51 protein-coding genes, 1 pseudogene and 1 riboswitch (1 of these 53 running past the window's edge) are annotated in these 57671 nt (G+C 34.8%); of the genes and pseudogenes, 40 read left to right on the forward strand and 12 right to left on the reverse strand.

Annotation, left to right across the window (positions count from 1 at the left end; all coding sequences use genetic code 11):
• Window positions 1–69: 69 nt before the first annotated feature.
• Window positions 70–1044 carry an endospore germination permease gene (locus CRO00_RS17355; protein WP_097074940.1) on the reverse strand — a complete coding sequence of 325 codons (975 nt, stop codon included), beginning with the start codon at window positions 1042–1044 and terminating at the stop codon, window positions 70–72.
• A gap of 177 nt (window positions 1045–1221) precedes the next feature.
• Here CRO00_RS17355 and CRO00_RS20210 point away from each other — a divergent pair, with 177 nt between their 5' ends.
• Entirely contained in the window at window positions 1222–1407 is a 186-nt protein-coding gene (locus CRO00_RS20210) for a hypothetical protein (protein WP_161946724.1), read from the forward strand.
• Between the two features lie 234 nt (window positions 1408–1641).
• Here CRO00_RS20210 and CRO00_RS17365 read toward each other — a convergent pair whose 3' ends face one another.
• Window positions 1642–3435, reverse strand: a complete 1794-nt coding sequence (locus CRO00_RS17365; RefSeq protein WP_097074942.1) for a methyl-accepting chemotaxis protein — start codon at window positions 3433–3435, stop codon at window positions 1642–1644.
• Window positions 3436–3565: 130 nt separating this feature from the next.
• Between CRO00_RS17365 and CRO00_RS17370 the strand changes: the two genes are divergently transcribed.
• From CRO00_RS17370 to CRO00_RS17410, 9 genes are all read left to right on the forward strand, one after another.
• Window positions 3566–3781, forward strand: a complete 216-nt coding sequence (locus CRO00_RS17370) for a YozE family protein (RefSeq protein WP_097074943.1) — start codon at window positions 3566–3568, stop codon at window positions 3779–3781.
• Between the two features lie 134 nt (window positions 3782–3915).
• Entirely contained in the window at window positions 3916–4620 is a 705-nt protein-coding gene (gene deoD, locus CRO00_RS17375; RefSeq protein ID WP_097074944.1) for a purine-nucleoside phosphorylase, read from the forward strand.
• A 128-nt stretch (window positions 4621–4748) separates the two neighbouring features.
• Window positions 4749–6245 carry a lmo1851 family serine protease gene (locus tag CRO00_RS17380; protein WP_097074945.1) on the forward strand — a complete coding sequence of 499 codons (1497 nt, stop codon included), beginning with the start codon at window positions 4749–4751 and terminating at the stop codon, window positions 6243–6245.
• 74 nt (window positions 6246–6319) lie between these two features.
• Window positions 6320–7213, forward strand: a complete 894-nt coding sequence (locus CRO00_RS17385; RefSeq protein WP_097074946.1) for a CobW family GTP-binding protein — start codon at window positions 6320–6322, stop codon at window positions 7211–7213.
• 217 nt (window positions 7214–7430) lie between these two features.
• Window positions 7431–8264 carry a CAP domain-containing protein gene (locus tag CRO00_RS17390; RefSeq protein WP_097074947.1) on the forward strand — a complete coding sequence of 278 codons (834 nt, stop codon included), beginning with the start codon at window positions 7431–7433 and terminating at the stop codon, window positions 8262–8264.
• Window positions 8265–8932: 668 nt separating this feature from the next.
• The gene (locus tag CRO00_RS17395) at window positions 8933–10357 is read left to right on the forward strand and encodes a spore germination protein (RefSeq protein ID WP_097074948.1); all 1425 of its coding nucleotides are present in this window, start codon (window positions 8933–8935) and stop codon (window positions 10355–10357) included.
• Window positions 10357–11406 carry a GerAB/ArcD/ProY family transporter gene (locus CRO00_RS17400; protein WP_097074949.1) on the forward strand — a complete coding sequence of 350 codons (1050 nt, stop codon included), beginning with the start codon at window positions 10357–10359 and terminating at the stop codon, window positions 11404–11406. Before CRO00_RS17395 ends, CRO00_RS17400 begins: the two co-directional genes overlap by 1 nt.
• Entirely contained in the window at window positions 11406–12443 is a 1038-nt protein-coding gene (locus CRO00_RS17405; RefSeq protein ID WP_161946725.1) for a Ger(x)C family spore germination protein, read from the forward strand. The genes CRO00_RS17400 and CRO00_RS17405 overlap by 1 nt, the downstream gene beginning before the upstream one ends.
• A gap of 167 nt (window positions 12444–12610) precedes the next feature.
• Entirely contained in the window at window positions 12611–13687 is a 1077-nt protein-coding gene (locus CRO00_RS17410; RefSeq protein ID WP_097074951.1) for an undecaprenyldiphospho-muramoylpentapeptide beta-N-acetylglucosaminyltransferase, read from the forward strand.
• Between the two features lie 46 nt (window positions 13688–13733).
• Here the strand turns inward: CRO00_RS17410 and CRO00_RS17415 are convergent, their stop codons facing one another.
• Window positions 13734–14282 (reverse strand): GNAT family N-acetyltransferase, encoded by a 549-nt coding sequence (locus CRO00_RS17415; RefSeq protein ID WP_097074952.1) that lies wholly within the window; start codon window positions 14280–14282, stop codon window positions 13734–13736.
• Between the two features lie 355 nt (window positions 14283–14637).
• Here CRO00_RS17415 and dapF point away from each other — a divergent pair, with 355 nt between their 5' ends.
• The 12 genes from dapF to CRO00_RS17475 all read left to right on the forward strand — a co-directional run bounded on the left by dapF (window position 14638) and on the right by CRO00_RS17475 (window position 29091).
• The gene (gene dapF / locus CRO00_RS17420) at window positions 14638–15603 is read left to right on the forward strand and encodes a diaminopimelate epimerase (protein ID WP_097074953.1); all 966 of its coding nucleotides are present in this window, start codon (window positions 14638–14640) and stop codon (window positions 15601–15603) included.
• A gap of 21 nt (window positions 15604–15624) precedes the next feature.
• Window positions 15625–17664 (forward strand): diguanylate cyclase domain-containing protein, encoded by a 2040-nt coding sequence (locus CRO00_RS17425; protein WP_097074954.1) that lies wholly within the window; start codon window positions 15625–15627, stop codon window positions 17662–17664.
• Between the two features lie 93 nt (window positions 17665–17757).
• Window positions 17758–18438, forward strand: coding sequence for a response regulator transcription factor (locus CRO00_RS17430; protein ID WP_097074955.1), 681 nt, complete (start codon window positions 17758–17760; stop codon window positions 18436–18438).
• A complete protein-coding gene (locus CRO00_RS17435; RefSeq protein ID WP_097074956.1) occupies window positions 18435–19826 on the forward strand; it encodes a sensor histidine kinase in 1392 nt (463 codons plus the stop codon). The genes CRO00_RS17430 and CRO00_RS17435 overlap by 4 nt, the downstream gene beginning before the upstream one ends.
• A 230-nt stretch (window positions 19827–20056) precedes the next feature.
• Complete coding sequence (locus CRO00_RS17440) at window positions 20057–22864, forward strand: 2-oxoglutarate dehydrogenase E1 component (RefSeq protein ID WP_097074957.1); 2808 nt, start codon at window positions 20057–20059, stop codon at window positions 22862–22864.
• 96 nt (window positions 22865–22960) lie between these two features.
• Entirely contained in the window at window positions 22961–24211 is a 1251-nt protein-coding gene (odhB, locus tag CRO00_RS17445; protein ID WP_097074958.1) for a 2-oxoglutarate dehydrogenase complex dihydrolipoyllysine-residue succinyltransferase, read from the forward strand.
• A 236-nt stretch (window positions 24212–24447) separates the two neighbouring features.
• Window positions 24448–24632: riboswitch (Lysine riboswitch) on the forward strand.
• A 107-nt stretch (window positions 24633–24739) separates the two neighbouring features.
• Complete coding sequence (locus CRO00_RS17450; protein WP_097074959.1) at window positions 24740–25597, forward strand: transporter substrate-binding domain-containing protein; 858 nt, start codon at window positions 24740–24742, stop codon at window positions 25595–25597.
• A gap of 61 nt (window positions 25598–25658) precedes the next feature.
• Window positions 25659–26390 carry an amino acid ABC transporter permease gene (locus CRO00_RS17455; RefSeq protein WP_097074960.1) on the forward strand — a complete coding sequence of 244 codons (732 nt, stop codon included), beginning with the start codon at window positions 25659–25661 and terminating at the stop codon, window positions 26388–26390.
• 20 nt (window positions 26391–26410) lie between these two features.
• The gene (locus CRO00_RS17460; RefSeq protein WP_097074961.1) at window positions 26411–27145 is read left to right on the forward strand and encodes an amino acid ABC transporter ATP-binding protein; all 735 of its coding nucleotides are present in this window, start codon (window positions 26411–26413) and stop codon (window positions 27143–27145) included.
• Between the two features lie 103 nt (window positions 27146–27248).
• Window positions 27249–27743 (forward strand): RNA polymerase sigma factor, encoded by a 495-nt coding sequence (locus CRO00_RS17465; protein ID WP_097074962.1) that lies wholly within the window; start codon window positions 27249–27251, stop codon window positions 27741–27743.
• The gene (locus CRO00_RS17470; RefSeq protein ID WP_097074963.1) at window positions 27733–28653 is read left to right on the forward strand and encodes a hypothetical protein; all 921 of its coding nucleotides are present in this window, start codon (window positions 27733–27735) and stop codon (window positions 28651–28653) included. The genes CRO00_RS17465 and CRO00_RS17470 overlap by 11 nt, the downstream gene beginning before the upstream one ends.
• Before the next feature lie 240 nt (window positions 28654–28893).
• Window positions 28894–29091 carry a DUF6501 family protein gene (locus CRO00_RS17475; protein WP_097074964.1) on the forward strand — a complete coding sequence of 66 codons (198 nt, stop codon included), beginning with the start codon at window positions 28894–28896 and terminating at the stop codon, window positions 29089–29091.
• A gap of 41 nt (window positions 29092–29132) precedes the next feature.
• Here the strand turns inward: CRO00_RS17475 and CRO00_RS17480 are convergent, their stop codons facing one another.
• The 4 genes from CRO00_RS17480 to CRO00_RS17495 all read right to left on the reverse strand — a co-directional run bounded on the left by CRO00_RS17480 (window position 29133) and on the right by CRO00_RS17495 (window position 33019).
• A complete protein-coding gene (locus tag CRO00_RS17480; protein ID WP_097074965.1) occupies window positions 29133–30224 on the reverse strand; it encodes a toxic anion resistance protein in 1092 nt (363 codons plus the stop codon).
• Window positions 30221–30877 carry a 5-bromo-4-chloroindolyl phosphate hydrolysis family protein gene (locus CRO00_RS17485; RefSeq protein WP_097074966.1) on the reverse strand — a complete coding sequence of 219 codons (657 nt, stop codon included), beginning with the start codon at window positions 30875–30877 and terminating at the stop codon, window positions 30221–30223. Before CRO00_RS17485 ends, CRO00_RS17480 begins: the two co-directional genes overlap by 4 nt.
• 136 nt (window positions 30878–31013) lie before the next feature.
• Window positions 31014–31295, reverse strand: a complete 282-nt coding sequence (locus tag CRO00_RS17490) for an acylphosphatase (RefSeq protein WP_097074967.1) — start codon at window positions 31293–31295, stop codon at window positions 31014–31016.
• 17 nt (window positions 31296–31312) lie between these two features.
• The gene (locus CRO00_RS17495) at window positions 31313–33019 is read right to left on the reverse strand and encodes a globin-coupled sensor protein (RefSeq protein ID WP_097074968.1); all 1707 of its coding nucleotides are present in this window, start codon (window positions 33017–33019) and stop codon (window positions 31313–31315) included.
• 127 nt (window positions 33020–33146) lie between these two features.
• Here CRO00_RS17495 and CRO00_RS17500 point away from each other — a divergent pair, with 127 nt between their 5' ends.
• Window positions 33147–33419: a DUF1033 family protein gene (locus CRO00_RS17500; protein WP_097074969.1), complete on the forward strand. Its 273-nt coding sequence runs from the start codon at window positions 33147–33149 to the stop codon at window positions 33417–33419.
• A gap of 251 nt (window positions 33420–33670) precedes the next feature.
• Entirely contained in the window at window positions 33671–33871 is a 201-nt protein-coding gene (locus tag CRO00_RS17505; protein ID WP_036179813.1) for a cold-shock protein, read from the forward strand.
• A gap of 75 nt (window positions 33872–33946) precedes the next feature.
• On the opposite strand, the gene CRO00_RS17510 is transcribed toward CRO00_RS17505, so the two are convergent.
• Both CRO00_RS17510 and CRO00_RS17515 read right to left on the reverse strand, forming a co-directional pair.
• Window positions 33947–34570, reverse strand: a complete 624-nt coding sequence (locus CRO00_RS17510; protein WP_097074970.1) for a hypothetical protein — start codon at window positions 34568–34570, stop codon at window positions 33947–33949.
• Between the two features lie 422 nt (window positions 34571–34992).
• Window positions 34993–36597 carry an ABC-F family ATP-binding cassette domain-containing protein gene (locus tag CRO00_RS17515; protein ID WP_097074971.1) on the reverse strand — a complete coding sequence of 535 codons (1605 nt, stop codon included), beginning with the start codon at window positions 36595–36597 and terminating at the stop codon, window positions 34993–34995.
• A 277-nt stretch (window positions 36598–36874) separates the two neighbouring features.
• On the opposite strand from CRO00_RS17515, the gene CRO00_RS17520 reads away from it, so the two are divergent.
• The 4 genes and pseudogenes from CRO00_RS17520 to CRO00_RS17540 all read left to right on the forward strand — a co-directional run bounded on the left by CRO00_RS17520 (window position 36875) and on the right by CRO00_RS17540 (window position 43685).
• Window positions 36875–39682 (forward strand): dynamin family protein, encoded by a 2808-nt coding sequence (locus CRO00_RS17520; RefSeq protein ID WP_161946726.1) that lies wholly within the window; start codon window positions 36875–36877, stop codon window positions 39680–39682.
• On the forward strand, window positions 39682–41631 hold the full coding sequence (locus tag CRO00_RS17525) for a dynamin family protein (protein ID WP_097074973.1): 1950 nt from the start codon (window positions 39682–39684) through the stop codon (window positions 41629–41631). Before CRO00_RS17520 ends, CRO00_RS17525 begins: the two co-directional genes overlap by 1 nt.
• Window positions 41606–43390: pseudogene (locus tag CRO00_RS17535) on the forward strand (dynamin family protein). The gene CRO00_RS17525 and the pseudogene CRO00_RS17535 overlap by 26 nt, the downstream one beginning before the upstream one ends.
• A complete protein-coding gene (locus tag CRO00_RS17540; protein ID WP_097074976.1) occupies window positions 43383–43685 on the forward strand; it encodes a hypothetical protein in 303 nt (100 codons plus the stop codon). The pseudogene CRO00_RS17535 and the gene CRO00_RS17540 overlap by 8 nt, the downstream one beginning before the upstream one ends.
• Window positions 43686–43758: 73 nt before the next feature.
• Here the strand turns inward: CRO00_RS17540 and CRO00_RS17545 are convergent, their stop codons facing one another.
• Entirely contained in the window at window positions 43759–44628 is an 870-nt protein-coding gene (locus CRO00_RS17545) for a LysR family transcriptional regulator (RefSeq protein ID WP_097074977.1), read from the reverse strand.
• A gap of 82 nt (window positions 44629–44710) precedes the next feature.
• On the opposite strand from CRO00_RS17545, the gene CRO00_RS17550 reads away from it, so the two are divergent.
• The 4 genes from CRO00_RS17550 (at window position 44711) to recQ (ending at window position 49371) form a co-directional block, all read left to right on the forward strand.
• Window positions 44711–45655, forward strand: a complete 945-nt coding sequence (locus CRO00_RS17550; protein ID WP_237658470.1) for a DMT family transporter — start codon at window positions 44711–44713, stop codon at window positions 45653–45655.
• Window positions 45656–45658: 3 nt separating this feature from the next.
• Window positions 45659–46585, forward strand: coding sequence for a hypothetical protein (locus CRO00_RS17555; RefSeq protein WP_097074978.1), 927 nt, complete (start codon window positions 45659–45661; stop codon window positions 46583–46585).
• 71 nt (window positions 46586–46656) lie between these two features.
• Window positions 46657–47511, forward strand: a complete 855-nt coding sequence (locus CRO00_RS17560; protein ID WP_097074979.1) for a hydroxymethylglutaryl-CoA lyase — start codon at window positions 46657–46659, stop codon at window positions 47509–47511.
• Between the two features lie 72 nt (window positions 47512–47583).
• Entirely contained in the window at window positions 47584–49371 is a 1788-nt protein-coding gene (recQ, locus tag CRO00_RS17565; protein ID WP_237658471.1) for a DNA helicase RecQ, read from the forward strand.
• Window positions 49372–49405: 34 nt separating this feature from the next.
• Here recQ and msrA read toward each other — a convergent pair whose 3' ends face one another.
• On the reverse strand, window positions 49406–49921 hold the full coding sequence (gene msrA, locus CRO00_RS17570; protein ID WP_097074981.1) for a peptide-methionine (S)-S-oxide reductase MsrA: 516 nt from the start codon (window positions 49919–49921) through the stop codon (window positions 49406–49408).
• 187 nt (window positions 49922–50108) lie between these two features.
• On the opposite strand from msrA, the gene CRO00_RS17575 reads away from it, so the two are divergent.
• The 7 genes from CRO00_RS17575 to CRO00_RS17600 all read left to right on the forward strand — a co-directional run bounded on the left by CRO00_RS17575 (window position 50109) and on the right by CRO00_RS17600 (window position 55579).
• A complete protein-coding gene (locus tag CRO00_RS17575; RefSeq protein WP_097074982.1) occupies window positions 50109–51074 on the forward strand; it encodes an LCP family protein in 966 nt (321 codons plus the stop codon).
• A gap of 70 nt (window positions 51075–51144) precedes the next feature.
• A complete protein-coding gene (locus CRO00_RS17580; protein WP_097074983.1) occupies window positions 51145–52368 on the forward strand; it encodes an AI-2E family transporter in 1224 nt (407 codons plus the stop codon).
• Window positions 52369–52479: 111 nt separating this feature from the next.
• A complete protein-coding gene (locus tag CRO00_RS20365; RefSeq protein WP_202615705.1) occupies window positions 52480–52656 on the forward strand; it encodes a hypothetical protein in 177 nt (58 codons plus the stop codon).
• Window positions 52657–52770: 114 nt separating this feature from the next.
• Window positions 52771–53481, forward strand: a complete 711-nt coding sequence (locus CRO00_RS17585; protein ID WP_097074984.1) for a YetF domain-containing protein — start codon at window positions 52771–52773, stop codon at window positions 53479–53481.
• A gap of 65 nt (window positions 53482–53546) precedes the next feature.
• Window positions 53547–54524, forward strand: coding sequence for a helix-turn-helix transcriptional regulator (locus tag CRO00_RS17590; protein ID WP_097074985.1), 978 nt, complete (start codon window positions 53547–53549; stop codon window positions 54522–54524).
• A gap of 87 nt (window positions 54525–54611) precedes the next feature.
• The gene (locus CRO00_RS17595) at window positions 54612–54959 is read left to right on the forward strand and encodes a hypothetical protein (protein WP_097074986.1); all 348 of its coding nucleotides are present in this window, start codon (window positions 54612–54614) and stop codon (window positions 54957–54959) included.
• Window positions 54960–54964: 5 nt separating this feature from the next.
• Window positions 54965–55579, forward strand: a complete 615-nt coding sequence (locus CRO00_RS17600) for a DUF1643 domain-containing protein (RefSeq protein WP_097074987.1) — start codon at window positions 54965–54967, stop codon at window positions 55577–55579.
• 46 nt (window positions 55580–55625) lie between these two features.
• On the opposite strand, the gene CRO00_RS17605 is transcribed toward CRO00_RS17600, so the two are convergent.
• Window positions 55626–56789 (reverse strand): aminotransferase class I/II-fold pyridoxal phosphate-dependent enzyme, encoded by a 1164-nt coding sequence (locus CRO00_RS17605; protein WP_097074988.1) that lies wholly within the window; start codon window positions 56787–56789, stop codon window positions 55626–55628.
• 180 nt (window positions 56790–56969) lie between these two features.
• On the opposite strand from CRO00_RS17605, the gene CRO00_RS17610 reads away from it, so the two are divergent.
• Window positions 56970–57671 carry the 5' portion of an ATP-binding protein gene (locus CRO00_RS17610; protein WP_097074989.1) on the forward strand. 102 nt of this gene lie beyond the right edge of the window, so the window shows 702 of its 804 coding nt (coding positions 1–702); it begins with the start codon at window positions 56970–56972; its stop codon lies beyond the right edge, outside the window.

The following is a 57671-nucleotide window of genomic DNA, read 5'->3' on the forward strand; positions in this document are numbered from 1 at the left end:
GTATCTAAAAAAAGTATGTCAAGGTTCTTATTGAAATCGAGAAGAACCAAATAGCATCAACTATTGAACCTAATTATTTATGTGCGAAGTTTGAGTAAACAAATTAACAATAATAAACGGAGGCAACATGTAATTCCAAATTTTTTTCCGATTCCCTGTAAAATTGAGTATTTCCGCCGCAATAAATAATAGAAATGAAACACGGATAAACGTTCCAGTTAACCATTGATAAATGGATAAAAAGTCCATTTGTTCGATAAAGCGCCCAATTGAAACAAGGGCCCACTCTTCAAAGGCAGGGTATCGTTGTTTTGCGGCTTCCTCAGGTCCAAATTCTACGATTGCCCCAAGTAGAGGCCCTAACGTTAAACCGGTCAAAATAAAAAGCATGATGACCAAATGGTACCATTTCATCTTGGATTTAAAATGATGTTGAATGAACAACAGTAAGAATAACTCAATGAACCCAGAAGCAGGATAAACTACACCCCTTAAAACCGGTTCAAAACCATGTTCAAAAAAAGGTCGTATTAACTCGTAATCTTTAACTTGTATATTAACTATGGCCACATAAAATCCAAAAACAACAACAAATAGCAATACAAATGTATTCACAATCACAAATGTTTGCATATTCATAGAAGCTAATAATACGCACAAAATAATATAAACCATTAATAAAATAATTTTTGGCGTATAAGGAAGAAACGTCGAAGAAATCCATAGAATCGTCTCTCGCAATGTAAAAGCAGCCATAAGAAATATGAACAATACAATGCAGTATAAAATGATGGAAGATCCAACCTTACCAACTTTTAAACGCAACCATTTTTTTATAGGCTGATTGTTTGATTTATTTTGAATAAAAATGATTAAAAATAACCAAGGAACCATCAATAGTGTAGCTAACAATACCGATGCCCACCCATCTCGTTTCACATGCTCTAAAACAGGTGGAAGAATGGTCACATGATTTTTTAACCCAATAAAAGTCATCACTAAAAAAATAACGTGTAACAAGCCAATTTTCCCGATTTTTACCATTCTTAGACCTCTAACATTAATTGTTAATTCAAAGCATTGACATTTGGACTTAAATCTATAATACATTTATCCTTCTTTAAAAAATAATTAACTGATTACCCAATAAACGGCAAATACTGGATGTTCAATTGCGAGGGTGAATATAAAAATAAGAGGGGGAACTGGAAAGAACTGCATTTGAAGATGAAAGTGGAAGAGGGGGAAGGGAAAAGTGGTATTCATAACCTGATGAATGCAAAATCGGTGGGAGGATTGGTAAAAATAGTATTCATAATAGCTATGAAGACGAAAATGGGAGAGGGAACTAGCAAAAATGGTATTCATACCCCCGATGAAGACAAAAATCGGTGGGAGGATTGGTAAAAATAGTATTCATAATAGCTATGAAGACGAAAATGGGAGAGGGAACTTACAAAATCGGTCTTCATCCCCACGATGAATACAATAATCAGAGTAGTAACCAGAAAAAATCGTATTCATCGCACCGTTGATAACTAAAATCTAAAATCACCTTGCAAAATAGGTCTTGTAGAAAGAAAAAAAGAGCCATTTCACCCTTCCCCCGAAAGATAAAACAAAATGACTCCAAAACAACCTTTAAATTTTAAATTCACTAACCACACTACGTAAGTCATCCGCCTGTTTCGCAAGTTCTGTAGCAGAAGCGTTGATTTCTTGCATCGAAGCAGATCCTTGTAATGCAGCAGATGCCGATCGTTCCGTATGCAGAGCAGTATTTTCAGCGATTGTACTTACCTCAACAAAGGATGCCGCTACTTCCTGGCTTGTCTCTAATGTCATGGCGATTTTTTCAACCATTGAAGCTATAATGCCAGTAGTGCGATTTGTCTGCGCTAAAATATTTTCCAGTACTTTATTCGTTTCATTTGTTACTTCGACACCACGGATGACCGATTTTACGCCATCGTGGTTTTGATGAATAATGGACTTTATTTCACCTTGAATCGATGTCACGATTTCGGTTACCTCTTTTGCCGCTTGTTCAGATTGTTCTGCCAGTTTTCTCACTTCATCTGCTACTACCGCAAACCCTTTGCCATGCTCACCAGCGCGGGCGGCTTCAATCGCTGCATTAAGAGCCAGTAGATTTGTTTGACCCGCAATAGAAGTGATTGTTTCAATAATCGAAGTAATTTCATCAGATTTCTTACCTAATGCTTCTACGGTTGTTGACGTATTTGAAATGGTCTCTTCAATGGAAAGCATCACTTCAGATGATTGTGTAACAGATTGACTACCGTTAAACGCTGCATTTTTCATCTCTTGTGCGGCTTTTTGTACTTCTACTGCTTCGAGATTTAACTCTCTCATCGAATGATCAAGTCCTTGCATTTTGTCAATTACTGCTTTTGTCCGAGATTGCGTTAAATCACTGTCTGCAGCAATATCTTGTGTATTATTTGCAATCTCATCAATTGTTTTTGCATTCTCTTCCGCAAGTGCCATCAACTCTTGGGAACTGCCAGACACATTTTCAGCTAAGTTTGAAACCCGTTTTACTAAGCTGGAAATAGAGTCTATTAATATATTAGTAGAATTTGCAATTTGCGAGAACTCATCTTTCGTCTTTACATTCACTCTTCTTGTTAAATCCCCACCAGCTTGTGCAATATCCAAAATTGATTGATTAATTTTATAGGTGTTTCGGCGAATATTTCTAAATAATATAATCCCAAATGAAATCGTTAATACACTGGCAATGATAGATAATATGAAAAATCCAATTTTAGAGTAATAGGCAAATTGTTCTAGCTCTTTAATCTTCTCTGCATTATTATTTTCAAGTAATGCAATGAATCTATCGCTTGCTTCATTTACATAAGAACGAATATTTTCACCATCATTTTGTTCCATCAACCTTTGAGCGTTTTGAAAACCAAATTCATCTCTCGTATCGATAATTCTTGCAGAGCTATTTAGATAAATAAGAAAGTATTGGTTAATCGCCGCTAGGATCTCTAACTCATCTTGACGATTTTCAAACAATGTTTGTAAGTCTTTTAATTTGTTACTAATGTTTTCCTTTGTTTCTTGATAGTTTTTTAAAGAATCGGCTTTTCCATGAATGATATAAGCCTGTTCATAGTTTGATAGCTTTAACATATCACTTGCTAGAGTATTTACCTCCACCTGTTCATGTAGGTTTTTCTCTGCAAATTCATTAAGACTTTGTTGTAGTTTTGAAATACTAATGAGTGATAAAGCTTGCATCCCTATAATAATTGCAAGTAAAATGCTGAAGATGAGTATAACTCGTCCACGAATGAGATGATAAAAACGAGATTTAACTGAATGATTTTTCTGTAAATCTTTTTTGTGTTTGGAAGATGATTTTATTATTTTTTCTTCTGACGCGCTTTTTTTGCTCATAGTTGTCACCATCCTTCTTAAACTTTCAATGTATTCAAAAATTTTACAATAGATCCTGTACTTTTTCCATTGATAAGGTAGAAAATAGTCCTAAAATTCTAAAAATAAAGCTAGTAAGGAGTATCTATTAATGAAAGAAAGCTTTTATTTATTTGTCCTGACCTTTCGAGGGGGCAATTGGTCAGATCCAAAAACAAGATTTGCAGAAAGTGCCTTTTTAGACCATAGTTTTCCAAAAACGAGCACTTCTTTTGATGAATTATCAAGTTATTTCGAAACGATTGTCCACGAGCATATGACAACAAGTGCCTTTGATGAACTGTGGGAACTCTATGAATTAAAGTGAAAAAGAATGACACGTAATTTTGTACATTATATGTATAGGAAGGTAAATAATTGCACAATTTTAGAAAAGCAAGTATATTTTAACTTGAAATAAATTTTGGCTAGAGAAATGAATTTTAGAAAGAGGGATTGCGAATGAGTATTCATATTAATGCAAAACAGGGAGACATCGCAGAAATTATTTTATTACCTGGAGATCCTTTACGTGCAAAATATATTGCAGAAACTTTTTTAGAAAATGTTACTTGTTACAATGAAGTGCGTAATATGTTCGGCTATACTGGTACATATAAAGGAAAACGTATTTCTGTACAAGGAACTGGGATGGGTGTACCTTCTATTTCAATTTATGCAACAGAGTTAATGCAAGAATATAACGTTCAAAAATTAATCCGGGTAGGAACTTGTGGCGCAATCCAAAAAGATGTGAAAGTTCGTGATGTCATTTTAGCTCAATCTGCTTCTACAGATTCTAAAATGAATGAAATTATTTTTAACGGAATTGATTTTGCTCCTACAGCGGATTTTGATTTATTATTAAAAGCTTATAACGCTGGGGTTGCAGCAGGCTTAAACTTAAAAGTAGGCAACATTTTCACAGCCGATATGTTCTATTCAGAAGAAAACCAAAATGAAAAATTAGCTCGTTACGGTGTCTTAGCGGTGGAAATGGAATCTGCTGCATTATATACACTTGCTGCTAAATTTGGTCGTCAAGCACTTTCTGTATTAACAGTGTCTGATCACATCATCACTGGGGAAGTAACAACATCTGAAGAACGTCAAACGACTTTCAAAGACATGATTGTTGTTGCATTAGAAGCTGCAATTCAAGAGTAATGAGAAGCATATTCTTTTTGCAAGGCTGTCTATAAATGGCAGTCTTTTCTTTTCGGATTGAAGTGAAACTGGTAATATGTTAATGACGTCTAATTAGTTAGTAAGTGTAAATGAGAGTGGTGAAAGAGATGGATGATCAAAACCAACAAAGTAATGAACAAACAGAATCGAAAGAACAGGAAGAACAAATAAAACCTGCTAAGAAATATTTACGTATTAGCCCTTTTGCGTTCATCATGTTAATGGTTTTAACGATTCTATTAACTTCTGGCGTTACAATCTTTGCTCTAACTTTTGGAGAAAAGAAAGTAGTAGAAGTTAGTGTACCTGTAGAAAGACAAGAATTTACGAAATTTTATGATGCCTTCGATGAACTAAAAGAAAAATATTATGTGGAAATAAATGATGAAAAAGTCATTTCAGGTGCTATTAACGGAATGTTTGATGCGCTAGAAGATCCATATTCTGATTTTATGGATGAAGTAGAAGCGGAGCAGTTTAATACAGATCTTTCTTCAAGCTTCCAAGGAATTGGTGCAGAAATCCAAGAACGTAATGGCAATATCGTCGTTGTGTCACCAATTAAAAATTCCCCAGCAGAGAAAGCTGGAATTTTACCTGAAGATGTCATTTTAACGGTTGATGGTGAAAGTATCCAAGGAATGAGTGCTTCAGAAGCTGTGTTATTAATTCGTGGTGAAAAAGGGACACCTGTTACGTTAACAATTCAGCGTGGAAGTTCAGATGAATTACATGAAATTACAATCATTCGTGACGATATTCCAATCGAAACGGTGTATGGCGAAATGGGCGACGACAAAATTGCACACATTCAAATTACATCTTTTAGTGAAAAAACGTTTGATGAATTAGTTGCGATTTTAGATCAATACGAAAAAGACGGTATGAAGAGTATTATCTTAGACGTTCGCCAAAATCCTGGTGGGTATTTAACTTCTGCTATCGATATTGCAAATCTATTCGTAGATGAAGGCAAACCAATCGTTCAAGTCCAAGAACGTGAAGGCGAAGCGCAAGTAATGCTTGCAGAAGGCGGGAAAAAATACAAACAACCAACTATCGTCCTAATCGATAATGGAAGTGCATCTGCTTCCGAAATTTTAGCAGGCGCTTTAGGTGAATCGGCTGGTGCCAAAATCGTTGGACTAAAATCCTTTGGGAAAGGAACTGTCCAAACCGTTACGTCTTTACGTGATGGCTCCAATTTAAAATATACAACAGGTAAATGGTTAACGCCGAATGGAAACTGGATTAACGAAAAGGGAATTAAACCTGATGTCGAAGTTAAATATCCTGACTATGCTACATTAACGTATATCGATCCAGAAACGGAATTAAAATCTGGAAATGTTTCTGCAGCAGTGAAATCAGCAGAACGTATGCTAGATGCCCTGGGGTATGATGTTGGAAAAATTGATGATGAATTCGATAATGATACAAAAGATGCTGTCGTAGATTTCCAAGCAGACCATGAACTCAAACAAACAGGTTCCATCGCTGGAGAAACGACTTATGCATTAATGGATGCATTAAGGGAAAAAATCGACCAAGATGACCCACATGTAGAAAAGGCAAAACAATTACTTACTGGTGAAAAAGAATAAGTGATCATAAGAGCTGCTTTTGTTCAATTGGACAACTGTCAGCTCTTTCTACTATATAGAGGGAAGTGGAATGAATGAAAGATGTGTATTTATTTAGTGGTTTTTTAGGTAGTGGCAAAACTTCGATGTTAACGGATGTACTAAGACAATTAAAGGAAAAAGGCATTAAACCGGCTGTGATTATGAATGAACTAGGGAAATTGCCTTTTGACTCACAAGCTATTGGAGAAGACGTACCATTAAAAGAGATGCTAGAAGGCTGTATCTGTTGCTCAGGATCGGAAAAAACGGAAGCGCAAATTCAGGGCTTGCTCGCTGGAGAAGATTTTGACGTATTAATCATCGAAACAACAGGAGCTGCTCATCCCGTTGAGGCACTAGATGCAGTGTATTCACCGTTATTTGCAGATCAGCTCAACATAAAAGGGATTGTAACCGTTGCAGATAGTAAGCTATGGCTTGAAAGAATGACACTCACGCCACAAGTACGTACATTATTTATAGAACAAATTCGACATGCACACCTGCTCCTTGCAAATAAAATGGACTTACTCACAGAATCCCAACAGGCAAAAGTCGTATTTGAAATGCAAGGTCTTAATCCGGATGCTTTTATTCTACAAACAACAAATGGACGCGTCCCTCTTCATTTATTAGAAGGCTTACAATCGACGACATCGGAGAAAGAAGTAAACCAAACGCAAATTGGGAAAAACCTTCATTTAAGCTCGCGATTAATCGAATTTAATACTAGTTTCACACAAGAAGAATTTGAAGAGTGGGTAAGGTCATTACCAAGTACGGTTTATCGCATGAAAGGCTATGTTCCAATTGAGGGAGTAAGAAATCCATTTGTTTTCCAATATGCCTATGGATTAGTTCAATGGCTTCCTGAATATATTAAAATGCCTGCGAAGCTTGTGATGATCGGTGAAAATGTTCAAGAAATACATGTAATCGGAATGTAACAAATGAAAAAGTAGTGTATTATAATGTTTCATTGAAAAATTGTCAATAGCTTTTCGGTGGTAAGTTATCTTTGTGTAGGAAAATATTATGAAAAAAATAGAGTAATAACGTCATAGTTTTCAAGGTTTTCAAGATATAATGGTTTTATTCCCAAGTTATGGACCAATTTTTTCAAAAATCCTCCGTTATGATTAATTGCGAGAGGAGGAAGACAAAATGAAAAAATGGTTTATGACATTTTGTGCTTTAGGTTTATTAGCAACTCAAGTTCCAACAGCAGATGCTGCATCAAACACAGAGGAGGTAAAAAACGACTCAATCCAATCTTACGTGAAAGTAATTAAATTAGATCAACAAGAAGTGTATAATGCACTTTCAAATAAAGAGGATTTAAAAGATTTATCTATTAAATTACTAAAATCAAATGTAAATATAGAGAAACTACTTGCTTCTTGCAACATTAAAGTAAACAAACAGCAATTAACAAAATTAGTTGAGGCGAAAAAAGAAGCGAAACAAGAAACTAGTAAAGCAGTGAAAGAAACGCCTGCAACACCAGCGAAACAAACGGCACCAACTGTTTCAAAACCAACAACAAACAATAACAACATACCACAAAACACAACACAACAAGCGGCAAAACCAACAACGAGCGCACCTGTGAATACTTCAGCTTCAGAATTTGAAAAACAAGTTGTAGAGTTAACAAATGCGGAACGTGCAAAAGCAGGTCTTGCACCACTACAAATGGATAATGCAGTAATGGCATCTGCTCATGCAAAATCAGTAGATATGGCGAAAAATAACTATTTCTCACATACAAGCCCTACTTACGGAAGCCCATTTGATCAAATGAAAGCAGCTGGTATCTCTTACCGTTCTGCTGGTGAAAACATCGCCCAAGGTCAACAAACTCCAGAACAAGTAGTACAAGCTTGGATGAATTCAGAAGGCCACCGTGCAAACATCCTAAACGGTAATTTCACTCATATTGGTGTTGGATATGTAGCTGACGGAAACTACTGGACTCAACAATTTATTCAAAAATAATTTCATAGCGTAATAGAAACCGAGTTAAGACTAGTTCTTGCTCGGTTTTTTTGTGCGTGCACACAAGGAACCAGTTTATGAAGATTAATCCTCGAAAATGAAATGGAATGACCTTCATCGGGCTTATGAAGGACAAAACAATCGCGAAAATGAAATGGAATGACCTTCATCCGGCTTATGAAGGACAAAACAAACGCGAAAATGAAATAGAATGGTCTTCATCCGGCTTATGAAGGACAAAACAATCGCGAAAATGAAATGCGATGACCTTCATCCAGGTTATGAACAAAAAAATCAAGAAGGAATAATAGAACAACTGTTTTCACGCGCCAGATGAATAAATCAAGAAGGAACAACAGAAAAACTGTCTTCACGCACCTGATGAATACAAAAATGAACGTGCAATAGGAAAGACCGATCTTCATCCCTCATAAAACATTGAATTAATTACAAAACATGCTATCTCTCACCCTCCGACGACACTATAACCCTAATAGCTCTTCACACACAATTACAACCACAATCCTAAAACAAATACCGCTTTCCAATCCCAAATTTTTCTATTAAACCCGTTGAATCATTTTGCTCATTTAAGTATTGTCCTTGATTAAAAAACAGTAATAAATGGAAATACTTGAATGTACTAAAGAAGAGGGGGGAGCGATAGTATGGCTGAAGAGCAGAATCCACAACAAGTGATTTTAACAAAACTAAAAAACAGCTTTTACAATTCTGCAGATTTTGTCGCAAAGCCCATAAGTTGGTGGGAAAATGAAGTCGCCATTTTATGTTTTTACTCCTCCATTGTAAATAAATCTGATGTTGAACGAATTATGTACTTTTTTAAAAACAATTTAAGAGATGATAGTTTGTATTGGGGGGAATCTGTTTATACGACAGTGATCCCTTTAGATGAAAAACAATTAGCTAAATTCCTTTGTGATGGGGAAACCATTGTAGTGCGCCTAAAAACAAAAGAAATGATTCGCATTACTCTGCCGGAAATGGCTTATCGGCAAACAGAAGAACCTGCTAGTGAGCATGTGATTCAAGGTTCTAGGGAAGGATTAGTCGAAAATTTCGAAGTTAATGTATCATTAATTCGAAAACGCATCAAAAGTCATAAATTAGTAGTGAAACAAAAATACATCGGAAATGAAACACATACAACAATCTCTTATTTATATATGGAACAATTAGTCGATCAGGAAGCACTTCAACTGATTGAAGAACGATTAGATAAAATAAATATTGATCTTTTTTATAGCACAGGGCAATTAGCGGATTATTTGGAGGATAGTGTTTGGTCGCCTTTTCCACAACTACTAAAAACAGAACGGCCAGATCGAATTATCGCAAGTTTACATGAGGGGAAAATCGCGATTATTTCGGATTTATCCACTACCGCATTAATCGGTCCAACCTCCTTTTTTTCTTTCTATCAAACGCCTGATGATTTTAATGGGAGAGTAATAACCGGTTCCTTTTATCGGATGCTTCGTATTTTTAGCTTTATATTAGCTGTTTTTCTACCTGCGTTTTACATTGCTATTGTCAGTTTTCACTTTGAAATTTTACCGCTAGAACTTTCAAATCAAATTAAAAGTGATATTGAAAACATACCGTACAGACCGATTTTAGAGGCAGTTATTTTAGAAATGACGATTGAATTAATTCGTGAAGCAAGTATTCGACTTCCTACTGCTGTTGGACAAACAATTGGTATCGTTGGTGGGCTTGTTATTGGGGATGCCATTGTCAGTGCTGGACTTGTATCAAACATGATGGTCATTGTTGTTGCCTTTACTGCGATTGCAAGTTTCGTTGTACCTTCAACAGAGATGAATGCGTCAATCCGATTTTTACGTTTTCCCTTTATGATTTTAGCGTCTTTTTTCGGATTTTTAGGAATCGCGTTTGGTGCCATTATTTTGCTAATTCATTTATTGAACTTAACATCATTAAAAAGGCCGTATATGTCACCAATCATTCCTTTTAATCCAAAGGCGATCCATAAGATATTTTTCAGAACACCATTTTTCAAGCCAGCTAAACATCCAAAAAGTTTCTCCCCAAAAGAGGATGGGAAATAATGAATATCCAACTTACTAGAATTCAATTTTTCATGATCATGTTTACAATATTTACTGGTTTCGTTTATATATCCATCCAATCACCAATTATCACGAATGGAAAACATGCTTCTTGGATTATGTTTATCGCGGCATCACTCTTCACATATTTGCTGTTTATTTTTTATGAAAAAACATATAAATATTTCATTTTGGGTACTGTGTCAACAATCATATATCATTTATATTGGCTTTTTAATCTATCCTACGCTACTGCATTTTCAATCTATCTCATATCTACTTGGATTAGCCCATATACACCCAAAATCGCTTTGTTATGTTTATTTTTAATTCCAAGTCTTTACGCTAGTCTTAGTAGGGCAGAAACTGCAGTAAACATTGGTGTAGTTTTTGGCGTCTTTATCTTCTTTTTCATAGCTTTTGTATCAAGTGCATACCAAGATTTCAATTATAGGAATTTACTGCCAACTACGGAAAGTGGATTCAATGAATGGATGTGGGGAACACTCTTTTCTTTAAATGCTTATCGAAATACTGAATGTTACCTTATTTTAAGAAAATATGTAATGAAAAATCAGAAAATTGCAGGGGTGCCGCTATTTTTATTTGTATTCTCTCTTTTTGCAATGTTTTTCTTTTCAATCGTCATGTGCATGCTTTATTTCAGTACGGAAGAGTTTTCACTGATATCAGAGCCGATACTATTCCTTTTACATGCTCAAGAAGTAACATTTGTAAAAAGATTAGATTTGATATTTGCCATGATGTGGATTTTCATTACGATTATTACGCTGATAAATTATATTTTAGTTGTGAGATTAGTTCATTTTAAAAAGATGAGAAAATTCCCTAAAACCCAAATCGTTATTTACCACGTACTTATTGGTTTCATTGCCTACTTTATTGCAAAATTTGAATATGTTCAATTAATCCGTGAATACTATTGGATTCCGTTTATTTTATTCGGATTTTTACTGCCAATTCTCATTATTTTATTGAATAAAGTAAGGGGGCGGACAATATTCGATTCATCCAATTCGTCATCGTAGTGTTGTTACTTGCAGGTTGTTGGGATGAACGTTTATATAAAGATCATACCGTCGTTTCCCTTGTAGGAATTGAGGGTACTTTAGGGGAAATGAAAGGTTATTTTGCCTATCCCGAAGTGCAAACGGGCAATTCCGAAGTAACCATTATCGAATCAGAAGGAATTGAAACACGTGAACTCCGTTTAAATGCAGATTTAAAAGTTGAACAAACAATTGATCTATCCATGATGTCAACATTATTAATTAGTGAAGATACCGCAAAAGACGGAATTAATAAATATTTAGATGTTTTTTACCGCGATCCGACCAATTCCTTAACAGCATTTTTAGTGTTAGTCGAAGGGGATGTGAAGGACTATATGGAAGCAAGTAAATCCTGGACAACAGAAGCAGGCGAATATTTTGCACGATTTATTCGAAGTAAAGAAGAAGTTTCAGTTGTACCACATCGGACAGTTCAAACTGCATCATCCATTCTATTTTCAGAAGGAATTGATTTAGTATTACCATATATGGTTTTAAAGGATGAAGATAAAAAAAGGCCTGAACTTGGTGGTGTAGGGTTGTTTTCGAATGGGAAATTTACTGGAAGAGTTTTAGAACCAGACCAATCCAAGTTCTTAGGGTTATTACTTCAAGAAAGGGGACGTAAAATAAAATATTCAGCACTCTATAACGACCAACCACTTTCATTTACAATTTTAAATGTAGGGAAAACCCGGAAAATACAATCACCAACCCAAGTAAAAATGGATTACAAGCTGAAAATTGAAATTGAAGAATTTTCAGATACAGGATTAAGAGATGTAAAAAAAATAAGTGAAATAGAAGATTTTATTGAAGAGAAAATTACCGAAGAAATATATAATGTCTTAAATATTTTACAGGAAGAAAAATGTGATGCTTTAGGATTGGGAAATGATTTCCGAGTAAAGAAACCGGAAGTATTTGATGAGAACTGGCATGAAACTTTTTCAAATTTAGATATTCAGGTAAATGTAAAGGCAGAAATATTAAAAACGGGGCTCATACACTAATCAGTCACTGCTGGCTGATTTTTTTCATTTTACTTTTTGAGAACTTCATTGTTCCTGTGAGGAATTATGGTACAATATTGTGTATTAAAAAAAATGATTTTTCATTTATAATTCAAGTGAATCATATATATACGAATTAAAGGTTGAATTTAGATAGGAGTTTTTGTGTGAAACAAAAATCAATTATTTTAACAGGTGGCGGAACAGCTGGGCATGTGTCATTAAACCAAGCAATTATCCCCACATTAATTGAAGAAGGTTATCATGTTCATTATATTGGCTCTCATGATGGCATTGAGAAAGACTTAATTACTCAAGCTTTTCCTGAGGTGCCGTATCATAGTATATCAAGCGGTAAATTGAGAAGATACTTTTCAATGAAAAACTTTACCGATCCATTTAAAGTATTAGCAGGGATCGGGCAAGCATTTACAGTAATTCGAAAAGTGAAACCATCCATCATCTTTTCAAAAGGTGGCTTTGTCTCAGTACCAGTTGTAATGGCTGCAAAATTAGCGAATGTACCAGTTGTCATTCATGAATCCGATGTAACGCCGGGTCTTGCGAATAAACTAGCACTACCTTTTGCATCGCATATGTTTACAATTTTTGAACAAACACTAAAATATTTACCGAATGATAAAGCAACATGTACAGGATCCATTGTACGAGAACAATTATTTCAAGGTGATAAAGATCGTGGAATGAAATTATGTGGATTTGAAGAAAATAAAAAAACTTTACTTGTGATGGGTGGAAGTTTAGGTTCTGTTGTTTTAAATGATGCATTGCGCAGTAATATTCCTGAACTTTTAATGAATTTTAATGTAATCCACCTCTGCGGAAAAGGTAATGTCGATTCATCATTAGAGTCATTAAAGGGCTACAAGCAGTTTGATTATGTAACAACAGAATTACCAGATCTACTTTATACCGCAGATTTTATCGTCTCGCGTGCCGGTTCAAACTCCATTTTTGAATTTTTAGCATTAAAAAAACCAATGCTGCTCATTCCGCTTTCGGCTACGAAAAGTCGCGGTGATCAAATTTTAAATGCGGAAATTTTTGAACGACAAGGGTTTGCCTTAACATTAGAAGAAGAATTATTAACAAAAAACACCTTCATGAAGTCGATACAAAATTTAGTCAAGAAAAAAGATGAAATTATCGATAACATGATCAAAGCAGAAAGTCCGAAAACACCAAGTGAAATGGTAGAATTAATTCTACAGTACGAAAAATAATGATGATAAAAGCGTTGTCTCCTTCATAGAGACAACGCTATTTTCATTACATCGCTTGTTCTTCTTCACTTGTCGTTTCTTTCGCAGTTACTAGATAGAATAAATCTTTTGGAATTTTATATAAGTCAAATTTTGTTTCACCAGTATTAATTTCTTCATAAAGTGCAGGGTGGGAATCTTTTGCACATACAACATATTGTAATTTTAAACTTGCTCGTTTGGATTTTTCATTTTCTTGGCGAATTCTCAAAAACACTGTATGAAAATCTTTTTCGAAAAATAATTCCGATAAAAAGTGATGTTTTGCCATTTGGTTATACCCTTTTCCTTGATAAGGTGAACCTATCCAAGTTCCAAGAAAGCCGGCTCCATCTTGTATATCAAAGAGACTAATCGTACCGACTGGCTGACCAAAGTCTCCTATAATTGTCCTTGAGATTGTCTTACCAAGTTGTTCTTCTTCTAATAGTTGTTTGGTCATAAATAAATACTCTTCAGCCGAGGATGCTTTCTGACGAACATATGGAAAAACTGAAGGGTGACTCATTAATTGGTACAGTTCAGTAGTTTCTGAAAGGTCTCTATGTTTTAACATGATGAAACGCCTCCTTTTTAGGATAGTTGCAAAGCCTTGTAATGCACGAAATCAAGTGGCAACAGAACAAAATAATAAACCCAAAGGAACAAGACGTCAAACAATTTTTATTGTATTTTTTTTGTATTTTTATTTTACCCATTCGTAGGAGATAAATAACTATATTAAAAAACGATTTATGATAATATCATATTATAAATAATCATTTTTATACAATTATTTTCTCTTAAAAGCAGATTTTTTCTCTGTAAAAATTGTAATAAATATTTAATGTTAATATACTGCTAGATTTTGTTGCGTCACAAATCTTTTACAATTATGATAGAAATAAAATTTTAGGTAGGAGAGTTTGCCTATGATACGAACTTTTTTAAAAGTACATGGATCTGGAAATACATTTTATTTATATAATACTAGCGAAGAAAATGAATTCGATTGGGTTCATTTAACAAAGTGGTTATGCAATAAAACAAACGAAGGAGGAGCAGACGGTTTATTACTCGTATTACCATCAAAAGTAGCCGATGCAAAAATGCGGGTAATCAATGCAGATGGCTCAGAAGCTTCTATGTGCGGGAACGGATTACGCTGTGTAGCGAGATATGTTTGTGAAAAACTTGGTACAGAATCAGCGGATATCGAAACGATGAAAGCAACTTTACACGTAAGAAAAGAAAATCCTATTTTTGATTCAATACCTACATATGCCGTTGAAATTTCGCCTGTCTCTTTTGAATTAAGCAGTTTACCAATGACTTACAAAAATCAAACAGAATTACAACATCAAATCATAAACGAATTTTCACCAACGATTCCATTTACGGCAGTATCTGTCCCAAATCCTCATTTAATCGGGATTCTAGAACAGGGCAGTTTGGATGATCAAAATCATCAACAACAACTGGCTACATTTTTAAATAGTGAAAATGACTATTGTAAGGACGGCGTAAATGTAAGTTATGTTTACCCATTAAAAAATGACACAATTTTTGTTCGAACATTTGAACGAGGTGTTGGTTTTACAAATGCATGTGGAACTGCAATGACAGCATCTGCTCTAGTATCGAATTTAAATGGTGTAGTCGATGCAAAAGTGGTGACGGTTTATAACCCAGGCGGATTTGTAAAATGTGAAGTAATACAACACGAAGACAATTATCAATTAACGTTAATAGGGAATGCTACATACACTTCACGATATGAAATCGAAATCAATCAAACAAACTATCAATTTATAGCTCGACATGACACAACAGAGCAAGAGCAATATGAGAAATGTATCGAATTCGTTAATAAAGAACTAGATGCACTTATTTCTTAACCGCACAAAGGGGGTGCGCATATGAATAAACAAATTCTTCCGAAAGTACAATTTGATTTATTATTTGGCAATAGCAATGATTATGTTTATTTTATGGAGAAAGTAGGAGAAGACTATAAATACCTTTATTTGAACACTCCCTCTACACAACTTCTTTCGGAAGATGCCATAGGTAAGAAAATGACCGAAATATTAGATGAAAAACATTATAAATGTATCATCAACAATTACAATCTTGCTATTGAAACGATAAAGCAAGTGAACTATGAAGACTACCAATATCTTGCATCAGAAGTAAAAAAATATGAAACTTCTGTATTACCAATCTTTAATGAAAATGAAACATATATTTTAGCCATTACAAAAGAAATCTCATTTGAGCGCGATTTACAAGATAAATATTTATTTATGAGGTCGATCTTCTTTAATACGTTTTTATCTACCGTATTAGTATCGAGTGATGGCCGACTACTAGAAGCTAACCCACAGTTTCTAAATGATTTTAATTTAGATATTGAAGATGTTCGTTGGCAATATTTTTCTGAACTACCAATTGTATCTTCGCAAAATGCCGACCAATTTAAGCAACTTTTAGAAGAGGCTTGTAAAGGAACGAACTTAACATCTAAATTGTTAACTTTTGTCGATAAAAAAGGGAAAATTCGGAGCTTCACAACAACGTTTTCACCGATTTTCCAAAATAATGAAGAATCGGTTGTCGTAGGAGTTTTTGTGATTTTACAAGAAATTACAGATTTTATCCAAAAAGAAAAAGAATTAAAGAGTACTACAAATGGATTAATGAATTTAAAATATGCCATAAATAATGCAGCTGATATGTCATTTACCGATATAAATGGCACTATTATTGATGTGAATGATCGCTTTATTGAACAAACAGGGTATAGCAGAGAAGAGTTAATTGGTAGTTCCCATCAAATTATTAATTCTCGCTTCCATTCGAAGGAGTTTTTCCAAAATCTTTGGGATACGATTAAAAAAGGAAAGGTTTGGCGCGGAGAAATTTGTAACCGTACAAAATATGGTGGCATGTATTGGGTAGACACAACGATTATTCCGTTGCTTGATGAGGACGGGAAAATCCAACAATATATGTCAGTTCATTATAATATTACCCAAAAGAAACGAATGATCACCGAATTACGAAACATCGAGCATATGTTTAAAATGATTAACGATAATACAAATGATCTAATCGTTATTACAAATGAAGATGGGATTATACTTTATGCCTCTAGTGCATACACTCGAAAACTAGGTTATAGCGTTGATGAACTATTAGGTCAGTTTTACACAAAAGTATTGTCTACAGAAAGCAAGGAATTGTGGAATGATGAATTGTTAGATATTGAAAATCACGTCAATTCGAAATTAGAACTTATCCACACAGCGAAAAACGGTGAAACAATATGGACTGAATGTAACTATACGGTTGTCCATGACTATGTTCGTAAACGTGGGATTCAAATAATAATGGTAGCTAGAGAAATAACAGAGCGAAAGAAAATGGAAAATCAGTTATTGTTCCTCGCTTATCACGACTCTCTTACACAATTGCCAAACCGTCGATATATACAAAAAGAATTTCCATTTTTAGTTGAGGACGCAAATGCAAGAAATAAATCGATTGCAGTGCTTTATGTTGATGGAGACAATTTTAAAGAAATAAATGATCAACATGGCCATGAAGTGGGCGATGAGTTTTTATATCAATTTGGTCGTGCATTACAATCGAGTGTTCGTTCTAATGACCTTGTTGTAAGAATCGGTGGAGACGAATTCGCTATTCTATTAACGGGACTTGTAAAAAATGAGAAAAAACGCGATAAACAACTAAAGCAAATAGTTGATCGAATAAAGGAAACGTTGCAAACAGGTTGGGATATTTCACATCAGCATTTTTCACCAACAAGTTCTATCGGTGTTTCTTTCTATCCGGATCACGGCACAAAGTTAGAGGAATTGCTTCATTTGGCGGACCGTGCTTTATATGATGTAAAAACCATCTCTAAAAATAATTACAAAATTTATGAAGAGTAAGTTGATAATGTGTTTAACTATCCCTCGTTTTAAGGTACCCTTAGAACGAGGCTTTTTGCATACGACAATAAAAAGCAAAATAAGGTGATGACAATGAATAAAAATATTTTAATTGTTGAAGATGAAAAAAACATCGCCCGTTTTATGGAGCTTGAATTAAAATACGAAAAATTTAATGTAACAGTAGTCCATGATGGTAGGGAAGGTTTAACGAAGGCTTTGGAAGAACAGTACGATTGCATTCTGTTAGACGTCATGCTGCCTAGTTTAAACGGTATTGAAATCTGTCGCAGAGTGCGCGCTCAATCAAATGTTCCAATCATTTTGATTACCGCTCGCGATGAAGTCATGGATCGTGTTGCAGGTTTAGATGCTGGCGCGGATGATTATGTAGTAAAACCTTTTGCCATCGAAGAATTGCTTGCTAGAATTCGTTCGATATTTAGAAGAGTAGAATCCATTGAAGTGGAAAAGAATGAAGAAGTAATAAAAGTTCGTGACATTGTCATTAACCCTTCATCCTACGAAGTCTATTTTGAAGGAGAAAAATTAGAATTAACAAAAACAGAATATGATTTATTGAAATTATTATGTGAAAATAAAAATCGAGTTTGTGAAAGAGAACGAATTCTCCAATCGATTTGGGGTTACGACAGTGAAGTAGAAACAAACGTTGTGGACGTCTACATTCGACACCTACGCTCAAAACTTAAGACCGATAAAGAGCCGTATATAGAAACAGTTCGTGGTGTTGGTTATGTGGTGAGAGAATGAAGAAATTAGATAAGCTGTTTATAAATCAATCGTTAAAAATGAAATGGACTTTGTCAACAGCCATCGTTATTTTCATCAGCTATGCAGCAATTTGCACCGTCATTTATATTGCCCTTTATTCATGGCTTATACAAAATGAAGAGAATAATGCGATTCGGACCGCTGAAGACTTATCGTCATTCTTTCAATCACAAAAAGGGTCTCTTACAATCCAAGAAATTCAAGGAAATACTGGATTATTGAAGGCAATTGTCAACCAAAATCAAACAGTACGAATCTTTAACTTTGATGGCTATGAAGTATTACGAATTAATGACATTTCACCAGCTGCAAAAATAGACTTGTCGGAAGAATTAATTTTAACTACAATCGTTACGAAGGATGAACTTAATGAAGACGTTTTTGTTGTACATAAATTTGTACAAATTGGTTCCTTTAGAGGAATACTTCAATTAATTCACCCTTTATCAACCTTTCAATCTATGATGCAATATGTATTAACTGCGATGCTCATTGCAGGGATTGGTGCTGTTTTTTTAGCTGGCTCAATTAGTTATTATTTAGCAAATTTATTAATTAAGCCTTTAAAAGACTTGCGCGATTCTATGGGCTCCGTACGAGACAAAGGTTTTGAGGAACACATGCATTTTTCATATAATGCAGATGATGAAATTGGAGACTTGTTAACCATCTATCGTGATATGATGGAAGATCTTCAAAAATCCTTTATCAAACAACAACAATTTGTCTCCGATGCCTCTCACGAATTACGAACACCCATTCAAGCAATCGAAGGGCATCTATCGTTAATTAAACGATGGGGTAAGAATGATCCGCAAGTTTTAGAAGAATCCATCGATACTTCATTAGCTGAAGTAGCGCGAATGAAAAAAATGATTGAAGAATTATTAAATTTGGCTAGAAATGAAAAAAGAGATAAACATGCATCTGCTCATATAAAAAATGTTTTAGAATCTTTAAAAAGTGAAATCCAATTAATTTATCCTGATGTAGAGATAAAAGTAGAAACGAGCGGCACGGAAAAACACCCGAACATTACAGAAAATGCACTAGAACAAATCCTACGCAATATTATTGAAAATAGTATTCGATACAACGATCAAAAACCAGTTATCCATATTATTATTAATTATGAAAACGATAAAATTGTAATCGAATTAACAGATAACGGAATTGGGATATCCGAAGAGCATTTACCTTATATTTTTGACCGCTTTTATCGAGTTGATGCATCAAGGGAAAATAACGGGGGAACTGGGTTGGGATTAAGCATTTTGAAAATGTTGACAGAAAAATATGATGTCGAAATTGATGTGAAAAGTAGCCTTGGAAAAGGTACGACATTTATTCTAACATTTAAAATATAAATAATACCCTAAAAAATTGGTCATAAAATCATAACTGACCAAAAAAATTTGCTTATTTTGTGAAAAATAGTTGTATTTTTTGTGAAGAGTAGTAAGATTGAAATGGAAAAAAACGTTCTTCGATATTATTATTCCATAAGTTTTTTTATTGTCGAAGAATGGTAAAATATGAAATAATATTTCAAGTAGAACAATGGACTGCCTAATGGCAATATTTGGAGGTTTTTCTCATGTCGAACAATGTATTATTTGCTGGTTCCCCTTGGTCAGCATTCTCTGGTCCTAACTTAGGATATGTCATGGAACAATATGATTTGTTCTTACAAAATCCAGAAGAAGTAGAACCTGAACTAGTTGCGCTTTTCCAACAATTCGGTTCCCCATTTGTAGAAGGTGCAGAAACAGTTTCTGAAGGTACAGCAAACGTACAACCAGGTAATATGAAAAAAATATTTGCAGCCGTGCAATTAGCAGATGCTATTCGCTCATTTGGACACTTAGCCGCAGATGTATACCCATTAAAAGATCGTAAATTAGATTCTTCACGTATTGAACTTGCGACTTACGGCTTAACGGATGCTGATTTAGCATCAATGCCAGCAACATTATTCTTTAATAACGTTCCTGCAAGCGTTACCAATGGTAAACAAGCAGTTGATTACTTACGTTCATTATATACTGGAAAAATTGCTTATGAGTATTCTCATATTGATGAAGGCGAACGCCAATGGATTCAAGAAAAAATTGAATCTGGTACTCAAAAAATCAAGTTAACGCCAGAACAGAAAAAAGCACTTTTAGAAAGATTAACTCGTGTTGAAGATTTTGAGAAATTTATTCATAAAACATTTGTTGGTCAAAAACGCTTCTCTATTGAAGGTTTAGATACATTAGTTGTTTTACTTGATGAACTTGTGCATGCTGCTGATGAAAAGAAAATGAACTATCTTCAAATCGGTATGGCTCACCGTGGACGTCTAAACGTGTTAACGCATGTTGTAAACAAACCATACGATATGATGTTCTCTGATTTTGCCCACGTACCAAACGACTATTTCTTACCTGCTGACGGCTCTTTAGAAATTACTAAAGGTTGGACAGGCGATGTGAAATATCACATGGGTGCAACTCATACAAAACAATCTGGTATGAAAGTAAAACTAGCTTATAACCCTTCACACTTAGAAGTAGTAAGCCCTGTTATTACTGGTTCTACTCGTGCTGCACAAGAAGATACATCAAAACCAGGCACACCAAGTCATGATGCAAGTAAAGCATTAGCAGTACTCGTACATGGTGATGCAGCATTTGCTGGTGAAGGTGTAGTTCAAGAAGTATTTAACTATGCAAGAACTACTGGCTTCTCTACAGGTGGTTCAATCCATATCATTTCAAACAACATGATTGGATTTACAACAGAACATTACGATTCACGTTCAACTTTATACTCATCAGATGTTGCAAAAGGATACGATATCCCTGTTATCCACGTAAACGCTGATGATCCAGAAGCAGTAGTAGAAGTTGCGCGCTTAGCATTCGAATATCGCCAAATCTTTGGCAAAGATATTTTAATAGACTTAATTGGTTACCGTCGTTTTGGACATAATGAAACAGACGACCCAACAGTAACAAACCCATTAACATATTTAATTGTTACAAAACACCCAACAGTACGTGCTCTTTACGGACAACAATTAGTACAAGAAGGTATCGTTACTGAAGATGATGTGAAAAAACTGGATGAAGAGATTTACGCAGAAATGCAAAAATCCTACGACCATGTAAAAGAAGTCGGTGCTGAAAAAGGTCACCATGCGCACATTGAAATGCCTGAAGCTGTGAAAAATGGTTACCCTGAATTAGAAACAGGTGTAGCAAAAGAAGAACTTCAACAAATCAATGATGAACTTCTTGCATGGCCAGAAAGCTTTGAACCACAAAACAAATTAGCAAAAATCTTAAAGAAACGTGTAGAAGCATTAGAAACTGACAAAATCGATTGGGGTCATGCAGAAACACTAGCATTTGCTACAATCTTACGTGACGGAAACCCAATCCGTATTACAGGTCAAGATGCTCAGCGTGGTACATTCTCACAACGCCATTTAGTATTACATGATAAAAACAATGGTGCAGAATTCACGCCACTTCACAATATTTCAGGTTCAAATGCATCATTTACAGTGTTTAACTCACCATTAACAGAAGCTGCAATCGTAGGTTTTGAATATGGATATAACTTAGAAAATGAAAAGGCATTAACTATTTGGGAAGCACAATTTGGTGACTTTGCAAACATGGCTCAAATTATGTTCGACAACTTCATCTCTTCTGCTCGCTCAAAATGGGGACAAAAATCAGGTTTAGTGCTATTATTGCCAAATGGTATGGAAGGACAAGGACCAGAGCACTCTTCAGCACGTATTGAACGCTATTTACAATTATCTGCTGAAAATAACTGGACAGTAGCAAACGTTTCAAACGCTGGAAACTACTACCACTTATTACGCCGTCAAGCGAAAATGCTTGGTACAGAAGGGGTTCGTCCATTAGTAGTAACTTCACCTAAATCATTACTTCGCCATCCATTAGCTGCAGCTTCATTAGAACAGCTTTCAACTGGTAAATTTGAAGAAGTAATTGAACAGCCTGGTTTAGGCAACAACCCTGAAAAAGTAGAACGCATTTTACTTGCATCAGGTAAAGTAACAATTGATTTAGCAGATCGCATTCAAAATGGAGAAGGCTATGATAACCTGCATATCGTTCGTGTAGAACAACTTTATCCATTCCCTGCGCAAAAATTATCTGATATCATTGCAAAATTCCCTAACGCAAAAGAAATCGTTTGGGTACAAGAAGAACCGAAAAACCAAGGTCCATGGAAATTTGTATTAGAATATTTACTTGACCTTGCTGATGGCAAAAAAGTGAAATATGTTGGACGTCCAGAAATGTCTTCTACATCAGAGGGCGACATGGATTCACATAAAGAAGCTCAAGCAAAAGTTATTGACGAAGCTCTTGCAAAATAATTTATTAACTTTAATCATTTATAGAGGGTAACTACCAAGAGGGTAGTAAAGCCATGTGCGAATATTCGCACATGGCAATTAAAGGAGGATATTAAAGTGGCTGAAATTAAAGTCCCTGAACTAGCAGAATCGATTACAGAAGGAACGATCGCACAGTGGGTTAAAAAAGTTGGAGACCGTGTTGAAAAAGGTGAATTCATCGTTGAATTAGAAACTGACAAAGTTAACGCTGAAATCATTTCTGAAGAAGCAGGAGTTCTAACACAAATCCTTGCTGAAGAAGGCGACACTGTACTTGTAGGTCAAGTAATCGCGGTTGTAGAAGCTGGAGAAGGAGCAGCACCTGCGCCTGCAGCAGAACCAACAAAACCTGAAGCAGCACCTGCACCTGCTGCAGCTCAAACTACTGCTGCTCCTGCAGTTGTAGAAGAAACTTCAAATGACCGTGTTGTAGCATCTCCTGCAGCTCGTAAATTAGCTCGTGAAAAAGGAATTGACTTAAGCGCAATTTCTCCAGTAGATCCACAAGGTCGTGTACGTGTACAAGACGTTGCAGCTCACGGTACAGCACCTGCTGCAGCAGCACCAGTGGCAGCTCCAGTAGTAACTGCAGGTGGTCCAGTAGTATTTACACCAGCAGCAAACTCTGATCGTGTAACAATTGAAAAAATGAGCCGTCGTCGTCAAACGATTGCAAAACGTTTATTAGAAGTGAAACAATCAACTGCAATGTTAACTACATTCAACGAAATCGACATGACAAACATTATGGCACTTCGTAAACGTAAACAAGACGAGTTCGTTAAAGCAAACGACATCAAACTTGGTTTCATGTCATTCTTCACAAAAGCAGTTGTTGCAGCGCTTAAAAAATACCCATACGTAAATGCACAAATCGTTGGGGACGAAATTCACTTAAACAACTTCTTCGATATTGGTATTGCCGTATCAACTGAAGAAGGACTAGTTGTACCAGTTGTTCGTGATGCAAACAGCAAAAACTTTGCAGAAATCGAAAAAGATATTGCAAACTTAGCGAAAAAAGCACGCGACAAAAAATTAGGCTTAAACGACATGGCAGGTGGATCATTCACGATCACAAACGGTGGTGTATTCGGTTCATTAATGTCAACACCAATCATGAACGGTACTCAAGCTGGTATTTTAGGTATGCACTCAATCGTAAACCGTCCAGTTGCTGTAAATGGTGAAGTTCAAATCCGTCCGATGATGTATGTGGCTCTTTCTTACGATCACCGTATCATTGATGGAAAAGACTCTGTTGGATTCTTAAAAACAGTGAAAGAATTAATCGAAAATCCAGAAGATTTACTGTTAAATTCTTAATATAAATAAAACTAGCGGGTGTATTAGCCGCTAGTTTTTTGTTGTAGAATTGTTAATTGGTTGAATATTCCAATAATAGAATTATCCCGAAAAAGAGAGAAAAAACCCCCATAAAGTACCATTTAGTTTACACTGCACTAATAGTAAAATCCTATTATCAGAAAAATGAATATTGACTTTATAATATTCCTATAGTAACATTTTAATAGAAAATTAATATTAAAACCTCACGTTACAAGTGGGGTAGAGGTGCGATATTTATTAGTTTCTTATGGAGTTTTGAGCGAACGATGAATTAAGAAAGAAGGAAATATTGCCGAAGTATGATGTAGGCTCACTACCATCATGCTGGGTCTGTAGTGAATAACTGCAGGACTGTCTCAGCTGGTCTCCCAACCAACTGAGGGGTGCTATCTCAATCGGGACGTTTAGAGGATTTAGGCTATTACAGAATAGACGACCTGAGTTCATCTTAGGTCGTTTTTTATTCTTTAAGATGCCAAAAAAAGTATGTAAGGAGAGAAAACTATGTCAAGAAAATTCAAACTATTGTTCATTTCATTGTTTGCAATTATGGTACTAGCTGCTTGTGGTTCTTCAGAAAAAGAAGAGAATACATCATCTTCAACTGATTCTGGCAAAACAGAAGAAAAAGAAGTATTTAAAGTAGGTCTAGAAGCTGGTTACCCACCATTTAACTGGACACAACAAGATGATTCAAACGGTGCAGTAAAAATTGATGGTTCCGAAGAGTACGCAGGTGGATACGATGTTGAAATCGCGAAACGTGTAGCAGAAGCTCTAGGAAAAGAATTAGTAATCGTAAAAACTGAATGGGACGGTTTATTACCAGCCCTACAATCAAACGTTATCGATGCAATCATTGCAGGTATGAGTCCAACTGAAGAACGTAAAGCTGCAATCGATTTCACAGAAAACTACTATACTAGTGATTTTGTTATCGTAGTAAAAGCAGATGGAAAATATACGAATGCAAAAACTTTAGCTGATTTTGCTGGAGCTAAAATTACATCACAATTAAACACAACAAACTATGCTGTTATTGATCAAATTCCAGATGTGAAAAAAGAAACTGCAATGGAAAGCTTTGCACATATGCGTGTAGCATTAGAATCAGGTGTTATTGATGGATATGTGGCAGAACGTCCTGAAGCGATTTCTTCAACAAGTGCTAACTCAAACTTTGCTTTTGTAGAATTAGAAGAAGGGTTTGAAACAAAACCAGAAGATGTTTCGGTTGCGATTGGTCTTCGTAAAGGTGACGAAAGCCTAGCGAAAATTAACGAAGCATTATCAGCAATTTCAGAAGAAGAACGTCAAGAAATTATGGATCAAGCAATTGCAAATCAACCAGCTGCAAAGTAATGCAGTTTGGTCTATCACTGGTCTTTAATAGGCCAGTGATAACTTTTTAAGGAGGATATTTATGAGTTTTGAAATAATACTCTCAATACTACAAGAGAATTGGCCAAGCTATTTACGCGGCGCATATATGACGCTACTAATTGCAATTATTAGTACAATTATTGGTGCATTAATCGGATTATTTATCGGCGTAATGCATACGATTCCTCTTCGTAAGAAATCTGTTAAGTCAATCATCTTAAAAATTATCAACTTCATACTAACAGTTTACGTAGAAATCTTCCGTGGTACACCAATGATTGTACAGGCAATGGTTGTATTCTATGGGATTGCTGCTTATGGATATGAAATGGATCGCTTTATTGCAGCGATAGTTGTTGTAGGCTTAAATACAGGTGCTTATATGGCGGAATATGTTCGTGGTGGAATTGTATCCATTGATAAAGGACAGTACGAAGCAGCGGAAGCAATCGGGATGGGTCACTTCCAAACAATGATTCATGTCATTTTACCTCAAGTGTTCCGAAATATTTTACCTGCAACAGGTAACCAATTAATTATGAACATTAAAGATTCTGCCGTATTAAGTGTAATTAGTGTTACGGAATTATTCTTTACGACAAAATCAATCGCAGGCGCGAACTTCCGATTTGCAGAATCTTATCTAATTACATGTATTATGTACTTAGTCATGACATTTGTAGCTTCACGTATTTTACGCTATGTTGAAAAGAGAATGGACGGCCAAAATGCTTATCAAGTAGAACAACGTCGAGAAGAGCAAATGTACTAATCGCGTAAGGAGATCAAAAGATGGAAAAAGTTATTGAAATCAAACATCTGAATAAATCATTTGGCAACCATGAAGTGCTGCGCGATGTAAATTTCACAGTAAATAAAGGTGAAGTAGTTTGCTTAATCGGTTCTTCAGGATCGGGGAAATCAACGCTATTACGTTGTATCAACCTGTTAGAAACGCCAAGTGGTGGAGAAATTATTTATAATGGTGAAAATATATTAGACGATAAACATGATGTTAGAAAATACCGAACTCACTTAGGAATGGTATTTCAACAGTTTAATCTGTTTAACAACCACAATGTTTTAAAAAACTGTATGGTTGGCCAATTAAAAGTTTTAAAACGCTCAAAAGAAGCAGCGAAACAAAATGCGTTAAAATATTTAAAAACAGTAGGCATGGACCTATACGTCAATGCTAAGCCGAAACAACTATCAGGCGGTCAAAAGCAGCGTGTGGCCATTGCCCGTGCCCTTGCAATGGATCCAGAAGTAATGCTTTTTGACGAGCCAACTTCAGCGTTAGACCCAGAAATGGTAGGAGAAGTATTAAAAGTCATGCGCCAATTAGCAGATGAAGGAAACACAATGCTAATTGTTACCCACGAAATGGAATTTGCCCGTGAAGTATCAGATCGAATCGTGTTCATGGACAAAGGGGTTATTGTTGAAGAAGGTCCACCTGAACAAGTACTTGTAAATCCAAAACATGAACGTACAAAAGAATTCTTAAAACGTACATTAAAATAATATTTTAGACAAATCTCTTGCAAGGGGATTTGTCTTTTTTTATTTCTTTATTACACTTTTATAAGATTCGTTCGTCTATAGTAGTAGGGAAGGGGGTAGCGTATTGGATCAACTATACCGTGAACATAACCGAACGATATTTAAATACATATTTTACTTAGTACAAAATGAATCAATAGCAGAGGACTTATTGCAGGATACTTTTTTAAAAGCCTATAAAAACTATAATCATTTCAGAAATGAGGCAAGCGAACTAACATGGCTTCGAAAAATTGCTAGAAATGTAGTTTATGATTACTTAAGAAGGAAGAAAATAATACAATTTATCCCTTTTCTAAATAAGCATGAACAAACCGTACAAGACGATGCAATGCAATATATTCTTGAAAATGAAGCGAGGAAAGCGCTGTTTGACGCTTTATCGAAATTAAAGGTCCATCACCGAGAAGTTCTCATTTTACGTAAAATTGAACAGCTTTCCATAGAAGAGACAGCGCAAATTTTAGGCTGGAATACGGATAAAGTGAAAAATACACAAAGGCAAGCAATCAATACATTAAGGAAGATTTGGGAAGGGGTTGAGAACGTTGAATACTAAAAAAACAATATGGGATGACTTAAAGGACCTTCCACGGAACGAAAAAATTGAAAAGGAAACGTGGCAGAAGATTGAAACGAAATTATCAAAACCTAAATACTTCATTAATGTACTTACAGGGTTCGTCACCATCGCCCTTGTTTTTCTTATTTTTGCCCTTTTAACGTCTACAAGTAAAGAGGAAATGGCAATTCAACAAGCTTCTGAACATGTATTAGAAAGTGTATATTTTCTCCATGATTCAGAGTTTGATCAATTCGATGTTCAACCATCTTCCTGGTATACTTTTATAAGGATAAACGACGATGAACAAATATTAAAAGAGTTCCAAAACCAATTAACAGCAAATAAAAAAGTAGTAGCTCCTCAACCAAGTACCATTTATTTGCACGGTGATTATGTAGACTTAATATTAAAATATCCAAATGATTCATTAAAAAAATACAAAGTGCTATTATCTGAACCAGGATATATCTATGATGTTGATACGAAAGAATGGTATTTTAATGATCATCCTAATTTTGAAAACACAGTGTATAAATTAACAAGGGAGCAATTTACAAGTTGGTTACCTATGTTTGTACTCTTCAATGCGATTTTTACTACATTAGCCGAGAAATTTTTAAAAAGAAAATATAAGGTGAAAAAAATAACATATGGTGGGGAAAATACAGTAGCGAAATATACGATTTACGGAAGCACAATTTTATTAGGTTTCATCCTGTTCTTATTCATCTTTAAACAGTTTGTAGTTCATATTTTCTGGATTTTGATAATATTTGCCATTCTTTTAACAATCAATATAATGATTGAATCCAAATACGGACAAAATAAAGCGGCGATTTACATGTTAATAAGTTCTAGTATTGGCTTACTACTTTTTGTATTATTTTTTACTTTGAATTTGTAAATTAACTTCGAGAATTCCATTCAGATACAATGATGAATACGATGACAAAAACAATCGCGATTACAAAGAACCATACAGGAACTCCACCGTATGAAATCGTTAAAGACATTTGATTCACTCCTTTAGTTTATAGTACCAAATTTTAATATATTGATGTTTAAATGTGATTTAATTTCCACAAAAGGCACGAAATCGGTTATAATTATAGGATGGAACAAAGATAAAGTGAGGTAAATTTCGATGTTAAATTTAAAATGGAAAGATGCGCCAACAATTAAAAAAGTAAAATGTATTAATACGAATGCAGAAAAATATTTAGTGTCCAATGTATTAACAGTTGGCAAAGAATATGAAGTGAAAAACGAAACAGAAGAATTCATTTTCATCATTGATAACACTGGAAACGTAGGCGGCTACTACAAAAGCTACTTTGAATAATCTAAAAGCAGACTCTACTGAAAAACGGAGTCTGCTTTTTATTATAGTTTGTCGATATTTACTTCAATCGTAGCATGCTGTTTGTTACTTTCTGCTTGAACCCGTAACGTTTCTTCAATCGATTCGATTAATTGCAATTGCGTTGCTTTAAATTTGTCAATGTCCTCATGGCTAATCGCTCTGTGGCGTCTAGAATCTTTTGAAGTCTCTTCAATCATACGTGCATTTTTTTGTATCATTTTATCCGATGTCTCCATTAAACGCTGAGATGCAATATTGGCTCTTCTTTGATTATTCATATTAACCAAAATTGAAATTTGAGATTGCCACAACGGAATCGTGGACATCACAGAAGCTTGGATTTTTTCAATTAACATTTGGTTTGTTTGTTGGATCATTCGTATTTGTGGAGCCGTTTGAATGGCCACTTCACGTGAAATTTGCAAATCATATAGCCGTTTATCTAACCATTCAATGGAACTTTGTAAGTCCACAACTCGCTGCTTGTCCATAGGGTTTGTTGATGCAGCTAAAGATTGTTCTAATGCTGGCAATGAATTTTTAATCAGGTCTTGCTTTTTCAATTCACCAGCAGCAATGTAAATATTTAAGTTTTGAAAATAATCTTCATTTAGACGATACAATTCATTTAACATATTCATATCAGCTAAAAGGCCTTTTTGAGCATGTTGTAATTGAATACTTAAACGATCAATTTGTTTACTCAGCCGATTATATTGAGACACGACTTCTTGAATGGATGATTTGGAACGTTTGAAAAGCTTACTAAAAAATCCTTTTTCGCTTTCAATTAAATCATCAGGATTAATTTTTTCAAGATGCTCCATCAATTTATGCAATACTTCTCGGATGGGTGATGTATCATTTCGTTGCACACGTAATAACATGTTATGAGTGAAATTTTTTAATGATTGTTGAACATCGGCACCAAATTGAAGTACGTTTTCGTAAACAGTAGCATCAAATTTGCTAGCTAGAAAAAGGGCACGGGATTGTTCTTCTTGACTTAATGTTTGGAAAGTAGCAATAGACGATTCCTTCACATCAAAAAAAGAGCTCCCATTAGTTGATAGCGCTTCAAATGGATGATGTGAGCTCTTATTTTCTGTCATCGATTGTCACCTCGAAATTCGATTTGTTGACGTTTTTTCTCGTTTTCTAGTTTTACAAAGTCAATTTCCATTCGTAAACTTTCTAAGTCGGATTCAAGAGCGGATTTTAAATCTTGCTCCATTGTACCGTGAAGATCTTGTAAAGTTTTACGAGTATCCTCTAAAGCAAGGTGGATTTCAGCATCTTTTACTTGTTGCTGCGTTAACATTGTATACGTTTGTGTTAACTGTACAGCAGAAGGTAAATGAGAATAGAAGAAATCTTCTACTGAGTAAAACTTTTGTGGATTGGTTTGCACAATATTAATGATCCGTTTAGAAAGCTTTGTCATTTCGTTCAATAATTTGAATGATCGAATGGAACGAACGCGAATATACTGTTGTGTTAAAGAATTTAAATGGCCTTTAGCTGTTTTTAACTGTGCTTCAATATGCTTATACTCAGAATTGGATATGCCAATTGCTTTACTTCTTTTTGATTTTTGAATAGCCTTAACACCTTTATTACTTAAAAAGTAGGATGCAATGGTGGATACCGGCACGACAAAAATAGCTAAGTCAACAGGAAGATTTACAATAGTAACGATAAATACTGTGAAACTTATAATAAAATTTATTGCATGGCGACTTATAAAATTCATGGCTCCAAGCATGTTCGTACCTCCTCTAGTTCTATAATTGTATTACGAATGAAGCGTTCAAAAAGTTTCACAAGTTTTGTTTTTTATAAGTATAATCCTACAATATATTACGGGGTTTTTAAATACAAAACAAAAAATTTAGAGTCGGTTATACTATATCCGACTCCATTGTAACGTATCCTTTAAGTTCGTCATAAATTTCAATTTCAAAGGCATTTGAATTGGCTTGGAGACTAACCCCTTTTTCAATAAATTTTAGAAATTCGTCAACTGAATTCGTTTTCCCCTCGACCTCTACTTCGATTTGTTTCTGTTCATTTAACTTACAAAAACCTTTTAACCCTAAATTAATGGCTTTCTGTTTAATGAAAAAACGATACCCAGTTCCGTCGACATCACCAAAAAAGATAATATGTGCCCGTTTTGCCATATTGGTATCTCCCTTCATTATTGAATCTGTTCAATTAAGTCATTTAAATAAAATAAAACTTTTTCTGATGCAGCTTCAATTTCTTTCAAATAGTGTTCAGCCTTATCAACGTTCCCATTTGTATATTCAAGTACAGCTTCTTTTGCATATAGATGTACTTTTTCATGATAATAATCAAGCTGCTCATAAGATGGTAGGTGTCCAAATCGTTCTTTTGCCTTATCAGAAAAATACCATTTTCCTAGACGACATTCTTTATGTGAGGAAACATCAGAAGGTTGAAGTTTTTCTAACCCTAAAAACATATTATAAACCTTCCATTTCCATAAAATATGGTCCGCCTTTGACAAATGCAGAAGCGTATTGCTCGATAAATATGTGTGATTATTTGTGATCACATCATTACGGAAACGATTGATCTCTTTTCCAAGCAGGTGAATATCATGAGAAGTATTTGAACTATAAACTCGAATATCATCTTGTAAGTGTAATATTTTGTTCATTTTATCTGAAACTTCATCAATGGCAGCAGATTGTTGTTCTGTAATGGCTGCTGTATTTGCAACATCTTGATTGATTTGTTGAATCGTATCAACAATATTTGTAAGAAGTGGCAATGTATCTCGCGCTTCAGAAGAGGCTGCATTAATAATTTGAGACGTATCTGAAATGGATTGTGCAACATTTGTTGAATAAGATATTAATGAATCGACATTATTAGATACCGTACTTAAAGCAGCTACCGTGTTTTCTGCTAGTTTTCTTACTTCCTGTGCAACAATTGAAAAGCCCTTACCATGTTCGCCAGCACGAGCTGCTTCAATGGAGGCATTGAGAGCAAGTAAATTGGTCTGATCCGCAATTTCATTTATAATAGTGACTACATTTTCAATATCTTTCACATGCTTTTGTAACTGGTCGAAAGAATGAACGATTGATGTGAAAGTATCACCAGTTTTGAAAATATCATTTAAAGCTTGTTCAATAGCATTTTTACTGTTTGTTGCATATTGTACAGATTGAGTCGTCTTTTCGGAAATGTTACTAGAAGTACGTGCAATATCAGCTATAGATGCAGCAAGTTCTTCAGTTGCAGATGTGGATGTTTGGATTTCAATTGCTTGCTGATCTAAACTAAATACTAAATCTTTCATGTACATGATTTTTGCATTCACATCCATTAAAGAAGAAATTTCACTTACTACATTTTCGATGACTTTTTCTGTTAACGTTTCAATTAATAATTGTTGATCAATATTAAAGGCTGAAGATAAAGTTTTCATATAAGAAAATGCCTTATTCGGTTTTAGTCCAAAATTATGTAAGATGTGGGTAGTAATAAAAAATGATAGTTGATTAAAGACAACGATTAATTTGCCCGCTTCATAATGATGTTTTCGAAATAAATTGAAAAAATTAACGGTATGATCCACATACTCATCATTGCGGTCGGCTAAGAAAAACTGTTTCAAATATTGATCAATCTCTTCAACAGAGATATGATTTTGCCCATCTGGTGATATTTCTTCTAAATAGTTGCTAAAAATTTCATTCATCTTTGTTGTCATTCGTTGGAGTTCTTTATAAATTTCTCTTAAATTTTCTTGATCTTGACTTGTAAAATGATTAAATTGAAGTGTTTGTAAAAATCGACCACTAGCGTTTAAATTAGTGCCCCGAGTAAATAAAAGATTCACATCCGCTTTTGGTTTTAATGAGAACATATAGTGTTGTCACTCCTCCAAATCTTTTAAAGATAGAATAATTTTACCATATTGCAGATTTCAAAAATAGACATATTACTATTAGTTAACTAAAATACAATAGTAGAAGGCGAGGGTATATGACTTAATGTATAAGATTATCTATATGAAGGCAGATTATGAACCTTGGTGGAAGTTTGAAGGATGGGAATCTACTATTGTGACTGAAAATGAATATGAAACAAAAGAAGAAATGGACCATGCTTTAAATAACTTATTAAAGGAATTTCGTACCCGATACGACAAAGAAGAGAGTAGGGAAGGGAAATATTACGCATTCTGGACAATGGACGAAAGAATGTATTGTGAGGCTTGTGAAGATGATATTCAAATTTATCATGGTATAATTGTCGAAAGGTAGTTCATAATAAGAGTAAGCCGATCAATTTACAGAAATAAAAGAATATTATAAAAAAGGTTCAGAAAGTGTTTGACAAATTGTAATATGATGGTATACTTAAGGTAACAATAAAATTGCTTGACCGGGTACAAATGATTCACATATTACAAAGAGTGATCGGTGTAATGTCGGTACTCTTCGTAATATGTGAATTTTTATTTCGGTAATCAATCACATATTGTTAACATTTATTTTTTTGGAGGTTTTCTTAAATGAAACAAGGTACAGTAAAATGGTTTAACTCAGAAAAAGGTTTTGGATTCATCGAAGTTGAAGGTGAAAACGACGTATTCGTACACTTCTCAGCTATCCAAGGTGAAGGTTTCAAAACTCTTGACGAAGGTCAAAAAGTGGAATTCGAAGTTGTAGATGGCAACCGCGGACCACAAGCTGCTAACGTTGTTAAACTTTAATTTTTAAAAATTAAATTACATTCGTTAATCCGAGACATTCCTAGAGGGGAATGTCTCTTTTCACGTTTGCATAGTTTACTCTATTCTCTCTAATGTAGAAGTGACAATATATTCCTCATTTGTATCTGTCACCATAACAGATTCAGATTTAACAACGCCAAACCCTTCTACGACATATTTTCGATTTGTAAAATCTTCACCCTGTTCCTCAATAACAATTGCATTCTCAAACGTTTCGAAATGAGTGTCAATGGATGCTCCTGTTTCTACAATCTTCCAATTTCCGAAAGTAGTTCCGACTTCGATTGGACTTGCTAAATATGGTTCAACCGCTTCTAGTTTATCCAAACTTTGTACTTCTGGATAAACAACATCATTCGGCATTTCCTCAACAAGCTCATCGTAAACTAAGTCAATGCGATCCTCTAATACACGATAAACTTTCATTGTCGTCGCTCCACCATTATCAATGACCGTTGCAACATAATTGTCCGAAAGCCATTTCGTTTTTTCTGTATAGGACGCATACTCATTTCCTTCTCCTAAAAATGTGGAGGTAGTGCCATCAGGTTTAAAAAAATGTTTAAAATCAGTTTTCGCTTCTTCTTTATTTACAGGATCTGTTGGTGGGGAGTCAACTATTTCTTGGGTACAACCAATTAATAAAATTAAGGAAAAAATCGTGAGTAAATACTTCAAATCAAATTCCTCCTTGTAAAGATACTATAACGTAATATAATTCGAATTGCACTTATTTTCAGTAAACTTGTGAAAAGTGAATGAAGTGTCCTTCATAGCAGCGATGAAAGACAAAACAGCGAGTGAAAGTGAATGTAATGTCCTTCAAACTAGTGATGAAAGACAAAGCAATCAAGAAAAAGTGATCGTATATTCCTTCATACTCCTATTGAAGCGCCAAAATTGATGGAAATTACTATATCCCGTGAATTAGCAAAAGGCATGAAGAAGCTTCACTCCAATTTATAGTAGTTTGGAAGTCTTTATCCCTCAAATCAAAAGCAAATTTTATTAATAAAGATTCGAACTAATAATATTATTATGTAAACTAAAATACAACCAATAAAAAAGGTGCCACAAATTGTGACACCTAATCTAAATTATTATTTAATCCCTTGAGCATCTTTCCACTCTAAGAATTCATCATAAGTTAATTGTTTATCTAAGATCGTACCGTCATCTTGAATTTCAATGATGCGGTTCGCGATTGTTTGAATAAACTGATGGTCATGAGAAGTGAACAGCATTGCGCCTTTAAAACGAATTAATCCTTCGTTCAGTGCTTGAATTGATTCTAAGTCAAGGTGGTTCGTTGGTTCGTCTAGTAGTAATACGTTCGCACTAGATAACATCATTTTTGATAACATACAACGAACTTTTTCTCCTCCTGATAAGACAGAAGGGGACTTTTTCACTTCTTCACCAGAGAAAAGCATACGGCCTAAAAATCCTCGTAAGAATGACTCTGTTTCGTCTTCTGGTGAATATTGGCGCAACCATTCAACTAATGATTTTTCACTACCAGTAAAGTATTTGTCATGGTCATTTTCGAAATAGCTTTGAGATGTTGTCACACCCCATTTGAATGTGCCACTATCTGCTTCACGGCGCTCCATTAAAATGTCCATTAAAGCCGTTTTAGCATGTGGGTTTCCAAGTAACGCAATTTTATCATCTTTATTCATCATAAAGCGGATATCTTTAAATAATACTTCGCCTTCTTGACTAGCTGATAAACCATCAACTGTTAATACGTCGTTCCCGATTTCACGGCCGATTTGGAAGTTAATAAATGGATATTTACGACTTGACGGACGAATATCATCAAGCTCGATTTTATCCAACATTTTTTTACGGCTAGTTGCTTGTTTAGATTTAGATGCATTCGCAGAGAAACGTGCAATGAACGCTTGTAATTCTTTAATTTTTTCTTCTTTTTTCGCATTTTGGTCTTGCGCCATTTTTAACGCTAATTGAGATGACTCATACCAGAAATCATAGTTCCCCACGTAAAGTTGGATTTTCCCGAAGTCTAAGTCTGCAATGTGTGTACAAACTTTATTTAAGAAGTGACGGTCATGGGATACAACGATTACCGTGTTTTCAAAGTTAATTAAGAACTCTTCTAACCATTGGATTGCTTTTAAATCTAAGTGGTTGGTAGGCTCATCTAGTAATAGTACATCTGGTTTACCAAATAACGCTTGAGCAAGTAATACTTTTACTTTCTCAGAACCTTCTAAGTCTTTCATTAACATGTAGTGGAACTCATCACCAATACCTAAACCGTTTAAAAGTGTGGCAGCCTCTGATTCTGCTTCCCACCCGTTTAGTTCAGCAAATTCGCCTTCAAGTTCAGCAGCACGCATACCGTCTTCATCAGAAAAATTTTCTTTCATGTAGATTGCATCTTTTTCTTGCTTCACCTCATAAAGGCGCTTATTCCCCATAATAACTGTATCAAGTACATTGAATTCATCGTACTCAAAGTGATTTTGTTTTAGGACAGATAAACGTTCATCTTTCCCCATTGATACGTGGCCTTCTTGTGGTTCGATGTCTCCAGCAAGAATTTTAATGAAAGTTGATTTCCCAGCTCCATTTGCACCGATAAGTCCGTAACAGTTACCCGGTGTGAATTTAATATTTACGTCTTCAAATAGTTTACGATCGCCATAACGAAGACCTACATTACTAACTTGAATCATGTAAGTTCCTCCTTTGATTCATTTTCATGTTTAATCAGAAATGTTTATTAATTCCCTTTTGTACACAATGTTTCTATTATACCATGTCGTGAAAATATTTTAAACAATCATTACTTTTCACCATCACTAAAATCTATGCAATTTGCCATTATTTAAACGAACTAGTAATAATTAAATTCCTCTAAAGTTGAAAAATAAATTATTATATATGATGGAATTATAATATTTACATATGGGATGATAGTTCTTTTAGACTATGATTGAGAGGCTAGTAAAATTGAGTTTTGTTAAAGTAATGAAATCAATGTTGGATTCAATGAAAATAGATGATGATTTACAAATATTAGTGGCACCTTTAGAACGATTAATTGTGCATTGGACTGATCCAGTTCGGTTAATAGTTATGGGGGAGTTCAATGCGGGCAAGTCTACATTAATAAATACTTTATTAGGTGAAGAGGTCATTGCAACTGGGATAGTTCCGACGACAGCTGTTGCAACGTATTTGCGTTATTCAAAAGAAAAATATATTGAAATTGTATATGAAAATGGAAATGTTGAACGGAAATCCATTAAGGAAATGGAAAAACTAACATCAGAAAGAAACAAAGAAGGAAAAAAGCAGCGAGAGAATATTCAATTAATTAATCTTTACTTACCAAATCCTTTCCTCTTAAACCTTGTACTAATTGATACACCCGGACTTGGTGCTCACCATTCGCAGCATGAAATCCAAGCTTCGGATGCATACAAAGAAGCCGATGACAGCATGTGGATTTTTAGGTACGGATCAGTTGGAAGACTTAGTGAAGTTAACGTATTGAAAAAACTAAAAGATAACGGTTTGGATCCAATTGGTGTCGTCAATATGATAGATCAATCGGATGAAGATGACATAACTCCTTATCTTCAATACGAGTTTGACAAGTTAGGAGGACGAATTCGTAGTTTAATCGGCGTTTCCTCCATCGAAGCAAAGGAAGCTCAAGAAACAATAGATCAGGAATTACTTGAAATTAGTGGTTTTCCAAAGTTGTTAAGCCTAATTGATGAAATAAAAAAAGATAAAGAATCTCGAAAATATAAACGATTTGAAACTAAATTTTTATCCTTTTGGCTGGAATTTACTGATGCCTTTACTAACGTTATTAACTCAAAACGATATGTAAAAAGTTTAATGCAAATTCGAAATGATACAGTAGATGTAGAACATGAGAATCATATTGTCCAAACACGTATTGCTAAAGAAATCGCTCAAACTGCTAAAAACAATAAACAACTTGTAGAAAGTATCGCTAAAACAAAAACTTTACATGATTGGGTTAAAAGGAAGGATTTTAAATATTTAATTGAAGACATACCTCAACTAAAAGATTGGAAGGAATTTGAAAAGCTATACTTCGATACTAAAAAGGTAATTCAAAATTTAATAAATGAAGTAAACACATATGAACAAAGCATTCAAAAAGAAATAGGAAAAGAAATTAATTATATTAAGTTAATCCAAACACCTAAGAAAGTATTGAAAAAATATCAATCTCAACGTAAGCAACTGATAGAAAAAGAGAAAGCACTAAATATTAAAATAAAGGAATTAAACGCAACCTTATTCCGTTTACAAACCGAGAAAAATACTATACGACAACAAATTAAAGACCATTATCAATCTTGGATTACTAAACGAGAAATGAACACCATTAACAAAGTAAGAGAACAAAGAGAACAACAGATCGAAGCAAATTTAAAGTCTCAAATATTACTACATAATCAAATTCAACAATTGGACTATTTAGTAAAATTGCAACAAAAAATGAAGCAAGTTAGGCGATATGTGCGAGCTGCCACATTAACAAAAGAGTTTCAACAAGAATTACCCCACTTAAAAGAACAACGGATAGTGGATGAAACAATTCAATCTTTAAATGCGCAACTAAAAAACGAAAAAGACAAACTACAACAAACAACGATCAAACTCGATATCCAACTTCCAAAACCACTTGAACAATTAAATGTAGTTCCTAAAAAATCGTTACGTAATATTCGACCGCTTTTCATTGCATCAGTTATTCCATTAGTTGTTGCAACATCTATCATGTTCAAAGACTCATTTGCGCTTGGTGATATAAGGGATAGTTTTGCACCGGATGAAGAGATTATTTCTAATAATGAACCGACAGATCAAAACGAATACGCTCAAACTGAAATAATCGGATTAGCTACAGTTTCCAAAACAAGTGGGGAACAAGTAATAGTTTACGAAAATGCAAATGATAATTCCGCGGAAATTGGCAATCTGGGCGATCAGGATTATGAAATCATGGCCTTTACCGAAAATGGCTGGATGCAAATTGGTGAAGATGCATGGGTATTTTATGACGACGAAAAGATGACATTGTATCAGCAACAATTAAAGCAAAGATTAAATATGGACTATGAACTTATTTTGAGAACCGAAGAAACAACTGTTCCGTTTATCCCTGTGTTTTCTGAAAATAGTAGGGACAGTGCAGTGGTCGGCTATCTTGAAAATAGCTCATATGTAGATATTTATGAACTTTCTAATAGCAATTGGGCGAAAATCGGCCAAAGCGCTTGGATTGAATCGGATAAATACTTAACGATTGATTGGAATTTTGATCCAGTAGCTGATGGTAAACCAATTGGCACATTAACAGTGAATACACCTAAATTAAACGTGCGAGAAGAGGACTTTCAACAATCAAACTTATTGGGCACTTTACCAAACGGGACAAAAGTGGATGTCTATGAAATTTCTGATTCAACAGGTTGGTACCGAATTGGCGAGGATGGTTGGGTAACAAGTGACCCCCAATATAGTTCCTTTTATCAATTTTACGATTACATTTCAACGTATGAAACAGCCATAGGAACAGCAAGAATTTTAATCGATCTTCATGTTCGTGTAAATGAAAATAGCGCTTCGGAAAGTCAAGGGATATTAAGACAAGGTCAAGTTGTGAACGTTTATGAAATATCGGCGGACTCAGGTTGGTATCGTATAGGAACAGATGCATGGATTAGTAATGACGGGCAATTAGTCGCTTATGAAGAGGAGGGGTATTAATGAGCCATTTACAAAAATTTGAAGAAACAAAAACGAAAACGTACCAATCCCTCCAACAGGCCGAAAAGTTTGTGAAGGAATTAGGGATCGAACAAATTGCACAAGACCTCCATTTAACGCGAATGACATTGAAACGAGAACAATTTGAAATCATTGTTGTTGGAGAATTTTCAAATGGAAAATCTACATTTTTAAATGCTTTATTGCAAGAGGAACTTCTTCCTTCATCCAATGTACCAACAACGGCATTGATAAACAAAATTTATTATCGTACGCAGCCAACCTTTGAAGTCCATTATGACAATAAAAAAAGTGAAAGACTATCCAAGAGTGAGTTTCTAAACTATGTTGCAGACGATAAACATAAAGCAGAAGGCAAAAATCTTCAACTTCTCCAAAAGGTTCGCAATCAATTTGGCAAAGCAACACATTTAGAAATCGGGTACCCAACTCCTATTTGTGAAAACAATATCGTATTGATTGATAGTCCAGGAACGAATGATATGGATGAAAAACGTGTTCAAATTACAAATGAATATATTCCGAAAAGTGATGCAGCGATTTTCCTTTTAAACGCAAGCCAGGTTTTCACAGCAAGAGAAAAGTCATTTTTGCTTCGTATTTTAGATGCAGATATTAAAAAAATCTTCTTTGTCATTAATTTTAAAGATCGCATTCGTACAAAAGAAGAATTTGAAGAAATACAACAGGTCGTATTAGATAATTTACCTATAACAGTGGAAAGGCCAAAAATTCATTTTGTTTCATCCCTTCATGCGTTAAACCACTATAAACGACTAAAGGGCATTGAAGAGGTGAAATCTGGTCGACGTGCATTAAGAAAACAACAACAACTAACGATTGAAGAGTCTGGAATGTTGGAATTTGAGCAACATTTAATGAATTTTTTATTAACGGAAAGTGGAACCGAAAAATTACGGAAACCAGTTGAACGTGCGATTCGATTACTGGAAATCGTGATTCAAGAACACCTAGTATTTGAACGCAATTCACTAAATCATAACATCGAAAATATTGAACTACGTGTTGCTGACATAGAGATGCAACTGAAAAAAGTAGAGAATGAACTAAATCAAAAGACGAAAAAGATGACGCAAAAGATGTCCCTCCAATCAGAATCCATTTCAAGATGGTATGCGGATCAATTAAGTCACATTGCTAAAGTAGCTGAGGCGACAATGAATCAAGGAATCTTGCGCCAAGAAGATCCCGAAGTAATTAAAACAAATATTGACCTTGAGACGGGTAAATTAGAAAAACAACTAACAGAACAACTATCAATAAAAGTACAAAATGCCATTCATTCGATTATTAGTGATGAAGAACGCAAATTGAATCATCAATTAGGAAATTTAACGCAAAACATGATGAGTCTATCGAGCAATAAGGAACAATGGGAAGAACGTATTGTCCGCAAAGAAATCCAAGTGAAAAAAACAGTAGAAAATGCAAGTGCAGGGGCTGTCGTTTTAGGCGGATTATCTCTCTTCTTTACAGGTGGAGTTGCGGGTTGGGGTCTTGTTAGTGCGGGACTTGCAGGTGCAGCTTATACATATGTGACACAAAAGGAAGATAATCAATCAATGTACGGCCGCTTAAAAACACAAGTGAAAAATCGCTACAATAGCAACGTGTCTAAACAAACGAAGGAACTAGAAAAATCCTTAAAAGAACTAAACAACCATTTAAAAGAAGAATATCAAAAACTTGTCCAAGGTAAAATTGCACAAGAACGAAATCGCTCCCAAATGCTCATTAATAACCAAAATTTAGCGGCTGACGAAGTACAACAAAAATTAGCGTCATTAGATCATAAACGAAACAGTTGTGAAATGTTAATCAATAAACTAGAACATGACTTTAATCAATATTGTCACTATGTTAAAACTGAGGAGAAATTATATGAACGACTCTCAATTCCGCAATAATTTATTAACTGAAATTCATCGTTACAAACAATTTGCGGAGTATTATAACATAACATCTATAGTAGAAAAATTATTACTACTAGAAACTGATATTGAAGAAGACCACTTTTCATTCGTTGTCGTAGGTGAATTTAGTACAGGGAAGTCCTCATTTTTAAATGCATTAATTGAACAAGACATTTTACCGACTGGCATTACACCAACCACTTCAACGATCAATTTAATAACATAAGGACAACAACCAAAAGTTATCGTGGAATATTTTGATGGCACATCTTTTATTGATGACAATCCAAATGTTTTAGGGCAATTTATAGCAAAAGAACATTACAATGTAGACGAAATTAAACAGATAAGAGTGGAACAACCAATTTCATTTTTAAAAGATCGTATCGTTCTAGTGGATACACCTGGACTAAATGATGTAAACGAGCTTCGTAGTGATATTACTTATCAGTACATACCACGAGCTGACGTTGTATTTTTTTTGTTAGATTGCCGTACCCCTCTTCGAAAAACGGAATATGACTTTATTTCACATACTTTATTAGCAAATGGATTAGATCGAATTATTTTCATTGCAAATTTTGCTGATGAAGTGAACGAAGAAGAGATTGATGCCATTGTCGATAAGATGCAGCGTCAACTAAAACAGGGGACAAATCTCAATACTGTTGAGGTGATTCCATTTTCTTCACTAGAAGCCATTGATGCGATTGTTGAAGATGATGCAGAATTATATGAAATTTCAGGGATGCCTCTTGTGAAAGAAAGAATGATTGGGTTATGTCAATCGGGTACGCGAATTACAGAAAAAAATAAACGTTATGAGCAGCGGTTCGCATACATTTGTGAAGAATTTACTTCACTTTTAGAACAACGAAAATTCATGATAGAACAATCATCAGAACAGCTAGAACAATATCAGCAACAACTACGGGATTGGCGAGAAGAGCAAGTAGCATTTTTGGAACAATTAAAGGCTTATAAAGATGAACGTGTCTTGGAATTCAACCAAATGGCAAGACAATCGATAAAAACGTTTTTTAATGAATTAGAAGAAGAACTTCATGATCGAATCGATGTTTATAGTGGAAGCCAAGTGCAACTATTTTTCGAAAAGGAAATTCCTAACTTAATGAAACGCAAAATGAAAATGTGGATTGAACGATATACGCCTCATATTCATGAACTTATCAGCAAGTTAGAAGTGGCATTAGCTGACATCTTGGCGCAATTATTTAAAGAAAAAGTCTCTATCCAAACAATGAGAAGTCATGATCAAGTGGCAACAGCGAAAGAAGTTCAACTGCAAACCGAAAAACATTCAGATCCCCTTCTCACATCTGGCCTTTTAGTAGGGGGAGCAAGTACATTATTGCTAGCCCTTGGAGGTCCCATTTTCTTACCGATTTTAGGGATGGTTGGACTTCCATATTTACAAAGAAAGATGCAAAAATCACAGCTTGATTATTTAATACCACAAATGAAATCTGATATTAGTGAAAAACTCATCCAAGTTCAATTTCAATTTATGGATGAAGTTTGCGGATACATCGAAAAAAGTGCAAATCAAGTGTTTGAGCAATCGTTACAGTATTTCAATGATCGACTTTCAGAACAAGAAAAAGCCGTTAGAGAACAACTAGAAAAAAATAAACATCAAACAACAGAAAACGAACAAGAAATTTATCAAATCAATCAACTATTAAACGAACAAAAACGCTTAACATACTCAGGAGGAAATGAAGATGTTTGATTTATGGAATGGACTTGTAGGTGGGGAACATCAAACAGACCATCACGATGATCTCGTCACAGAAGTTTTTGAAGAAATTGCAGGGGATTATTCAACCATTAATCATGGTACAGGATATGTGGATGGTTGTTTTGGAAATGACCCATTAAGTCAGTCGAGTAAATATCAATGTCCAGACTTTCCAGGAGTGACACAAGTGGAATCATATGTACGGGCAGATGGAACAGTGGTTAAAGCTCATTTGCGTACCAACCCAGATGGCATCACTTCGAATAATTTTAGTTCAGCAAAATAAAAATTTCGTATCCCGTACTCATGAAAAAGTGCGGGATACATTTGTATTTTTTATCCCTCTATAAATTGGCTAGTTACCCCCGCTTTCTAAATGATAAATACTCTAAAAATCTCTTAGCGGCTAGTGAAAGGGATTGTTGTTCTCTCATTGCTATCCCAATATTGCGAAAAGCCGGAACTTCAAGCTCTTTCGTTATGATTTGGTAGGGGATACGCTGTAATATCAATTCTGGCAATATACTAATGCCAAGGCCGTTTTCCACCATCGACATAACTGCGTAGTCATCCCAAGTTGTAAAATGAATTTGTGGTGATACTTGGTGCAACTCGAAAATTTCAGAGATTTCAGCTTTTGCTCCTTTTTCTAATAACATAAATGGACTATTTACTAATTCGCTAATGGGAAACTTGTCCTCATTAGCAAGCGGATGATCCATTGGAAGCACTACTAGTAAGCGGTCTTGTTCCACAAAAATGGTTTCCAATGCTGATTTTGTTGGTAGTCGTAAAAAACCAAAATCGACACGCCCCTCCAATATCCAGCTTTCAATCTCGGTATAATCTCCTAAAAGTAGTTCGAAGTCTATATTTGGAAAGTCCTTCTTAAAAATCTTAATCATAAAAGGAAGCCAATGAGTGGCCACGCTTGAGAATGTGCCAATTCGAATCATGCCAGATTGTAAATCGAGTAAATTTTCTACATGCCTCATCAAAGTTTCATGCTCATTACAAACGCGTTGTAATTGGGGTAATAACTTTAAACCATCAGAAGTTAACGAAATACCAGCACGCCCCCGTTCAAAGAGTTGAACTCCCCATTCTGATTCTAAATCATTTATCATACGGCTAATGCCAGATTGTGTATAGTTTAAATGTTCAGCTGCTTTTGTAAAACTTCCATACTCTACAGCTTTTACAAAGGCCATATATTTTTGGATATTCATTACACACACTCTTTCTATGAGGTTTTATCATAATAAACATGAGAAACATTCAAATTTGTAATATATAAGTGTATGCTATCCTATGAATATTGATAAATCAACATTGAGAGGAACAGGAAAAATGGAAAAGGCATACCTCAAATATATAGCAGCCTTACTGTTATTTGGTTCAAATGGAATTGTAGCAAGTTATGTATTATTAAATAGCTATGAAATTGTTTTTTTCAGAACATTAATTGGTAGCATTTTCTTAATCGTCGTTTTTTACTTTTCGAAACAAACTGTATCTTTTTGGAAGAATAAAACTCACTTTCTGTACCTAGTAATTTCCGGTATGGCAATGGGGGCAAGTTGGATCTTTTTATTTGAAGCATACTCACAAATTGGTGTCAGTATATCAACACTTGCCTATTATTGTGGTCCCGTTATTGTGATGATTCTCTCACCGGTGATATTTAAGGAAAAGATGACAATGGCAAAACTACTCGGATTTATTGCAGTTTTACTTGGAATGTTTTGTGTAAATGGACAAGCTTTTTTACAAGGAAAAATTTCGTCAGGATTGATTTTCGGGATATGTGCAGCTCTCATGTATGCTGTTATGGTGATTTCCAATAAAAAGGCAAAAAGTATTACAGGGCTAGAAAATGCAACTTGTCAATTAGTCATTAGCTTTTTAACGGTTGCGATTTTTATTAGTTTCAAACAAGGATTTTCGGTTAATTTAGAGGAGGGAAGCTTAATCCCCATTCTGATTTTAGGCGTTATCAACACCGGGATTGGATGCTATTTTTACTTTTCTTCCATTGGTAACCTGCCCGTTCAATCGGTATCTATTCTGGGATATTTAGAACCTCTCTCTGCATTAATTTTTTCTTGCTTACTTTTAGGTGAACAATTAAGTCCGGTACAAATTGCCGGGGCTGTGTTAATCCTAGGAGGAGCAGCATTTGGAGAATTGTTTCGTACAAGGAAGAAAATGAATGTTATGCATGAAACGCATATTACTTCACAAGATTCGAGGTGACACATGAAGAAAAAGTTTTTATTTTTATTATTCATTACGATTTTAGTTGGGTGTCAAGATCAATCTGTATACCAATCTTACAATCATGAAGAAAAAGACGTAGAACAACAAGAGGATACGGTTTCCCCAAATGTAACAGTTCATGGGTACAGTGGGATAGGGGAGGGGTATGTGATTAAGAAGGATGGGCGGAATAAATGGTTATTGAGCTTGGCAAACATTGTTTCGGGTCATCCCTATGCAATGATTCAAACCTCTGAAAATAAAGAGATACAAGCAGAAGTTGTTGCCATAAATAAGGAAAGCAATATTGCCATATTAAAAATAAACAATTCTGCTAATATAACTCCCTATACAATTTCAGATAGCCTTACAATTGAGGAAACTCCAAAAGTAGGGGAGATCATTGTTGACGAGAAACAAAACATTCAAGGAATTGTATCGTTCATTCATCAAAATGACCGTTTCGTTGAAAAAATTATACCAAGTACCGAAATTGAAGAGTTGCTATTAACTGCTGAAGAGGATCCGTTAACCTATAAAGAACGACTTGCACTTATTCCTTATTTTGAAAAATTCCCTAGTGAAAAAATTGATAACTCAGTATTCGATGTTAACTCTGATCAATTATTAAGTTTTATTGACGAGTTTCATGCTGCTTTAAATTCATATATTAACGATGGAAAGGAGGAATACAGAGCATTCATTGGTAATGATGAACTACTTCAGCATTTTGAAGAGACAAAAAGCACAAAAATTCAATTTTCAAAAAGTACATTTAAATCGATAAACTACTACGATTATCAATATATTGTTGAATTAGAAACAACGATCAAAGAGGGCCAAGAAGAAACAAAAGTCACAGAAATTATTCGATGCATTTTAGTCGATCAACAATGGAAAATCATCTCTTTTCAATTTCAACAGTAAAGTTCAGTCATAACCCACATTAGTAAACATACAAATAGTTGATGGCATTACTAACGTGAGGGGGTATTGTTATGTTTTTCCCAAAAGAAGTGGAGATCATTGAAGTAGGTCCTCGAGATGGGTTACAAAATGAATCGATGTTTGTAGCTACCGAAAAGAAAAAGGAATTGGTTAAATTTCTTTCAAAAACAGGGGTACGTCGCATTGAAACAGCATCTTTTGTACATCCGAAAGCCGTACCGCAAATGGCCGATGCAGTGGAAATGGCAGCATTTAGTAATGAGTTAGGTATCGAATATATTGCATTAACACCTAATATGAAAGCTTTAGGTCGTGCAATCGAATGTAAAGTGCCTCAAATTGCTGTTTTTGTAGGCGCAACGGAAACCTTTAATCAAAAAAATATAAGAGCTTCCATCGAAGAATCGTTAGCTGAGTGCAATCTTGTTTTCAAAAAAGCAAAGGCTTGCAATCTGAAAATCCGTGCGTATGTGTCAATGGGCTTTAGCTGTCCGTATGAAGGCAATGTGTCGTATGAACAAGTAAAACGTGTGGTGGAGCATTTTGAAAAAAATGGAGCAGACGAAATATCAGTGGGCGATACGAATGGTCAGGCAAATCCACGTATTGTCTATGAACGCTTTTCACGGCTAAAAGATGATTTCCCAAATATTGAATTTGTCGCGCATTTTCATGATACGAATCATTTTGCCTATGCGAATGTCGTAGCGGCTTTGCAAGCAGGTATTTCAAAATTTGATAGTTCCATTGCAGGTCTTGGTGGTTGTCCGTTTTCACCCGGCGCTACTGGAAACGTATCAACGGAAGGGCTTGTAAAGTTGTTTGATGATATGAAAATTGAAACAGGTATTCATCAAGATGCTTTACACGAAGCGAGCCAATTTGCTAAAAGTTTATTCATGTAACCTACTATATTTAATAGTAGGTTTTTATAATTATATTATGTAAACTTTAAAACTGTTCTTCAATAATCTATAATGAATAGAACTAATCATTGTGAGGTAATGTCATTGCAACAAGCTGAACAAATTTTACATCAATATTTCGGTTATCAAACATTTCGACATGTTCAAAAACAAGTGATCGAAAATGTTCTACATAAAAAAGATACACTATGCGTTATGCCAACAGGTGGTGGGAAGTCGCTTTGTTATCAAATTCCGGCGCTTGTTCGAGATGGTTTAACGATTGTCATTTCCCCTCTAATTTCGTTAATGAAAGATCAAGTGGATATGTTACGGGCTAATGGAATTCACAGTGCCTTTATTAACAGCACATTAACGTTTAGTGAAGTGGATGCAATTATGGAACAAGTTCGTATGAATGCAATCAAATTATTATACATAGCACCAGAAAGATTAGAAAATCAATCTTTTTGTACTGAACTTGCGCAATTAAATGTGTCGCTCATTGCAATCGATGAAGCGCATTGTATTTCGCAATGGGGGCATGATTTCCGTCCAAGTTATAGATCGATTCAAAAAATATTTACATTATGGCCCAAGAAACCAACTGTCATCGCATTAACAGCTACGGCGACACCAAATGTCAGGGAAGATATATGCAATCTATTACAAATCGATTCAGATAGTGTATTTGTTTCAGGCTTTAATCGTGATAATCTATCATTTAAAGTGCTAGTTGGGGAGAATAAGGATCAATATATCAAGCAGTATATAAAAAATAATCCTCAAGAAGCCGGCATTATTTATGCAGCCACAAGAAAATCTGTTGAAGCGCTACACGCGATGCTTCTTCAAAAGGGAGTTGCCGTAGCAAAATATCATGGTGGGATGTATGAGGAAGATCGAAATTATGAACAAAATCGATTTTTAAATGACGAAGCACAAGTGATGGTGGCGACAAATGCATTTGGCATGGGTATTAATAAAACAAACGTGCGATTTGTCATTCATTATCAAATGCCTCGTAATATTGAAAGTTATTATCAGGAGGCAGGTAGAGCAGGTCGTGACGGTGTCGAAAGTGAATGTATCCTACTATATAGTTCTTCTGACGAGCAAACCCATCGATTTTTAATTGACCAATCTCAAGACCCAACAAGAATTCCCATCGAACTTCAAAAATTGCAGCAAATGATTGACTATTGCCACACGGAGAAATGCCTACAAAGCTATATGGTCAACTATTTTGGTGAACAAGAAATTCAGGATTGTGGAAAATGTGGGAATTGCGCGGATGAACGACCGAAACAGGATGTTACAGAAGATGCGCAAAAAGTGTTGTCCTGTGTAATCCGAATGGGGCAAACTTATGGCAAAACGTTAACTTCTCAAGTATTAGCAGGAGCACGTAATAAAAAGGTGGAGGCATTCCAACATTTATCGACTTACGGAATATTAAAACCTTTATCAGCGAAAGCCGTGGCTAATTTTATTGATTTTCTAATTTCCGAACGTTTGCTTTTAGTCAAAGCGGGCCAATACCCAACGATTTTTGTTTCACAAGAAGGAAAAGAAGTTTTGTTAGGGAAAAAGTCTGTGTTCCGACGCACAATTGTAGAAAAAACGGTTGAAAAAATTCAAAACGACCCATTATTTGAACAGCTTCGAATAAAACGAAAACAAATTTCGGAACTTGAAGGAGTTCCACCATTTGTTGTATTTTCCGATAAAACATTACGTGACATGTGCGAAAAAATGCCGATGAATGAAGAGGAATTTTTAGCAGTAAGTGGTGTCGGGCAAAATAAATTAGAAAAGTATGGCGAACATTTTATTGCTATCATCAAAGCATTCGTCTAAATAAAAAGCCGGCATGTACTGTCGGCTTTTATTACTACTTCCAATGACTATTAATAAATTCATCGCGACCGGATTTTTCACGGTCTTCTTTATAATGGTCTGGCTCTTTTTTGTAATAATCTTGATGATAATCTTCTGCTATATAAAATATGCTAGCTGGCAAAATCTCTGTTACTATTGTTTTTTTAAAACGTCCACTTTCTGCAAGCATCTGTTTTGATTTTTCCGCCAAAATCCGTTGTTCTTCAGAATGATAAAAAATGGCGGTTTTATAAGACTCACCACGATCATGGAATTGTCCACCATCATCCGTTGGGTCAATTTGCATCCAATAAATTTCTAATAGTTTCTTATAAGAAAACACACTAGAGTCGAATTCAATCTGGACCACTTCTAAATGACCAGTATCACCTTTTTTCACTCGTTCATAGGTTGGAAAATCAACATGTCCACCCATATATCCTGATGTGACTTTATGTATACCATCCCATTCGACAAACGGTTTTACCATACACCAGAAACACCCGCCGGCAAAGGTTGCTTTTTCCATTTTCTGCGCCTCCAATGTTTAAAATAAATAGTATTGTAGCATAATAGTCTACAATCAACAATTAATACGCAATACATAATAGTTCCTTCAAGCAATATATCCTCCATTAGTAGTATAATAATGGTAAAATGAAACTTTCTTAAATTTCAAACGTCTCGTATTTGCAGTGGATTAAAAGGAGAATTGTATGGAAGAAAATCAGAACTCAGTAACACGACAAAAAAGAACTAAAAAAAGAAAAATGCGAAAAAGAAGAATCTTATTGCTCGTTTTATTTGCCTTAATTGTAAGTGGTGCGTCATTTTCAATTTATCAATACCGTAATGGCCTTCAACTAGCAAAAAAGGCTGAACAACCAATAGAAGAAGAGAAAATTGAATTTGTAGCAGATGAAAAAACTGAAAAAATTTCAAATTATTTAATTATCGGTGTTGATACGAGGGGAGAAAAACAATCCAGATCGGATACGATGATGGTATTATCTTGGAATAAAGAAAAGAATACCTTAAAACTAGTTTCCTTTATGCGAGATATTTACGCTGAAATCCCTGGCTATGAATCTTATAAATTAAACACTGCATATTTTCTCGGCGGCGTGCAATTATTAAAAGACACATTGAATACTATGTTTGAAGTTCCTGTTCATCATTATGCTATTATCGATTTCAAAAGTTTTGAATCATTAATTGATATTTTAGCTCCAGAAGGCATAGAAATTGATGTGGAAAAAGATATGTCTGCCTTCATTGGAGTGAACTTAAAACAAGGTGTACAAAAATTAAACGGAAAAGAGCTTTTAGGTTATGCAAGATTCCGTTATGATGCCAACAGTGATTTTGGTCGTGTGGAACGTCAACAAAAAGTAATCGACGCTTTAAAAGATGAACTGTTATCACCAAGTAACTTGCCAAATTTACCAAAGCTTGTTGGTGCAGCACAAGGGTATATCACTTCTGATCTAACAACGAAAGAAGAATTAAAAACAGTACTTGGCGTCGTAGCAGGCGGAAACATTGAAATCGAAAAGCTAAGAATACCAGTGGAAGGAACTTATAAACTGGAAGAATATAGCCATGCCGGGGAAGTGTTGGAAATTGATATTGAAACAAATAAGCAAAAAATCCACGAATTCCTTCAATTAGAAGCAGAGTAATCTATTAGAAAAATTCAATTTCCATGATAAAATAAAAATAAGTATAATTTCTGTTCGACGGGGTGGTCCATTGGAAAGAGAAAAAGGTTTCGGTGATCGAGTACCAAGTGAAAAATCTGCATTTTTTTCAACAAGGTTTATACGTTTTTTAGGTGGAAAAAATCTTTTATTTTCACTTATTTCATTAGTATTGCTCGGGTTAGTCATATTCATTTTTAATAAAGTCGCTTTTATTTTTTATCCGTTACAAGTGTTATTTGAAGTAGTCATTTTGCTAGGTGTTTTGGCAATTATTGGTTATTATCTTTTAAGACCTTTTATTCGCCTTGCTGAAAAAGGGAAAGGGAAAGTACCACGAGGAATTGTAATCTTAATTTTGTATATTATTGTGGCAGCATTAATTACATTAATTTCTTTACTCGTGTACCCATTTTTACGAGATCAATTTATGAATTTAGTTCAGGAATTCCCTGTTTACTTTATGTCGTTAATCGAAAGTATTGTTACATATTTAAATAACTCAAGATTTAACGAGTTATTTATGAAGTTAAACTTTGATTATGACGCAGTATTAACAGATATTACAAATGACCTTGTCTCAACAGTGAAAGATACGTTCGCAAACATCGCTTCTACTGTTGCATCAGGTATTACTGGCTTTGTTTCAACATTAACAGGTATTTTATTATCCCTTGTGACAGTTCCATTTATTTTGTTTTACTTATTGTACGAAGGCGAAAAAATGCCGAAGTTTATTTTGCGTATTTTCCCACCAAGAATGCGTAATGAAGTAGGACAAGTTTTAAAAGAAATGGATAAACAAGTAAGTTCTTACATACAAGGACAAATTTTAGTGTCGATTTGTATCGGAGCAATGATGACAATCGGATTTTTAATCATTGGCCTCGATTATGCACTGTTACTTGGATTTTTAGCAATGATTACAAGTGTTGTACCTTATTTAGGTCCAGCCATTGCAATTACGCCAGCATTAGTTATTGCCATTGTAAATTCACCTTTTATGTTAATTAAATTAATTATCGTTTGGACGATTGTACAATTAATAGAAGGTAAATTTATTACACCGAATATTATGGGGAAATCGTTATCGGTTCATCCAATTACAATCATTTTCGTCTTATTAACAGCAGGATCATTATTTGGAGTTGCAGGAGTCATTTTAGGTATTCCAGGTTATGCATTATTAAAAGTTGTTGTTTCGCATTTCAACGCACTAGTGAAAAAACGCTACAATCGTTTTGAAACAGACCCAGCAAATAAATATGAAATTTAAAACAGCAGAGATTTTTCTGCTGTTTTTTTTACGGCGAAAAAAGAAAAAGTTTTAAGTTTTAAGTTTAAAAAAAATGAAATGACTCATAATAATGTGGTGGAGGTGAGATACATGGCACGTAACAACAACAACAACAACCAAAACGAACGCAACAATCGTCAAAACGATGATTTAGCAAACCGTAATCGCAACAACCGTGAAGAGTTTGCTGAAGAAGCAAACTTCGATCGCAACAACAACAATAATAACAATAACAACAACCAAAACAACAACCGTGAGAACCGCTAAGGAAACTCACCCATAAAGAGTTTATAAGCTCTGAACTGAACCCCGAATAGAACACTTTAAAAAGTGTGCTGTTCGGGGTTTTAGTATAGACACTGTGAAGGAAGGTAAACAAAAATGGACGTAGCTGATTTAATTATTCGATTATTTATAGCCTTCTTTGTTCTACTCACATTAACAAGAATTATGGGGCGTAAAGAAATTAGTCAAATGACTTCATTCAATTTTGCATCGTCCATTGCAATTGGTTCGATTGCAGCAAATTTAGCAATTGATAATAACCTAACGATTCGAAATGGAGTTATTGCCTTAGTTGTTTGGACAATTTTCACTTTAATCATGGCTTTTATTGATATTAAGTTTAAGGGCGCGAGGAAGTTCACGACAGGTGAGCCGATTATTGTCATTAAAGATGGCCAGATAATGGATAAAGCATTAAAAAAAGCACAGCTTGATTTAAATTCTTTAACTAGCATGTTACGTGAAAAAGATGTTTTTTCATTAAAGGACGTTGATTATGCCTTCTTTGAAACAAGTGGTAAACTCTCCGTATTGAAAAAGGAACAAAAACAACCTGTTACAAAAGAAGATGTAAGTATTCCAATTCAAAAGAAACTTTACCGTACAACCATCGAACTAATTTCAGATGGAGAAATAAATATGAACAATCTAATTAAAGTAGACCTTAGTCAAACTTGGTTAGATCAACAATTGAAGTCTGCTGGTATCAATTCTATTGCTGATGTTTTTATTGCAGAGCTACAAACGGACGGAAGCCTTTACATTGACAAGAAAAAGGATGGGCTAGGAGAAGTGGAAGGTAAGTAATGAAAAATGACTTACCTTTTTATATGGCATTTACTATAAAATGTATATAAAAAGGTGATGATGTAATGTTGAACATTGATAACAACGCAAAAAGGCTTTTGGCGATAAAGGATATTCTCTATACATACACAGATGAAGAGCATGCACTAAGTATTTCGAACATATTAGAAAAACTGAAAATGCATTATGGGGATGCACAATTTAGTAAAAATACGATAAAAAGTGCAATAAAGGATTTACAGGAGTACGGGTTTCATATAGAAGAAGAAACACGGGAAAATAAAACGGTATATTACAGCCATCAATATCGGAATTTTGAAATTTATGAATTGAGAATGTTAATTGACGCAGTGGCTTCAGCTAAGTTTCTGACGTCTAAAGAATCTGAACAACTTATTAAAAAGATTAAGCAGCTAACAAGTGAACATCTTTCCAAAAAGTTAAAAAGTCATATCCATATTGACCCTTCATTAAAGGTGGGAAACCGTGAAGTTCGCTATCATATAGATAACATCCATCAAGCTATTATTGATAAAAAGATCGTTTCGTTTCAATATGGTAAATACAATGTTAAAAAGGAGTTTATCCTACGCCACGATGGAAAAAGATACATAGTCATTCCTTTAGAATTAGTGTGGATTAATGATTTTTATTATTTAGTGGCAAAACAGGATGATAAAATTAAACATTTTAGAGTAGATCGGATGAAAAAAATTAGTGTACTGGAAGAGTCCTTTCAAAATGAAGAATTTGAGCTTCGTGATCATTTAAGACAATCTTTCAATATGTATCCTGGTAAACCTGAATATGTAGAAATCACTTTTAATCAATCACTACTAAATGCAATTTTAGATCATTTTGGAACAGACGTTTATATAAAAAAATACGATGACAATACGTTTACCATCAAAATAGAAGCATCCATCAATGAAGGTTTTATTCGGTGGCTACTAACATGGGGGAGTGATGCGAAAGTAGTTGCCCCTCAACACCTTATTGAAAAAATGAAAGATGAGATAACGAAAATGAATAACCTTTATTAACAAGGCATCCACTTATGGGATGCTTTTTTCGTTGTCAAAAATTTGAACACCTCTTATGGTTTACTAAAGTTACGAGGGGGAGTTAATTTGAAAAATCATTGGGAAGAAATTCTTGTTGTTGGTGGCGAGGGTGGAAGTATTAAATTGTATGGTTCAAAAACGGCTATAGGGGATTGGATTTATTCAACGGAAAAAAATGAAAGTGCTTTAATTGATTTCTTTGACGATGAAGATTTAAAATCCGTTGCTGTACAAAAATCTAAAGTGGTAAGTAATTGGGAAGAGGCAATTTATTTACTCGGCCCTTATTGGATGAATTTATATCCCATACATGTGCATCCAGCATTTAAATTAAAAGTGTGGGAAGAAGTTAATAAACAAGAAGAAGTACGTTCTCTTTCACGTTGGAAGAGACTTTGCGTAAGAGGAGAGTGAACTGGATGATTCAACAATTAGCAAATACGCATAAGCTCCTTATAGAAACGGGAACTTTTAACGGAGTCGATGGAACGGCAATATTTGATCAAAACAAAACACGGCGTTATTTTTTAGAAAAACGATGGTCAGAAGGGGAGAACATTTTTACTGCCGTGATGATGAACCCGAGCAATGCAGCGCACGATTCGTCTGATGATACCGTTGATCAAATAATAGAGGTTGCGAAAAGTCATCATTGCCACGCACTTCGGGTTGTGAACGTTTCAAGCATAATCGGTGGGACAAGTAGCAAATTAACGGCTGCACATTTTGCCTATGAATCGCTCAATTGGTCGTTTGTTTCAAATGCAATGGCAAGTGGGCAAATCGTGTTCCTAGGTTGGGGAATGAAGGGGCAAAAAGGGTTAAATCAACAAAATCACATATCAAATGCCTTTAAGAAAGTAAAAAACAAATTATACTCCTATGATGTGATGAGATCTACTGACAGAAACTATGCAAATCGACCAATCTACTATGTACCACATCCGAGACCACAGCTTGATAAAGAGAGATATTTGAATGAACCTATAAGAAAAATCGATGACATTGGGTTTTTGCAATTATTTAATGAATAAACGAAAAAACTGGTAGGGAAAATACTTCCTCCACCAGTTTTCGTTCTTATATTGATAATGTTTTTAATCGTTCAAGTGCTTTTTCCAACACTTCCACGGATTGTACAAGTGCTAAACGAACATATCCTTCACCATCACTACCGAAAGTCGTACCAGGAACCGTCATTACACCAGTTTGTTCAATCATTTTAAAAGCAAATGAAACACAATCTAATGGATAAGGATATTTTGCCCAAACAAACATACCGCCGTTTGATGGAGCTACTTCCCAGCCTAATTGCTTCAACCCATTCATTAGTGTTTTATGACGCTCTGCAAAAGTAGAACGTAATGGGGCAGTAATTTCTTCAGCGTGGTCTAGTGCTAAGGCAGCTGTAGATTGAATTGGGTCAAATATACCAAAATCTAAATTTGATTTTAATTGTTTCATAATGTTAATCATTTCTGCATTCCCAACAATATACGCAACACGTGCGCCGGCTAAACTAAAACTTTTCGAAAGGGAATTAATCTCTATTCCAACTTCTTTTGCTCCAGGTGTTGCAAGGAAGCTAATTGGACCATCTCCTGTAAAGTAAAATTCAGAATAAGCAGCATCGTGTACCACAAGAATATTATATTTCTTTGCAAATGCAATCACTTCCGTAAAGTATTCAATAGAAGGCTCCATTGGGACAGGATTTCCCGGCATATTCAAAATAAGTAATTTTGCCTTTTCAGCTACTTCCTCTGGGATTGCTGTTAGGTCAGGAAGATAGCCATTTTCAACATCTAATGGAATATAAAAGCTTTTGGCACCTGCAAGTTTAATCCCCGCATCATAAGCAACATAACCAGGGTTCGTTGTTAAGACAATATCCTCTGGGTCGCAAAATGCTGTTGGTAAGTGAACTAAACCTTCTTGAGAACCGATTGTTTGTAGAACTTCAGTTAAAGGATCTAATTCTACTTGGTTACAACGTTTGTAATATCGACATACCGCTTCATTAAATTCTTTATTCCCCGTTAACGTATACCCATATGAAGTTTCAAGTTTACTTTTCTCTGATAGATGATTTCGTAGCATTTCGTGAGGAGGTAAGTCTGGGCTACCTAGGCTTAAATCAATAAGCTCCATTCCTTTTGATTCTTGCTGTTTAGCAAATGCTTTTAATTGGCCAAACATAGCTGGCTCAAATAGTGACATTTTCTTAGATGGGACAATCTTCAAGGTGAAACACTCCTTATATACTTTCAAATATAAATCACATTTTAACATACTAGTTTCAAATATTCGCATTCTTTCTGAAATATAGAAAAAATAGAATAGTAACCGTGAATTATTTTACAAATATAGAAAAACGTGAATTTTTCGATTACACTGAAGAAAACGTATGTTGGAGTGGAAAGAATGATTGTACATTCATTAAGTGGACCTAGTGGAACAGGAAAGAGCACAAGTGCAATTCAATTTGCGCATGAACATGCCATTGAAGCAATAATAGATGATGGACTATTCATCGTGAACGGAGAAAAAAAAGCAGGGACTTCTGCCAAGTTTGAAAAAAATACAATTACAGCGGTTCGTCGTGCGATTTTTCAAGATGAAGCACATCGAAAAGAAGTGGCAGAGTCGATTGCACAAAATCATATTCAATCTCTTTTAATTATTGGCACTTCCGATAAAATGACAAAACAAATTGCCAATCGATTGAATTTAGGGAAGATCGATTATTTTCATTATATAGAAGATGTTCGTTCTGCGCGGGAAATTCAAATGGCGAAGTTTGTAAGAGGCACGCAAGGAAAACACGTTATGCCAATTCCGTATAAACAGGTCGAACAAAATTTCTTTAAACGGTTTATTCAACGAGGCTTTGAAATTATTTCAAAAAATCGCGTGAAATTAGGGGAGACGACCATTGTGCAGCCGGATTTTCATCAAGAAACAATCGAAATTTCAAAAAATGTTTATATTCAATTATTAAAATATACGGTAGAACAAGTTGAATTCATTATAAAAATAGAATCAATACATTTCACGATGAAGCAATATCAGCCAAATGTAGAATTAACGGTATATATCCAAGCACCTGTAAATTATGATGTTATG

Origin of the sequence: Ureibacillus xyleni (assembly GCF_900217795.1) — a bacterium.
In the GTDB taxonomy this organism is placed as follows: Bacteria; Bacillota; Bacilli; order Bacillales_A; family Planococcaceae; genus Ureibacillus; species Ureibacillus xyleni.

Excerpts from the sequence above, each read along its gene's own strand:
- CRO00_RS17365 (WP_097074942.1), bottom strand. The coding sequence starts at position 3,435 with ATGAGCAAAAAAAGCGCGTCAGAAGAAAAAATAATAAAATCATCTTCC.
- CRO00_RS17525 (WP_097074973.1), top strand. The coding sequence starts at position 39,682 with ATGAGCCATTTACAAAAATTTGAAGAAACAAAAACGAAAACGTACCAA.
- CRO00_RS17400 (WP_097074949.1), top strand. The coding sequence starts at position 10,357 with ATGAATATCCAACTTACTAGAATTCAATTTTTCATGATCATGTTTACA.
- CRO00_RS17430 (WP_097074955.1), top strand. The coding sequence starts at position 17,758 with ATGAATAAAAATATTTTAATTGTTGAAGATGAAAAAAACATCGCCCGT.
- CRO00_RS17555 (WP_097074978.1), top strand. The coding sequence starts at position 45,659 with ATGAAGAAAAAGTTTTTATTTTTATTATTCATTACGATTTTAGTTGGG.
- CRO00_RS17575 (WP_097074982.1), top strand. The coding sequence starts at position 50,109 with ATGGAAGAAAATCAGAACTCAGTAACACGACAAAAAAGAACTAAAAAA.
- CRO00_RS17440 (WP_097074957.1), top strand. The coding sequence starts at position 20,057 with ATGTCGAACAATGTATTATTTGCTGGTTCCCCTTGGTCAGCATTCTCT.
- CRO00_RS17380 (WP_097074945.1), top strand. The coding sequence starts at position 4,749 with ATGGATGATCAAAACCAACAAAGTAATGAACAAACAGAATCGAAAGAA.
- CRO00_RS17560 (WP_097074979.1), top strand. The coding sequence starts at position 46,657 with ATGTTTTTCCCAAAAGAAGTGGAGATCATTGAAGTAGGTCCTCGAGAT.
- CRO00_RS17475 (WP_097074964.1), top strand. The coding sequence starts at position 28,894 with ATGTTAAATTTAAAATGGAAAGATGCGCCAACAATTAAAAAAGTAAAA.
- CRO00_RS17485 (WP_097074966.1), bottom strand. The coding sequence starts at position 30,877 with ATGCTTGGAGCCATGAATTTTATAAGTCGCCATGCAATAAATTTTATT.
- CRO00_RS17515 (WP_097074971.1), bottom strand. The coding sequence starts at position 36,597 with ATGATTCAAGTTAGTAATGTAGGTCTTCGTTATGGCGATCGTAAACTA.
- CRO00_RS17355 (WP_097074940.1), bottom strand. The coding sequence starts at position 1,044 with ATGGTAAAAATCGGGAAAATTGGCTTGTTACACGTTATTTTTTTAGTG.
- CRO00_RS17545 (WP_097074977.1), bottom strand. The coding sequence starts at position 44,628 with ATGAATATCCAAAAATATATGGCCTTTGTAAAAGCTGTAGAGTATGGA.
- CRO00_RS17455 (WP_097074960.1), top strand. The coding sequence starts at position 25,659 with ATGAGTTTTGAAATAATACTCTCAATACTACAAGAGAATTGGCCAAGC.
- CRO00_RS17370 (WP_097074943.1), top strand. The coding sequence starts at position 3,566 with ATGAAAGAAAGCTTTTATTTATTTGTCCTGACCTTTCGAGGGGGCAAT.
- CRO00_RS17390 (WP_097074947.1), top strand. The coding sequence starts at position 7,431 with ATGAAAAAATGGTTTATGACATTTTGTGCTTTAGGTTTATTAGCAACT.
- CRO00_RS17415 (WP_097074952.1), bottom strand. The coding sequence starts at position 14,282 with ATGTTAAAACATAGAGACCTTTCAGAAACTACTGAACTGTACCAATTA.
- CRO00_RS17395 (WP_097074948.1), top strand. The coding sequence starts at position 8,933 with ATGGCTGAAGAGCAGAATCCACAACAAGTGATTTTAACAAAACTAAAA.
- CRO00_RS17480 (WP_097074965.1), bottom strand. The coding sequence starts at position 30,224 with ATGACAGAAAATAAGAGCTCACATCATCCATTTGAAGCGCTATCAACT.
- CRO00_RS17425 (WP_097074954.1), top strand. The coding sequence starts at position 15,625 with ATGAATAAACAAATTCTTCCGAAAGTACAATTTGATTTATTATTTGGC.
- CRO00_RS17585 (WP_097074984.1), top strand. The coding sequence starts at position 52,771 with ATGGACGTAGCTGATTTAATTATTCGATTATTTATAGCCTTCTTTGTT.
- CRO00_RS17540 (WP_097074976.1), top strand. The coding sequence starts at position 43,383 with ATGTTTGATTTATGGAATGGACTTGTAGGTGGGGAACATCAAACAGAC.
- deoD (WP_097074944.1), top strand. The coding sequence starts at position 3,916 with ATGAGTATTCATATTAATGCAAAACAGGGAGACATCGCAGAAATTATT.
- CRO00_RS17385 (WP_097074946.1), top strand. The coding sequence starts at position 6,320 with ATGAAAGATGTGTATTTATTTAGTGGTTTTTTAGGTAGTGGCAAAACT.
- CRO00_RS17590 (WP_097074985.1), top strand. The coding sequence starts at position 53,547 with ATGTTGAACATTGATAACAACGCAAAAAGGCTTTTGGCGATAAAGGAT.
- CRO00_RS20365 (WP_202615705.1), top strand. The coding sequence starts at position 52,480 with ATGGCACGTAACAACAACAACAACAACCAAAACGAACGCAACAATCGT.
- CRO00_RS17550 (WP_237658470.1), top strand. The coding sequence starts at position 44,711 with ATGAATATTGATAAATCAACATTGAGAGGAACAGGAAAAATGGAAAAG.
- CRO00_RS17460 (WP_097074961.1), top strand. The coding sequence starts at position 26,411 with ATGGAAAAAGTTATTGAAATCAAACATCTGAATAAATCATTTGGCAAC.
- CRO00_RS17500 (WP_097074969.1), top strand. The coding sequence starts at position 33,147 with ATGTATAAGATTATCTATATGAAGGCAGATTATGAACCTTGGTGGAAG.
- CRO00_RS17490 (WP_097074967.1), bottom strand. The coding sequence starts at position 31,295 with ATGGCAAAACGGGCACATATTATCTTTTTTGGTGATGTCGACGGAACT.
- CRO00_RS17505 (WP_036179813.1), top strand. The coding sequence starts at position 33,671 with ATGAAACAAGGTACAGTAAAATGGTTTAACTCAGAAAAAGGTTTTGGA.
- CRO00_RS17435 (WP_097074956.1), top strand. The coding sequence starts at position 18,435 with ATGAAGAAATTAGATAAGCTGTTTATAAATCAATCGTTAAAAATGAAA.
- CRO00_RS17600 (WP_097074987.1), top strand. The coding sequence starts at position 54,965 with ATGATTCAACAATTAGCAAATACGCATAAGCTCCTTATAGAAACGGGA.
- msrA (WP_097074981.1), bottom strand. The coding sequence starts at position 49,921 with ATGGAAAAAGCAACCTTTGCCGGCGGGTGTTTCTGGTGTATGGTAAAA.
- recQ (WP_237658471.1), top strand. The coding sequence starts at position 47,584 with ATGAATAGAACTAATCATTGTGAGGTAATGTCATTGCAACAAGCTGAA.
- CRO00_RS17450 (WP_097074959.1), top strand. The coding sequence starts at position 24,740 with ATGTCAAGAAAATTCAAACTATTGTTCATTTCATTGTTTGCAATTATG.
- CRO00_RS17495 (WP_097074968.1), bottom strand. The coding sequence starts at position 33,019 with ATGTTCTCATTAAAACCAAAAGCGGATGTGAATCTTTTATTTACTCGG.
- dapF (WP_097074953.1), top strand. The coding sequence starts at position 14,638 with ATGATACGAACTTTTTTAAAAGTACATGGATCTGGAAATACATTTTAT.